At 67.6% G+C, this 55578-nt stretch carries 52 protein-coding genes and 2 pseudogenes (1 of these 54 cut by a window edge); 27 read left to right on the top strand and 27 right to left on the bottom strand.

Features of this window, described 5'->3' with window-relative positions; translation table 11 throughout:
• The 4 genes and pseudogenes from ACFPOB_RS17170 to ACFPOB_RS17185 all read left to right on the top strand — a co-directional run.
• Positions 1-178: pseudogene (locus tag ACFPOB_RS17170) on the top strand (endonuclease/exonuclease/phosphatase family protein); it begins 622 nt to the left of the window's first position.
• Between the two features lie 117 nt (positions 179-295).
• Positions 296-382: pseudogene (locus tag ACFPOB_RS17175) on the top strand (dihydrofolate reductase family protein); the annotation flags it as partial.
• Between the two features lie 294 nt (positions 383-676).
• Complete coding sequence (locus ACFPOB_RS17180; RefSeq protein WP_377799627.1) at positions 677-1663, top strand: GlxA family transcriptional regulator; 987 nt, start codon at positions 677-679, stop codon at positions 1661-1663.
• A 67-nt stretch (positions 1664-1730) separates the two neighbouring features.
• Entirely contained in the window at positions 1731-3572 is a 1842-nt protein-coding gene (locus ACFPOB_RS17185) for a putative bifunctional diguanylate cyclase/phosphodiesterase (protein WP_377799628.1), read from the top strand.
• Positions 3573-3970: 398 nt separating this feature from the next.
• On the opposite strand, the gene ACFPOB_RS17190 is transcribed toward ACFPOB_RS17185, so the two are convergent.
• The 7 genes from ACFPOB_RS17190 to ACFPOB_RS17220 all read right to left on the bottom strand — a co-directional run bounded on the left by ACFPOB_RS17190 (position 3971) and on the right by ACFPOB_RS17220 (position 11364).
• Positions 3971-5539 carry a cryptochrome/photolyase family protein gene (locus ACFPOB_RS17190; protein ID WP_377799629.1) on the bottom strand — a complete coding sequence of 523 codons (1569 nt, stop codon included), beginning with the start codon at positions 5537-5539 and terminating at the stop codon, positions 3971-3973.
• Positions 5536-5703 (bottom strand): DUF2256 domain-containing protein, encoded by a 168-nt coding sequence (locus ACFPOB_RS17195; RefSeq protein ID WP_377799630.1) that lies wholly within the window; start codon positions 5701-5703, stop codon positions 5536-5538. Before ACFPOB_RS17195 ends, ACFPOB_RS17190 begins: the two co-directional genes overlap by 4 nt.
• A 3-nt stretch (positions 5704-5706) precedes the next feature.
• Positions 5707-6426, bottom strand: coding sequence for an SDR family NAD(P)-dependent oxidoreductase (locus ACFPOB_RS17200; protein ID WP_377799631.1), 720 nt, complete (start codon positions 6424-6426; stop codon positions 5707-5709).
• Between the two features lie 161 nt (positions 6427-6587).
• The gene (gene pncB, locus ACFPOB_RS17205) at positions 6588-7892 is read right to left on the bottom strand and encodes a nicotinate phosphoribosyltransferase (RefSeq protein ID WP_377799632.1); all 1305 of its coding nucleotides are present in this window, start codon (positions 7890-7892) and stop codon (positions 6588-6590) included.
• Between the two features lie 189 nt (positions 7893-8081).
• Entirely contained in the window at positions 8082-9521 is a 1440-nt protein-coding gene (gene pyk, locus ACFPOB_RS17210; RefSeq protein ID WP_377799633.1) for a pyruvate kinase, read from the bottom strand.
• An 89-nt stretch (positions 9522-9610) separates the two neighbouring features.
• The gene (locus ACFPOB_RS17215) at positions 9611-10048 is read right to left on the bottom strand and encodes a DUF1036 domain-containing protein (RefSeq protein ID WP_377799634.1); all 438 of its coding nucleotides are present in this window, start codon (positions 10046-10048) and stop codon (positions 9611-9613) included.
• A complete protein-coding gene (locus ACFPOB_RS17220; protein ID WP_377799635.1) occupies positions 10045-11364 on the bottom strand; it encodes a glycerate kinase type-2 family protein in 1320 nt (439 codons plus the stop codon). Before ACFPOB_RS17220 ends, ACFPOB_RS17215 begins: the two co-directional genes overlap by 4 nt.
• A 224-nt stretch (positions 11365-11588) precedes the next feature.
• Between ACFPOB_RS17220 and ACFPOB_RS17225 the strand changes: the two genes are divergently transcribed.
• Both ACFPOB_RS17225 and ACFPOB_RS17230 read left to right on the top strand, forming a co-directional pair.
• Complete coding sequence (locus ACFPOB_RS17225; protein ID WP_377799636.1) at positions 11589-12374, top strand: N-formylglutamate amidohydrolase; 786 nt, start codon at positions 11589-11591, stop codon at positions 12372-12374.
• Between the two features lie 79 nt (positions 12375-12453).
• Positions 12454-12696: a DUF2312 domain-containing protein gene (locus ACFPOB_RS17230; RefSeq protein WP_377799637.1), complete on the top strand. Its 243-nt coding sequence runs from the start codon at positions 12454-12456 to the stop codon at positions 12694-12696.
• A 119-nt stretch (positions 12697-12815) separates the two neighbouring features.
• On the opposite strand, the gene ACFPOB_RS17235 is transcribed toward ACFPOB_RS17230, so the two are convergent.
• Complete coding sequence (locus ACFPOB_RS17235; protein ID WP_377799638.1) at positions 12816-13403, bottom strand: nitroreductase family protein; 588 nt, start codon at positions 13401-13403, stop codon at positions 12816-12818.
• A gap of 183 nt (positions 13404-13586) precedes the next feature.
• Here ACFPOB_RS17235 and ACFPOB_RS17240 point away from each other — a divergent pair, with 183 nt between their 5' ends.
• Entirely contained in the window at positions 13587-14567 is a 981-nt protein-coding gene (locus ACFPOB_RS17240) for a LysR family transcriptional regulator (protein WP_377799639.1), read from the top strand.
• A 78-nt stretch (positions 14568-14645) separates the two neighbouring features.
• The gene (locus tag ACFPOB_RS17245; RefSeq protein ID WP_377799640.1) at positions 14646-15254 is read left to right on the top strand and encodes a glutathione S-transferase family protein; all 609 of its coding nucleotides are present in this window, start codon (positions 14646-14648) and stop codon (positions 15252-15254) included.
• 12 nt (positions 15255-15266) lie between these two features.
• Here the strand turns inward: ACFPOB_RS17245 and ACFPOB_RS17250 are convergent, their stop codons facing one another.
• The 3 genes from ACFPOB_RS17250 to ACFPOB_RS17260 form a co-directional block, all read right to left on the bottom strand.
• Positions 15267-17069 (bottom strand): peptidoglycan L,D-endopeptidase MepK, encoded by a 1803-nt coding sequence (locus tag ACFPOB_RS17250; protein ID WP_377799641.1) that lies wholly within the window; start codon positions 17067-17069, stop codon positions 15267-15269.
• A 188-nt stretch (positions 17070-17257) separates the two neighbouring features.
• Positions 17258-19138 carry a L,D-transpeptidase family protein gene (locus ACFPOB_RS17255; protein WP_377799642.1) on the bottom strand — a complete coding sequence of 627 codons (1881 nt, stop codon included), beginning with the start codon at positions 19136-19138 and terminating at the stop codon, positions 17258-17260.
• 148 nt (positions 19139-19286) lie between these two features.
• Positions 19287-20777 (bottom strand): sigma-54-dependent transcriptional regulator, encoded by a 1491-nt coding sequence (locus ACFPOB_RS17260; protein WP_377799643.1) that lies wholly within the window; start codon positions 20775-20777, stop codon positions 19287-19289.
• Between the two features lie 203 nt (positions 20778-20980).
• Between ACFPOB_RS17260 and ACFPOB_RS17265 the strand changes: the two genes are divergently transcribed.
• From ACFPOB_RS17265 to ACFPOB_RS17275, 3 genes are read left to right on the top strand one after another with little or no spacing between them, the layout of a single operon-like run.
• A complete protein-coding gene (locus tag ACFPOB_RS17265) occupies positions 20981-22822 on the top strand; it encodes a M3 family oligoendopeptidase (RefSeq protein WP_377799644.1) in 1842 nt (613 codons plus the stop codon).
• A gap of 13 nt (positions 22823-22835) precedes the next feature.
• The gene (locus ACFPOB_RS17270) at positions 22836-23720 is read left to right on the top strand and encodes a methyltransferase domain-containing protein (RefSeq protein ID WP_377799645.1); all 885 of its coding nucleotides are present in this window, start codon (positions 22836-22838) and stop codon (positions 23718-23720) included.
• Positions 23717-24157, top strand: coding sequence for an acyl-CoA thioesterase (locus tag ACFPOB_RS17275; RefSeq protein ID WP_377799646.1), 441 nt, complete (start codon positions 23717-23719; stop codon positions 24155-24157). Before ACFPOB_RS17270 ends, ACFPOB_RS17275 begins: the two co-directional genes overlap by 4 nt.
• A gap of 17 nt (positions 24158-24174) precedes the next feature.
• Here ACFPOB_RS17275 and vapC read toward each other — a convergent pair whose 3' ends face one another.
• Together vapC and ACFPOB_RS17285 are read right to left on the bottom strand one after the other, a co-directional pair.
• Complete coding sequence (gene vapC, locus ACFPOB_RS17280) at positions 24175-24564, bottom strand: type II toxin-antitoxin system VapC family toxin (protein ID WP_377799647.1); 390 nt, start codon at positions 24562-24564, stop codon at positions 24175-24177.
• A complete protein-coding gene (locus ACFPOB_RS17285; RefSeq protein ID WP_377799648.1) occupies positions 24561-24773 on the bottom strand; it encodes a type II toxin-antitoxin system VapB family antitoxin in 213 nt (70 codons plus the stop codon). The genes vapC and ACFPOB_RS17285 overlap by 4 nt, the downstream gene beginning before the upstream one ends.
• A 160-nt stretch (positions 24774-24933) precedes the next feature.
• On the opposite strand from ACFPOB_RS17285, the gene purL reads away from it, so the two are divergent.
• The 6 genes from purL to ACFPOB_RS17315 are packed head-to-tail and all read left to right on the top strand — an operon-like array spanning position 24934 to position 28900.
• Positions 24934-27144: a phosphoribosylformylglycinamidine synthase subunit PurL gene (purL, locus tag ACFPOB_RS17290; RefSeq protein WP_377799649.1), complete on the top strand. Its 2211-nt coding sequence runs from the start codon at positions 24934-24936 to the stop codon at positions 27142-27144.
• Positions 27145-27155: 11 nt separating this feature from the next.
• The gene (locus ACFPOB_RS17295; RefSeq protein ID WP_377799650.1) at positions 27156-27392 is read left to right on the top strand and encodes a BolA/IbaG family iron-sulfur metabolism protein; all 237 of its coding nucleotides are present in this window, start codon (positions 27156-27158) and stop codon (positions 27390-27392) included.
• Positions 27393-27395: 3 nt separating this feature from the next.
• Positions 27396-27674 carry a hypothetical protein gene (locus ACFPOB_RS17300; RefSeq protein WP_377799651.1) on the top strand — a complete coding sequence of 93 codons (279 nt, stop codon included), beginning with the start codon at positions 27396-27398 and terminating at the stop codon, positions 27672-27674.
• 13 nt (positions 27675-27687) lie between these two features.
• Complete coding sequence (gene grxD / locus ACFPOB_RS17305) at positions 27688-28023, top strand: Grx4 family monothiol glutaredoxin (RefSeq protein WP_377799652.1); 336 nt, start codon at positions 27688-27690, stop codon at positions 28021-28023.
• A gap of 60 nt (positions 28024-28083) precedes the next feature.
• Complete coding sequence (locus ACFPOB_RS17310; RefSeq protein ID WP_377799653.1) at positions 28084-28416, top strand: nucleotidyltransferase family protein; 333 nt, start codon at positions 28084-28086, stop codon at positions 28414-28416.
• A gap of 16 nt (positions 28417-28432) precedes the next feature.
• Positions 28433-28900 (top strand): ribonuclease toxin HepT-like protein, encoded by a 468-nt coding sequence (locus ACFPOB_RS17315; RefSeq protein WP_377799654.1) that lies wholly within the window; start codon positions 28433-28435, stop codon positions 28898-28900.
• A 6-nt stretch (positions 28901-28906) separates the two neighbouring features.
• Here ACFPOB_RS17315 and ACFPOB_RS17320 read toward each other — a convergent pair whose 3' ends face one another.
• The 3 genes from ACFPOB_RS17320 to tlpA all read right to left on the bottom strand — a co-directional run bounded on the left by ACFPOB_RS17320 (position 28907) and on the right by tlpA (position 32508).
• On the bottom strand, positions 28907-30637 hold the full coding sequence (locus ACFPOB_RS17320) for a carbamoyltransferase family protein (protein ID WP_377799655.1): 1731 nt from the start codon (positions 30635-30637) through the stop codon (positions 28907-28909).
• 78 nt (positions 30638-30715) lie between these two features.
• On the bottom strand, positions 30716-31708 hold the full coding sequence (locus tag ACFPOB_RS17325) for a hypothetical protein (RefSeq protein WP_377799656.1): 993 nt from the start codon (positions 31706-31708) through the stop codon (positions 30716-30718).
• 170 nt (positions 31709-31878) lie between these two features.
• Entirely contained in the window at positions 31879-32508 is a 630-nt protein-coding gene (gene tlpA / locus ACFPOB_RS17330) for a thiol:disulfide interchange protein TlpA (RefSeq protein ID WP_377799657.1), read from the bottom strand.
• A gap of 31 nt (positions 32509-32539) precedes the next feature.
• On the opposite strand from tlpA, the gene argH reads away from it, so the two are divergent.
• The 4 genes from argH (at position 32540) to ACFPOB_RS17350 (ending at position 38463) form a co-directional block, all read left to right on the top strand.
• Positions 32540-33946, top strand: coding sequence for an argininosuccinate lyase (gene argH / locus ACFPOB_RS17335; protein ID WP_377799658.1), 1407 nt, complete (start codon positions 32540-32542; stop codon positions 33944-33946).
• Between the two features lie 130 nt (positions 33947-34076).
• A complete protein-coding gene (lptM, locus tag ACFPOB_RS17340) occupies positions 34077-34337 on the top strand; it encodes an LPS translocon maturation chaperone LptM (protein ID WP_092156872.1) in 261 nt (86 codons plus the stop codon).
• A 7-nt stretch (positions 34338-34344) separates the two neighbouring features.
• On the top strand, positions 34345-35634 hold the full coding sequence (gene lysA, locus ACFPOB_RS17345) for a diaminopimelate decarboxylase (protein WP_377799659.1): 1290 nt from the start codon (positions 34345-34347) through the stop codon (positions 35632-35634).
• 135 nt (positions 35635-35769) lie between these two features.
• Entirely contained in the window at positions 35770-38463 is a 2694-nt protein-coding gene (locus ACFPOB_RS17350) for a TIGR02302 family protein (protein WP_377799660.1), read from the top strand.
• A gap of 115 nt (positions 38464-38578) precedes the next feature.
• On the opposite strand, the gene ACFPOB_RS17355 is transcribed toward ACFPOB_RS17350, so the two are convergent.
• Entirely contained in the window at positions 38579-39880 is a 1302-nt protein-coding gene (locus ACFPOB_RS17355) for an aminotransferase class V-fold PLP-dependent enzyme (RefSeq protein ID WP_377799661.1), read from the bottom strand.
• Between the two features lie 134 nt (positions 39881-40014).
• On the opposite strand from ACFPOB_RS17355, the gene ACFPOB_RS17360 reads away from it, so the two are divergent.
• The gene (locus tag ACFPOB_RS17360) at positions 40015-40617 is read left to right on the top strand and encodes a glycoside hydrolase family 19 protein (RefSeq protein ID WP_377799662.1); all 603 of its coding nucleotides are present in this window, start codon (positions 40015-40017) and stop codon (positions 40615-40617) included.
• Positions 40618-40682: 65 nt separating this feature from the next.
• Here ACFPOB_RS17360 and ACFPOB_RS17365 read toward each other — a convergent pair whose 3' ends face one another.
• From ACFPOB_RS17365 to tsaD, 4 genes are read right to left on the bottom strand one after another with little or no spacing between them, the layout of a single operon-like run.
• Complete coding sequence (locus ACFPOB_RS17365; RefSeq protein ID WP_377799663.1) at positions 40683-41093, bottom strand: EVE domain-containing protein; 411 nt, start codon at positions 41091-41093, stop codon at positions 40683-40685.
• Positions 41093-41431, bottom strand: a complete 339-nt coding sequence (locus ACFPOB_RS17370; protein ID WP_377799664.1) for a hypothetical protein — start codon at positions 41429-41431, stop codon at positions 41093-41095. The genes ACFPOB_RS17365 and ACFPOB_RS17370 overlap by 1 nt, the downstream gene beginning before the upstream one ends.
• 15 nt (positions 41432-41446) lie before the next feature.
• Positions 41447-42445 (bottom strand): NAD(P)H-dependent glycerol-3-phosphate dehydrogenase, encoded by a 999-nt coding sequence (locus ACFPOB_RS17375; RefSeq protein WP_377799665.1) that lies wholly within the window; start codon positions 42443-42445, stop codon positions 41447-41449.
• Positions 42442-43485 carry a tRNA (adenosine(37)-N6)-threonylcarbamoyltransferase complex transferase subunit TsaD gene (tsaD, locus tag ACFPOB_RS17380; RefSeq protein WP_377799666.1) on the bottom strand — a complete coding sequence of 348 codons (1044 nt, stop codon included), beginning with the start codon at positions 43483-43485 and terminating at the stop codon, positions 42442-42444. The genes ACFPOB_RS17375 and tsaD overlap by 4 nt, the downstream gene beginning before the upstream one ends.
• A gap of 314 nt (positions 43486-43799) precedes the next feature.
• Here tsaD and ACFPOB_RS17385 point away from each other — a divergent pair, with 314 nt between their 5' ends.
• The 4 genes from ACFPOB_RS17385 to rpoH all read left to right on the top strand — a co-directional run bounded on the left by ACFPOB_RS17385 (position 43800) and on the right by rpoH (position 49733).
• Positions 43800-45764, top strand: a complete 1965-nt coding sequence (locus ACFPOB_RS17385) for a uroporphyrinogen-III synthase (protein ID WP_377799667.1) — start codon at positions 43800-43802, stop codon at positions 45762-45764.
• Positions 45765-45778: 14 nt separating this feature from the next.
• Complete coding sequence (locus tag ACFPOB_RS17390; RefSeq protein WP_377799668.1) at positions 45779-47449, top strand: heme biosynthesis protein HemY; 1671 nt, start codon at positions 45779-45781, stop codon at positions 47447-47449.
• A gap of 148 nt (positions 47450-47597) precedes the next feature.
• Positions 47598-48629 carry an RluA family pseudouridine synthase gene (locus tag ACFPOB_RS17395; protein ID WP_377799669.1) on the top strand — a complete coding sequence of 344 codons (1032 nt, stop codon included), beginning with the start codon at positions 47598-47600 and terminating at the stop codon, positions 48627-48629.
• A gap of 207 nt (positions 48630-48836) precedes the next feature.
• Positions 48837-49733 carry an RNA polymerase sigma factor RpoH gene (gene rpoH, locus ACFPOB_RS17400; RefSeq protein WP_092156884.1) on the top strand — a complete coding sequence of 299 codons (897 nt, stop codon included), beginning with the start codon at positions 48837-48839 and terminating at the stop codon, positions 49731-49733.
• Here rpoH and ACFPOB_RS17405 read toward each other — a convergent pair whose 3' ends face one another.
• The gene (locus tag ACFPOB_RS17405) at positions 49734-50789 is read right to left on the bottom strand and encodes a DUF2125 domain-containing protein (protein ID WP_377799670.1); all 1056 of its coding nucleotides are present in this window, start codon (positions 50787-50789) and stop codon (positions 49734-49736) included. It lies immediately after the preceding gene.
• A 140-nt stretch (positions 50790-50929) separates the two neighbouring features.
• Here ACFPOB_RS17405 and ACFPOB_RS17410 point away from each other — a divergent pair, with 140 nt between their 5' ends.
• Positions 50930-51487 carry a gamma-glutamylcyclotransferase gene (locus ACFPOB_RS17410; RefSeq protein WP_377799671.1) on the top strand — a complete coding sequence of 186 codons (558 nt, stop codon included), beginning with the start codon at positions 50930-50932 and terminating at the stop codon, positions 51485-51487.
• 243 nt (positions 51488-51730) lie between these two features.
• Here ACFPOB_RS17410 and ACFPOB_RS17415 read toward each other — a convergent pair whose 3' ends face one another.
• The 5 genes from ACFPOB_RS17415 to ACFPOB_RS17435 form a co-directional block, all read right to left on the bottom strand.
• Positions 51731-52216, bottom strand: coding sequence for a hypothetical protein (locus tag ACFPOB_RS17415; RefSeq protein WP_377799672.1), 486 nt, complete (start codon positions 52214-52216; stop codon positions 51731-51733).
• Positions 52217-52275: 59 nt separating this feature from the next.
• Positions 52276-53058 (bottom strand): lysophospholipid acyltransferase family protein, encoded by a 783-nt coding sequence (locus tag ACFPOB_RS17420; protein WP_377799673.1) that lies wholly within the window; start codon positions 53056-53058, stop codon positions 52276-52278.
• 51 nt (positions 53059-53109) lie between these two features.
• Positions 53110-53844, bottom strand: a complete 735-nt coding sequence (locus tag ACFPOB_RS17425; RefSeq protein ID WP_377799674.1) for a YdcF family protein — start codon at positions 53842-53844, stop codon at positions 53110-53112.
• A gap of 137 nt (positions 53845-53981) precedes the next feature.
• Complete coding sequence (locus ACFPOB_RS17430; protein WP_377799675.1) at positions 53982-54959, bottom strand: cell division protein FtsX; 978 nt, start codon at positions 54957-54959, stop codon at positions 53982-53984.
• Complete coding sequence (locus ACFPOB_RS17435; RefSeq protein WP_244543337.1) at positions 54946-55569, bottom strand: cell division ATP-binding protein FtsE; 624 nt, start codon at positions 55567-55569, stop codon at positions 54946-54948. The genes ACFPOB_RS17430 and ACFPOB_RS17435 overlap by 14 nt, the downstream gene beginning before the upstream one ends.
• Between the last annotated feature and the right edge of the window lie 9 nt (positions 55570-55578).

Raw genomic sequence — 55578 nt, forward strand, 5'->3', positions numbered from 1 at the left:
GGGGCTGACGGACCTTGTTGTCGGCCGCGGTTTCTCCGGCACGCGGACGTCCCACTACAAGAAGCCGGGCCGTTACGCCGACTACATGCTGGTGAACGGGGCAGTCGAGGCTCGCGCGTTCGCGGTCATCGAGCAGCCCGAGATTTCCGACCACAGGCCGTTGTTGATCGAGGTCTAGAGCGTAAGCTCAGCGCATCTCGCGCGGAGGCACGCTTGCTGCCCTCGCGCCTGACCTCGCTTCTGCGCAGCGGCAGCTCGCGGTATCCTGAAAAGATCTGCGGCGGAGCTCTGCAGCATGGCCAAGCTCGTCTTCGGAATGAACCTGTCCCTGGACGGCTATGTCGATCACGCGGCCTTTGCGCCCGATGCCGTACTCTTCAGAGCAAGTGCAGAGTCGACGTCCAGCGGTTAGGATCGCCGCATGCAAGAGATCGTGCACCATCGGGATCGCGCGACATGGTGTGGCGAGGCGGCGCCGGAAGAGCAGCACGACGACCAAGTTCGAGCCTGAGCTACTGCTCCAGGGGAAGCCTCTGATCGTCCCGGGCAGATGTGCGTGGCCGGCGATGGCCGCCGCTGTCGCAGCGCAGCGGAGGCGGACTACCCCGCGATCTATCGGCTGTTGCGGGCTGACCTCCCTGCAGCGTCTGCACTGGCTGTCCGAGGGAATATCCACATGCGGATCATTATCTTCGTGCCTTCCAACGTTCACTCGCTGGAACTCGCTGGCCTGATGGACGTGTTTGCCGAAGCGAACGCGCGTGCTGCCGAGGCGTTCTATGAGGTCGGCGTCGTCGCGGAAGAAGACCGCCCGATCCGCTGCGGGTCGGGGCTGAGAGTCCTGCCGGACTCGGACTATCTCACGACCCCGCAAGATCCCGACACGCTTCTCGTGGCCGGGAGCGTCGGCATTCCCAGCGCGCCAGGCCAGGATATGATCGACTGGCTGGCCCGGACTGCCCCGCATGCGCGGCGCTATGGCTCGGTCTGCACGGGGGCGTTCCTGCTTGGTGACGCCGGTCTCCTTGGCGGCCGTCACGTGGCGACGCACTGGCAGTACGCGCCTCTCCTGGCCGAACGCTTCCCGGACGCAAAGGTGGACGGCGATCGTGTCTTCGTCCGGGATGGCGCGATGGTCACCTCCGCCGGGTCGAGCGCGGCGATCGATCTCGGTCTTTCGCTGGTCGAGGAGGATCTCGGCCGGGACGTTGCGCTTTATGTCGCCCGTCGCCTGGTCGTGTTCCTGAAGAGGCCGGGGGACCAGTCTCAGTTCAGCATGCATCTGGCGGCGCAGGCCGTCGACCGCAGCCGGCTCTACAAGGTCCAGCAATACATCCTGAGCCATCCCGATGCCGACCTGTCGGTCAATGCTTTGGCGAACGTCGCGGCGATGAGCCCGCGCAATTTCACGCGCGTCTTCACGCAGGAGGTCGGGATCTCGCCTTCCGAATACGTCGATCTCACGCGGATCGATGTCGCGCGCTTTCTGCTCGAAGGCAGCCGACTACCGATCGATTCGATCGCCGCGAAAAGCGGTTTCGGTTCCGCGCGGGCGATGCGCCGCGCCTTCCTTGCGCATATCGGAGCGATGCCCTCGGACTATCGTGAACGGTTCCGGACGTCCGGAGACGGGTCGCGACCCATTTTGTCCGAAATCGGCTGACGGTTGTCCCGAAACGACCGCGACCGCGGATTGCCCGGCGACAGGCAACCGCGCCATTGCTCGGATCATGAAAGACTTCAAGGCTCTGAAGCCCGCCGAGTTTATGAAGTTCGCGCCGAAACCGTTCGGCAATTGCGCGGAACTCGGCGCGAACGCCCTGCTGCGCTCGATTCTGCCCCCGCTCGTCGAGGAATTCTCAGATGGTGTAGTGATCGGCCGGGTCTCGGCAGGGAACGGGCCGCTCATTTACGTGAACAGGGCTTTCGAACGGCTGACGGGCTATGCGCGGCACGAGGCGCTCGGAAAGGACTGCCGCTACCTGCAAGGCAATGAACGCGAGCAACCGGAAGTCGCCCTTATCGCAGCGGCGATCGGGGCGGCTGAACCGATCGACGTCACATTGCGCAACTACCGGAAAGATGGCTCGGCCTTCTGGAACAGCCTCAGCCTCAGACCATTCACGGTCGGCGGCGAACTGCTCTATCTCGGCATTCTTCGGGACGTGTCGGCGACTCGCCAGACCGAGATCGCCCTCGATCGCGCCGCGAACCTCGACCTTGCAACAGGGTGTCTCAATCGACAGGCGTTCATCGTCGCTGCGGAGAGGCGCTTTGCGACACGTGCCGACCCGGTGCTGATCGTAAAGCTCGACGTGATCGGCTTCCACGACATCAACGCAGGATATGGCTTTGATGTCGGCGACGCGCTGCTAGTGGAGGCTGGCCGCCGACTGCGGGCGACCGGGGCTGCCCTGGTCGCCCGGATCGGAGCGAACGAGTTCGCCCTGGCCTTCGAACCGGCTGATGAAGCAAGCGGGCCACAACTCGTGGCCGAGGTTTGCGCCGCGCTCGCCCCGGACTTCGTGATCCCGGGAGCGAATGTTTCCCTGCGGTTTGCCGTCGGCTATGCGCTCGGTCAACCCGACGGCACCGCGATATCCTTGATCCGGAATGCCGGCGCAGCGCTGCATGCGGCGAAATCGGCTCCGCTGAGCGGCCCTCGCCGGTTTCAGCGCGCAGATGAAGACGAGGCGCGCAACAGGGTCCAGCTGACCCGCGAGTTGAAGGCCGCTCTCGCAAGCGACCAGTTTTTCCATCATTTCCAGCCGCAGATCGACCTCGTGACCGGCGAGTGGGTGGGCGCGGAAGCCCTGATGCGATGGAACCACCCCCTGTTCGGCGTGCTGCCGCCGGGGCGATTCATCGAAGCAGCGGAGCGGATCGGCCTACTGCTCGATCTCGGCGAGCGGGGCCTTGCCGCCGTCGCCGCCTTTGCACGCAGGATCAACGAACACCGCGAACGGCCGCTGCGCTTTTCCGTAAACGTGTCCGCTACAGAATTCCTGCTCCGCGACATGGCGGAGATCGTGGACCGGGTGATCCGGAAGGCCGGTGTCGAACCCGCCTGGCTGACGCTTGAGATCACTGAAAGCATGTTTCTCAACGACACGCCCGGCGTGCTGGCGGCCATGCATCGGCTGCGGGACCTCGGCGTCGGCCTATCCGTCGATGATTTCGGGACCGGCTATTCGAACCTGCGCCTGCTCGAGGCGTTTCCGGTCACGGAGATCAAGATCGACCGGAGCTTCGTCGCCGAACTGGCCGCCAGTCATTCGAAGATGGTTATCGTCCGGGCCATCATCGACCTCGGGCGCGCCTTGGGTACTGCCGTCGTGGCGGAGGGGGTGGAAACCGAGGCCCAGCGCGCGCTGCTGGCCGGCATGGGCTGTCCGATCGGCCAAGGCTATTTGTTCTGTCCGCCCGAGGACAGCGAAAGTTTCGCAGCAAAGCTGCGTCTGGCATCTCCCGACGGACAGATGAATCGGGCAACGAAGGACGATCGCTTTCGCGCCAAGACGCCATTCGGCTCCCTCTTGCCCGTTCATCCCTCAAGCGGCGGCGCTCGCTGACGGCCAAGCGCTTCCGGGCACTGCCTATGGCTCATGACATATGAGAAAGCCGGGAGGAGAACGACGGCCGACGGACGCAGCCGCATGCAGCAGCCCGCGCTGGACCTCACCGCTTTCGCCTTCCAATCTGCGCCGCCGAACACCCTGAGACATCTTGCGATCTCTTCGGGAACGCCGGTCGCCTTGTTCGGGTTTTCTGAGCGCTTCACCGCTGCGCTGTTCTGGCCTGATCTTGCTCGCAATCCCGTGCAGGGCCGGCATCTTGGCCATTACTGGAACGGCGAGCTGGTCGATCTCTATAGCGAGGCGGGGACCGGCAAGGTGTTCCGGATCGTTCCGAGCGCTGGGATCGGAACCGGCACATGGGAGCTCATGCGCCGGCTTGGCCGACCGCGCGTTTACCCGAAAAGGTCGGGCTGGGCGGACTGGGGGCCTGGCTTGTCCCGGCCGAGATCATCGAGGAAGGCTCGCGCTTCCTCGACAATCGTTCGGGTCCGCTGGCTCGGCATCCGGTCGAGCGTACGGTAGGGCATGGCCAGGCGTGGATTCCTCCCCAGGACGGAGCGGTTCTCGATCAGGAAGTTCCAGTAGAGCAGATTGAACGGGCATGCTCCGGCGCCGGTCTTGATCCGCGGATCATAGACGCAGCTGCCGCAATAGTCCGACATGCGATCGATATAGGCGCCCGATGCGGCATAGGGCTTGGAGGCCAACAGCCCGCCATCGGCGAACATGACCATGCCATGGGTGTTGGGCAATTCCACCCAATCATAGGCGTCGGCGTAGACGACAAGATACCATTCCTCGATCTCCGCCGGCCGGATTCCGGCGAGCAGTGCGAAGTTCCCGGTCACCATCAGGCGCTGGATGTGGTGGGCGTAGGCATGACGGCGCGTATCGGCGATCGCGATGGCGAGACAGTTCATCGCAGTTTCGCCAGACCAATAGAACCAGGGCAGCGGACGCTGCGCCGACAGGGCGTTGGTTTGCGCATAGCCCGGCATCTCGAGCCAATAGATGCCGCGGACATATTCGCGCCAGCCGAGAATCTGCCGGATGAAGCCTTCGGCCGCGTTGAGCGGCACGTCGCCGGCGCGAAAGGCCTGCTCCGCCGCGACGCACACCTCGCGCGCGCCGAGCAGGCCGACATTCAGGTAAGGCGAGAGCAATGCATGGAAGACGAAGGGCTCGCGCCGCGCCATCGCGTCCTGATAGTCGCCGAAAAAGGGCAGGGACTCGGTTACGAACCGGGCCAGAGCGGCGAGCGCGTCCCTACGCGTCACCGCCCAGCCGAATTCGTCGAGATCGCCGAAGTGGTCGGCGAAGCGGGCCGCCACCATCGCGATCACCTCGCGCGTCACCGCATCCGGCGCGATGGCGCCCCGCGGCGGCGGTGTGATCGACGCAGGCAGGCGCTTGCGGTTCTCCGAGTCAAAGTTCCAGCGGCCGCCCACCGGCTCGTCGCCGTGCATCAGCAGGCCGGTGCGGCGTCGCATCTCGCGGTAGAAGAACTCCATGCGATAGGATTTGCGGCCGCCAGCCCAGGCGTTGAACTCTGCCCGCGAGCAGAAGAAGCGGTCGTCATCGCGGATATCCACCGGCACGTCCAGGCGGAGCGGCCAGTCATCCATCATGCGCCTGACACGCCACTCGCCCGGTTCGGTGACGACGATGCGATCCGGCCGGTGACGGGCGACGGCGCGAGCGAGCTCGCCCGTGAACGAGCCGGTGTTGCCGGGATCGTCGAGACGGACATAGTCAACCGCCAGGCCCTCCGCGCCTAGCTCCGCCGCGAAATGCCGCATCGCCGACAGGATGAATGCGATCTTCTGCTTGTGATGGCGGACATAGGTCGTCTCGTCGGCGACCTCGACCATCAGCACGACGTCTCGTTCGCGATCGAACCCGTCCAGCGATGCGAGATCGCGGCTGAGCTGGTCGCCGAGGATCAGGACCAATGTCTTCACGGCCGGGCGCTGCCGCGCAGCCGGCGCGCCTCGTCCCGGCAGCGGTCGGAACAGGTCTCGCGCGTCTCCCAGACCTCCCGCCATTTGCGCCGCCAGGCGAAGGGCCGGGCGCAGACCGTGCAGCTCTTCGTCGGCAGATCGCCCTTGCGGCGCATCTTGGCCATGGCTCAGCCCTTGGTGCGCAGGCGCGACCGGCCGCCATCGACGCCGATCACCTGACCGGTGATCCATCCGGCTTCCGGCGCCAGCAGGAAATCGGCCAGCGCCGCGACGTCGTCAGGCTCGCCAAGACGGCGCAGCGCGTGCAGTTGCGCGATCGCATCTGCCATTTGCGGCGAGGTCGTCAGGGAGGCGGCCAGCGGGGTCTGCGTCAGCGACGGCGCCACGCAATTGACGCGGATCGATGGGGCAAGCTCAGCGGCAAGCGTCAAGGTCAGGCCCTCGACGGCGGCCTTCGCCATGGCGATCGAGCTGTGCGCCGCGAAGCCCTGAGAGGCCGCAACCGAGGAAAACAGCACGATCGAAGCCCCACCGGCCCGTTTAAGCGCCGGCAGCAGCGCCTGGATCGCCAGCGCCGCGCCCGCCGCGTTGAGACGGAAATCGTGAAGCAGGTCGTCTTCGCTGAAGCGCGCGAGCGGCCGCAGGTCGATCGAGCCCACAGCGTAGACGAGGCCTTCCACCGGCTCCTCGATCTCGGCTGCGACGCGTTCGAAGGCGCCTGACTCCAGCACATCCGCCACGGTGAAGCTCGCTCCGCAATCAGCGGCGAGCTCCGCCAGCCGTTCGGCCCGGCGACCGACGAGATGGCACTTGCGACCGCGCGCCGTTGCCCGACGCAGAACAGCCGATCCTATCGCACCCGAACCGCCGAAGATCACCGTCGTCATCGCTGCGCTCCCGTCCTTTGGTCGGCCTTACGAACCAGGGTCGTTGCCGGATCAACGCGCGAAGTCGGAAATGGCAGCGTGTCGATTGACGGGCCGGAGCGTTTCGAGGCGAGGCCTGGACGCGGACCGGAGCCGTGGTGGCCAGCCGGCTCCGCTATCGCTCAAACCCTCACCGCTTTGGCTTTGCGGTCCGCACCGCCGAAGACCCTGAGATAACGCGCGATCTCGGCCGGGTCGCCCGTCGCCTTGTTGGGGTTGTCGGAAAGCTTCACTGCCGGGCGGCCATTGGCGCTGACGACCTTGCAGACCAGGGAGATCGGGTCGAGGTCAGGGGTGCCGACCGGCGAGCAGCCGACGAAATCGTTGGTCAGGTTGGTGCCCCAGCCGAAGCCGGAGCGGACCCTGCCATGGAAATGGCGATAGGCCTCCTCGATCGAGTCGATATCCATGCCGTCGGAGAAGATCAGCAGCTTGCTCTTCGGATCGCGGCCCTGCGACCGCCACCAGGCGATGATCTGCTCGCCGGCCTCGATCGGCGGGGCACTGTCGGGGCGAAAGCCCGTCCAGTCGGCGAGCCAGGCGGGCGCGTCGCGCAGGAAGGCGGTGGTGCCGAAGGCGTCAGGCAGCACGATCAAGAGGTTCCCGCCATAGACCTGGCGCCATTCGTCGAGCACGCGATAGGGCGCGCGCTTCAATTCCTCGTCGCTGTCGGCCAATGCGGCGAGCACCATCGGCAGTTCATGCGCATTGGTGCCGATCGCCTCGAGATCGTTCTCCATGGCGAGGAGGACGTTGGAGGTGCCGGTGAAGGTCGGCCCTAGGCCCTCCTTCAGCGCCTCGACGCACCAGCGCTGCCAGAGATGGCCATGGCGGCGGCGCGTGCCGAAATCGGAGATGCGCAGGTCGGGCAGTTTCTTCAGCCGCTCGACCTTGTCCCAGAGCTTCGACTTGGCGCGGGCGTAGAGCACGTCGAGCGCAAAGCGATCCCAGGTCTTGAGCGCCTGGCGCGAGCGCAGCTCGTTGACGATGGCGAGGGCCGGAATCTCCCACATCATCGAGTGGGTCCAGGGGCCGGCGAAGGTCAGTTCGTACTGGCCGTCGACTTTGCGCAGCTCGTACTCCGGCAGGCGAAACTCGGCGAGCCAGGCGATGAAGTCCGGCGTGAACATCTGGGTCTTGCCGTAGAAGCTGTTGCCGGCGAGCCAGATCAGCTCCTTCTTGGTGAAGCGCAGTTCGCGGGCATGGTCGAGCTGGGCGCGCAGCTCGGCTTCCTCGATCACGTCGGCGAGGCGGATCTGCCTGGAGCGGTTGATCAGGCCGAAGGTGACCTGGACCTCCGGATGGAAGCTCCTGATCATCTGCAGCATCAGCAGCTTGTAGAAATCGGTGTCGAGCAGGCTGCGGATGATCGGATCGAGCCGCCAGCTGTGGTTGTAGGTCCGGGTGGCGATGTCGGTGAGGGCCATGAGCGTCGCTGGCTGCCGAGAGCGGGAACTCAAGCAGTAGAGCAGGGGAGAGCGGAGGGGAATGGCGGGCTGTCCGTCATGCTCGGGCTTGACCCGAGCATCTCATGACGGAAAAGCGCATTGTCCTGCCAGAAATTCTCGGGTCTGCGCTTCGCTTCGCCCGAGAAAGACGCCTCCGATGTGAGCACGCTACGCCTGCTCGACATGCTCCTTCGCGACGAAGGCGATGCGGACCATGTTGGTCGCGCCCGGCGTGCCGAACGGCACGCCGGCGACGACGATCAGCCGGTCGCCTTCCTTGGCGAAGCCCTCGCGCACCGAGAACTTGCAGGCGCGGAAGGCCATGTCGTCGATATCGCTGGCATCCTTGGTCACCACCGAATGGACACCCCAGACGAGTGTAAGGCGACGCGCCGTGGCGGCGTTCGGCGTCAGCGCGATCACGGTCGAGTTCGGCCGCTCGCGGGCGATGCGGAGGGCGGTCGAGCCCGAGGACGTCCAGGCGGCGATCGCCCTGAGATGCAGGGCGTCGGCGATCTCGTGCGCCGCCTTGGCGATGGCGTCGGCGCCGGTCGCCTCCGGCTCGGCCTTCTGCGATTCGAGGATGGAGCGGTAGATCGACTCGCTCTCCACCTCCTCGGCGATGCGGTTCATCATCGTCACCGCCTCGATCGGGTACTGGCCGGCGGCGCTTTCGGCCGAGAGCATGACGGCATCGGCGCCTTCGAACACGGCGGTCGCGACGTCGGAAACCTCGGCGCGGGTCGGGACCGGCGCGGTGATCATGCTCTCCAGCATCTGCGTCGCGACCACGACCGGCTTGCCCATGCGCCGCGCCATGCGGGTCATGCGCTTCTGCGTGCCTGGCACCTTCTCGATCGGCATCTCGACGCCGAGATCGCCGCGCGCCACCATGATCGCGTCGGAGGCCTCGATGATCTCTTCCAGCCGGGCCACGGCCTGCGGCTTCTCGATCTTGGCGAGCGCAAGCGCCCGGCCCCGGACGACCTTGCGGAGATCCGCCATGTCTTCCGGCCGCTGCACGAAGGAGGCGGCGATCCAGTCGACGCCGATCTCGGCCGCGGCTTCGGCGTCGGAGCGGTCCTTATCGGTCATGGCCGAGACCGGTATCGTGGTGTCGGGCAGGCTGACACCCTTGCGCGAGGAGAGCTTGCCGCCGACGATCACCCTGGTCACCGCCTGCTTCGGCGACGCCTTCTCGACGACGAGGCGGATCTTGCCGTCGTCGAGGATGAGATGATGCCCGGGTTCCAGTGCCGTGAGGATTTCCGGGTGCGGCAGGTGCACGCGCTTGACCGTCCCGGGAGCCGGATCGGCGTCGAGAATGAAGCGGGCGTCCTTCTCGAGCATCACTGCGCCGTCGCCGCCGAACGGGCCGACGCGCAGCTTCGGTCCCTGCAGGTCGGCGAGGATGCCGACCGGGCGGCGGAACTCCTTCTCCAGTCCACGCAGCATCGCGACCTTGGCGGGAAGATCCTCGCGCTGGGTATGGCTCATATTGATGCGGAAGACATCGACGCCGGCGTTGAACAGCGCCGCACACATCTCCGGGGTCGACGAGGCCGGCCCCAGCGTCGCGATGATCTTGATCCGCCGTTCCCGTCTCATCGCATCATCCCCACTAAGAGCCATATGCGCCTGCCGTCTGCAGGCCTCGCCAATTCAACCGATTAGGGCAAGCGTATGCCGCGCCGCAATCATGGGCGCGGCGCCGCGCCGGCCGTGTCGGTGAGCTGGATCGTCCAGCCCTTCTGCTCGCCGGTGTCGACTTCGAAGAAGCCGGAGCGCTCATAGCCGCGCGCAAGGCAGTCCTCGATGCCGCGAATCGTGAATTCCTTGTTGCGCGTGCACATGACGGATTTGCCGGTCCACTCGCCGCCTTTGTCGTAGTCGACGGCGTGGACGTAGTAAAAGCGTGCCGCCAGCGTGCCGCGCAGCAGGGTCTCGCAGGCGCGTGGCGCAAGGTTCCACCAACCTTCGGTGACCCAGCCCTGCGCATCGCGATAGCCGAGGGCGACGCCGATGCGGCTGCCGGTGGTGTTGCACATACGCAGGTCAGCCAGTGCCGGGCCGGCTCCGGCGAGGAGCAGCCCTCCTGCCAGCAACATCGAATGGATGCGTGCGCTTCGGCTCATGAATTCGTTCTTGGATCGATCAGAATCACGCGGCAATCGTTGACATTGGTCAGGGTCGGGCCGGTCTGCAACAGGTCGCCGAGAGGCAAGAAGAAGCCCGTCGAGTCGTTCTGGCTCAGCGATTGGGCGGGATCGAGGCCAAGAGCGCGGGCGCGCGCCAGCGTGGTCTCATCGATCACTGCCCCGGCCGGGTCGGTTGCCTCACCGCCGCCGCCATCGGTGCCGTCGGTGTCGCCGGAAAGTGCGACGATGCCAGGCTCGCCGGAGAGCGCGAGCGCCAGCGCCAGGGCGAATTCCTGGTTCGGCCCGCCGCGGCCATTGCCGGCGATGGTGACGGTGAGCTCGCCGCCCGAGATCATCGCGACGCGGCGCCCGGCGGCCTTGAGCTCCCGCGCCCGAGCCGCCTGTGCGGCAGCGACCTCGCGCGCTTCGCCTTCGAGATCGGGGCCGAGATCGATCGGCTCGTAGCCGGCCTCGGCGGCTGCCTTCACCGCCGCGGCGATGGCGTCGGCCGGGCGGGCGACGATGCGGTATTCGCTGTTGGCAAAAGCGGGATCGCCCGGCTTCGGCGTCTCGCTGGCGTCGTCGACGAGCAGCGCCTGGGCCGCCGGCGGCAGCGTCAACCCGTAGCGGGCGACGATGGCGCGGGCATCGGCCATGCTGCTCGGATCGGGTACGGTCGGGCCCGAGGCGATCGCGGCGGGATCGTCATGCGGCACGTCGGAGACGGCGAGGGTGAGCAGCTTCGCCGGCGCCGCGGCGAGGGCGAGCCGGCCGCCCTTGATGCGCGAGAGCCGCTTGCGCACGATGTTCATCTCGCCGATCGGCGCGCCGGAACGCAGCAATGCCTTGTTGACCGCCTGCTTCTCGGCCAATGCGAGCGAGCCGGCCGGCGCGACCCAGTTGGCCGAGCCGCCGCCGGAGAGCAGCACCAGGACGAGATCGTCGGCGGTGGCGGAAGCAGCGAGTTCGAGCGCCCGCGTCGCGCTGGCGATGCTGCCTTCGTCGGGAACGGGGTGGCCGGCGGCCAGCATCGGGATGTGCCGGGTCTGCGCCTCGTAGCCATGGCGGGCGACAGCATGGCCGACGAAGCGCTCGGGCGAAAGCTTCAGGGTGTCGAGGTAATGCGCTTCGGCCAGGAGCGTCATGCTGCCGGCCGCCTTGCCGGCGGCGAGCAGGATCAGGCGGCCGTTGGGCGGAGGAGGGGGTAGATGCCCGGCAAGCCAGCTCCGGGGATGGGCTCTGGCCACGGCGGCGTCGAAGATCCGGCGTGCGGTCTCTCGCCGCTGCGTGATTGCGTCCTGCCGCTGCTCCAAACGTCTTCCCCGTGCGAATCTGCTGCTGGCAATCGACTTTCGTCTTAGCCACTTACTAGAGCATGTCCCGCGAAAATGGATACGCCATTTGCGATCAGGACATGTTCCGGGATGGTGAATTGGTGCTGATTCTTTTCGCGCTGCCGTTCCGGCCGAGGCGAAAGCACGCTATGTCGCGCCGGCGCGGGCGTCACCCGCGATTGATGATGTAATCCGAGGTCATGATGCGCGCGGAGGAGGGCTTGCAGAGCATCGCGCCGGCCCGGCGACCCGGCGATGTCGAAATCATCACGGGAGATCCGGCGACCGGCATCCTGTTGCTCTGCGACCATGCGACCAACGCGATCCCGCCGGAGCTGAACCTGCTCGGCCTGCCACCGCAGCAGCTCGAACGCCATATCGCCTACGATATCGGCGCGGCCGAGATGACGCGGGCGATGGCTCAGGCGCTCGGCGCGCCGGCCGTTCTCAGCAATTTCTCGCGGCTGCTGATCGACCCCAATCGCGGCCGCGACGATCCGACGCTGGTGATGCGGATCTCCGACGGCGCGATCGTCCCCGGCAATGCCCGCATCGACGATGCTGGGATCGCCGAGCGGATCGCGCGCTACTACGCGCCCTATGACGCGGCGATCGACAGCGCGATCGCGACGGCGATCGCGGCGGGCCATCCGCCGGCGATCGTCTCGCTGCATTCCTTCACCCCGTTTTGGAAGGGCGTGCCGCGGCCCTGGCATGCCGGCGTGCTCTGGGACAGGGAGGGGCGGCTGGCACGGGCGTTGATCGCGGCGCTGCAGGCGCAGGGCGACCTGATCGTCGGCGACAACGAGCCCTATAATGGCGGCCTGCCGGGCGACACCATCGACCGCCACGCGACGCGCCGGGGCCTGCTCGACGCGCTGGTCGAGATCAGGCAGGACCTGATCGGCGAGCCGCATGCGGCCCGGGCCTGGGGCCTGCGGCTGGCGCGGCTCCTGCCGGGGGCGCTCGCCGCGGCGCGAGAGATGTGAACTCAGCGCCGTTCTTGCTTGACCTCACCGCCCATCCTTGCGAACCCCTGCGGCCGAATTCCGAAGAAGGGTATTGAGAATGGACGATCCGGTTCAGGGCGATCAGCTCAAGAGCATCGTGCAGCGCATCGAGCGGCTCGAGGAAGAGAAGAAGACGATCGCCGACGACATCAAGGAGGTCTATGCCGAGGCCAAGGGCAATGGCTACGACGTCAAGGTGCTGCGCAAGGTGATCGCGCTGCGCAAGCGCGACCTCGACGAGCGCAAGGAGGAAGAGGCGATCCTCGACCTCTATCTCCAGGCGGTCGGCGAGAGCGCCTGAGGCTGGAGAACACCAAAACGCCGCCCAGCGTGTCCTGGGCGGCGTTTTGCTTTTCGGGGGCAACCGCTCGGGCGATCAGCTCGAGTTCGGCCGCAGCGCCGGTTGATCGCGAGTTTCGATCAGCGATGCGTGCGGAACCGAAGCTCGTCGTCCATGAAGGTCTTCTCCGGGAAGGCTGCTTCATTGGAGCCGAAAGGCATCTGCGCTGTCAGCTTCCAGGATGCAGGGATGTTCCAGGTCTTGGCGACTTCCGCGTCGACCAACGGATGATAATGCTGCAGGCTCGCGCCGATGCCGGCGTCGGCGAGCGCGGTCCACACCGCCAGCTGCGCCATGCCGGTCGAGTGCTCCGACCAGATCGGGAAGTTGTGCGCGTAAAGCGGGAAGTTGGCCTGGAGGGCCTTCACCGGCTCCTCGTCCTCGTAGAACAGCACCGTCCCGGCGCCGCTTGCAAAGGCCTCGATCTTCTTGGCTGTGGCGGGGAAGTCTGCAGCCGGCACGATCGCTTGAAGCGCCTCTTTGGCGATGCTCCAAAACTTGTCGCTCTCGCGGCCGAACAGGATGACGGCACGGGAGCTTTGCGAATTGAAGCTCGAAGGCGACAGGCGGATCGCCTCCCGGATCAGCGCATCGACCTGCGTTTCCGAGATCGGCAGCGTCTTGCCGAGGGCATATTGCGTACGGCGCTTCTTGAGCTTGTCGAGCATGGCTTCCTCATCTGTGAACGCGTATCACCGGCAGGCCGATGTCGCGGGTGGTGTTTCCCGGAGCGCGCCCTTCAGACGTGCTTCCTGCGAAAGCGGGATTTGATGAGGGACAGGTAGCGGTTCAATTGTCGCACCAGAATGCCCATATCGAGCACCAATCTGTTGCTGATCCAGGAACGCTTCATGTCAGAGATCGACGATATCAGGAGCTTCGTCGCCGTCGTCGACGCCGGCGGCTTCGGACGTGCCGCGCATCATCTCGGCCTGGCAAAGTCGATCGTCAGCCGCCGCATCGCCCGTCTGGAGGCCGATCTCGGCGCGCGGCTGCTCAGCCGCACGACGCGCGGCGTCGCCGCGACCGAGGCCGGCCTCGAATTCAAGGCAAGGGCCGAGCGCATCCTGTCCGAACTCGCCGAGGCGCGCGAGGCCATGGCCCAGCAATCGGAGGGCGCCGCCGGGCGCCTGCGGCTGTCGATGCCGCTCTCCTTCGGCTACCGACATCTCGCCCCGGTGCTGGCGGAGCTGGCGCAGCGCCATCCGCGGCTGGAACTCGACGTCGAAGCCAGCGACCGCCAGGTCGACCTGATCGGCGAGCGCTTCGACGCGGCGATCCGGATCGGCGCACTCAAGGATTCCACACTGGTCGCGCGCCGGATCGCGCCGGTGAAGGGTGCGGTGCTGGCGAGCCCCGAGTATCTCGCCCGCCATGGCCGCCCGGAGACGCCGCTCGATCTCGACCGGCACGAATGCCTGGTCTATTCGGGCAACAGCGTCGTCGACTGGGGCTTCCGCATGAACCGGCGCTGGGTCTCGGTGCGCCCCACCGGCCGCTTGCGCTCCGACAATGGCGATACGCTGCTGAAATGGGCCGAAGCCGGGCTGGGCATCACCGTGCTGCCGACCTTCATCGCCAGCGAGGCGATCCGTGCCGGCACCGTCGAGCACATCCTCTGGCGCTACCCGATGCGCGAGAGCGCCCTGCACGTCGTGCGCCCGCCAGGGCCTTACGTGCCCGGCAAGGTGCGTGTCCTGATCGACCTGATGCTGGAACGCTTTGGTAGCGCATTCGCCTGGGACCCGTGCCAGGCTGCCGTCGAAGCAAAGATCGCGGCGGGGGAATTGTCGCGCGAGGACTATCCGGCCGACGAGCATCAAATGGCGTGAAGTCGAGCTTCACGCAAATTCGCGTGGCAATATCGCTGCGAGCAGCCAGTGTTCCGCCCACGACAACGGGAGATCGCCATGCTGCTGGTTGGAATGCTCGACAGCCCCTATGTGCGGCGCGCCGCCATCACCGGAACTTTGCTGGGCCTCGAATTCGAGCACCGTTCGGTCTCGGTGTTCCGGCACATGCCGGAGTTCCGCAAGATCAACCCGCTGATCAAGGCGCCGACGCTGGTCGCCGATGACGGCACGGTCATTAGCGAGTCCTTGCTGATCATCCAGCATTTCGAGGATCTCGCCGGTCGCTCGCTGCGCCCGGCCGACAAGGCTGAACGTGTCAGGGATCTCAGCCTGACCGGCATCGGCATCGTCGCCGCCGACAAGGCGGTATCGGTCGAATACGAGCGCAAGCGGCCGGAGGAGAAGCGCTACGACAACTGGCAGGAGCGCATCCTGTCGCAGCTCCACACGGCGCTCGATCTGCTCGATCAGGCCGCCCAGCGCGGCGAGATCGGCGCGGGGCCGGAACTGCGGCCGGGCGACATCGCGGCCGCGATCGCCTGGGGATTCTGCCGCTTCGTCATCCCGGAATTCGCGCCGGAGGGGCGCTGGCCGGCGCTGGCGCGTCAGGCTGCGGCTTGCGAGGCGCTCGATGTCTTCAAGGCCTGGCCGATCGACAAGGAATAAGCGAGGGACCGTTCAGTTCTGGACGAAGGTTGTCGGCAGCGCCTTGACCGCCGGTCCGGAGAAGCCGCTGGTGCCGACATCGCTGGGCTCGGCGGCAGAGAAGCCGAGCGAGGCGGCGGGGCTCGCGCCGGCGACCCAGCCCTTGGCCTGAGCCTCCGAGCCAGCCTTCGCCTTGGCGGTCGCGACGGTGGCGCGCCGTGCCTGAGGGGCCTCCGGCGCCGAGACGGCGGCGAAGAGCGAGTCGAGGCCGGCCCGGTCGGCGTTGTATTCCGCGGCGATCGGCGTGCTGCGCGGCCGCGCGGCGATCTGCGTCGTGCCGGCCTGCTCGGGCGCCGCCCCCGGCGGACGCGGCCGCATCGGCGGCATCGGGTGGCTGATCGTGACCAGCTTGGCGCCGGCGGGAACCGCATCCTCATCCGCTGCGTCGCCGAGCCTCAGCCCCTCGGTCGACAGGCTTGCCAGCGCGACCGGGCGCGACGGCGGCAACGGTGCCGAGACAGGCCTGCCGGTGAGGATGGTTTCCAGCGACGGGCCCGGCAGGTCGGTCGGCCGGCGCGGCGGCAGTGAGGCGAGAATCAGCTTCTGCTCGGCTGCCGGCAGCGGCAGGGCCGAAGCTTCCGCCGCCAGCGCGGCGAGCTGCGGCGAGCCGGCGGGCGGATTCGGCGCCGGCGGCGTCAGGTCGCTTGGGCGCGCGACGGGCAGGGCGGTCGCGATCGGACTCGGCTTCGGCGGCTCGGGCGGAGCGACCTGGGCGGGAGCGAGCGCCGCGACCTGCGTCTCTTCCGCCGGCTGCGTCGTGGTCGTGGTCGCGCGGTTGGAGCGCTCGCGCAGAACGGCGCGGCCGGTCGGCTCGGGCTGGGCCGGCTGCGCGTTGTAGACGGCGAAGCGGCCGCCGTCGCCGCTGTTGCTGTCGCCGGCATAGGCCATCACGGTCGGCTGCGGCGTCGGCGCGCGGCGGGCCGCGGCGCGACCACGGGTCGGCCGGGCGTCGGCCTCCTCATCGTCTCCGCCGAACAATGCCGCCCAGAAGCTCTTGCCGCCGCCGCTCGACGCCATGATTGCGCCTTCGTCGTAATCGCCGGCGCCATAGCCCATCACCGAGCCGCCGCTCGAGAGAATGGCAGCCTTGGCGACCTCATACCCGCTGAGCGGCTTGCCGTCGGCCGGCAGGTGCACTGTCTGCTCGTCGGGGAAGAGGCGCACGAGCTGATCGCGGGTCATGCGCGGCCAGGAGCGGACCGAACCGGCGTCGAGATGGACAAAGGGGGTGTGGGCACCGGGATAGAAGCCGACGCCGCCGCGCTGCATGCGCATGGCCGTTTCGCGCATGCGGGCGGTCGGGGTATCTGGCAGATAGAAGTCCATCGCCTTGCCGAGCATATGCTGGCTGTGCTTGGCGACGCCGCGCGAGCGCCGGCGCAGCATCGAATTGGTACCGGGGGAGCGATAGGCGGAGACGACGTGGAAAGGCTGGTCGGAGCCGACCTTGCGATGCACTTCCCAGGCGATGTCGAAGAGCTTCGGGTCCATCCGGATCGGCTCGTCGGTGCGCCAGTCGCGCAGCGCCCAGTTCAGCTTCTCCAGCCCCGCGGAATCGTAGCGGCCGTCACGCTTGAAGGTGACGGTCGTCTCCTCCTTGGTGTGCATGTGCTTGATGGTGATCGTGCGGGTGTCGCCATTGGCGACGGCATTCTGCGTGCCGCGTGCACCGAGGACCAGGAAGCTCGCGCTTGCGATCAGCAGGAAGCCGGCACGGGCGCTCAGCCGCAAGGGGCGCGGGAGCCGTGCTGCGATCTCGGCTTTCGACCTGCTCACTCTGTCAGACCCGTCTCGAAGCGCCGGGGGGAGCCGGAGCGATAAACGTGAAGGAACAGTTGCCGAGAAGGCTTAACGGGAGGTTACCGGCGAGACAACTCCCCGCCGGAATCCGGCAAGCAAGATTGCGAGCTAGCGGCAGATCGTGGCGAAACCGTGCCGGATGGGACTTTTCGCGGAGGATTCCGTCAGGAACGTTGCTCGAGCGCGTTCCTGACCAGCCTGTGGAAACCGTAGATATCGTCGAAGGTCGTGACCGCGCCGGCCTCGTTTACGACGATGGTCTCATAGACCAGATGGATCGGCAGGGGCTGCGGCAGCTTGATCGTGCGCTCGCCGGAACCGATCAGCCGTTTCAGCCGCTCGCTCGACCATTCCGGCCCCAGCACCTGGTCGGCGAGGGCGAACGGGTTCTCGACGCGCACGCAGCCATGGCTGAGGGCGCGCCTGCCCGCGCCGAACAGGCTACGATTGGGCGTGTCGTGCAGGTAAACGGCATGGTCGTTGGGGAACATGAACTTGATCCAGCCGAGCGCATTGCGCTCGCCCGGCGGCTGGCGCACCGAGATGTTGCCGTTCTTGCCCCGCGTCACGACATAGCCGCGCCTTGCGGCATAGTTCGGATCGTTGGCGAGACCCGGAAGGATCTCCTTCCGCATGATCGATGGCGGAATGTACCAGGACGGATTGACGACGACGTGCTCCATCCGGTGCGAGAACAGCGGCGTCGCCGATTCCGGCTTGCCGACGATGACACGCGACTCATAGGCGATCCTGTCGCCGTGCATCACGCGCATCCGGTATTCGGGGATGTTGACGACGATACGGTTCTCGCCGAGATCGCTCGGCAGCCAGCGCCAGCGCTCCATCTGGGCGATGATATCGCTCTCCAGCCGGGTCGAGCGCGGCATGGCGAGCGCGGCGACGGTCTGGTCGCTAAGTACCCCGTCGGCGCGCAGGCCGGCCTGCTTCTGGAAATCGGCCAGGGCCAGCGCGGTCGAGCGATCATAGACCGGCTCCTCGCTGGTCCCGAGCCCGAGCCGGGCGCGGACGAGCGGCACGCGGGCATCGCGCATGCCGACCTTGAGGGCAGGGCCGGCCGGGATGCGGGCGACCGGCGTCTCCGGCCTGCCGGCGCGCAGCTCGGCGAGCTTGGCCTTGAGATGCTGGTAGCCGGCATGCTGGGGATTATAGGCGGCGAGTACCGCACCGGCGTCGGCGGCGCCGGCGAGCTCGGACAGTACCTCGGTCGCCGAGGGCAATTCGAGCTTCGGCGTGATCAGCTTGGAGAGGCGGCGCGGGTCGATACGGCCTCCGCGTGCATCGCGGGCATAGAGCACAGCGAGCGCCGAGAGCCGGATATCGGCGGCGGCGAGGCTGTCCTTGTCGCTGCCCTCGAAGACCGGAAGCAGGTAGTCACTGACGCGCAAACCGTCATCGCCGGCACGGCCGAGCTGCGCGACGATCTGCTTGCCGGCGGCACTGAGGTCCTTGCCGTCTATCCAGAAGGGGCGGTTCTCGTTGGCGGCGTAGGCGGCGACGATGTCCGACCGCTCACGGGCGGAGAGGCGCGGCAGGGCGGCGGCGAGCTCGGCCTGCGCCGCGATCCGGCCGGAGAGCTCGAGCCCCGGCGGCATCGTGACCGCAACCTCCGGAAGAGGCGGAAGGTTTATCTGCGCCGGCTTGGCCAGTTGCGGCTGCTGCGAGGGCTCGGCCGGCTTGACCAGCGCCGGATCGACCGGCGGCGTCTCCGGCTCCGGCAGGTCGAGCTCAGGCTCGGCCGGACTGTGGTCGGGCCTGGTCGAGAGCGCGCCGGTCACGATCTCCTTGGCCTCGGCCGCTTCGGCTGCTTGCAGGCCGGCGGACGGGCGCAGGTCGAGCGTCACCTCCGCCGGGGCGGGTATGTCGAGCTGTCGCGGCTCGGCGTCGGTCTTGAGAATGACCAGAGCGGGCTGTTCAGGCAGTGGCTGACCGATGCCGCTTGCCTCCTGCGCTCTTGCGGCAGCGAGTGCGAACGAGAGGCCGAGAGCGACGGTTGAGACGGTTTCCGCCAGGCGGCGAAGGCGCATCGATCTACTTCCCCGGTCCGGCCGATCCACGCCGATAACTGCGCGACTCGGCCTGCTTCGACAAGATGCCGCCCTGCAACAGCGGCCGATATTCGCCCTCTGCAGCCCGTCCCCTGTGGGTTGCAGAGCGCGTTTCGATCCGGACTGGCTAAGCGGCGTCGACGCCCTCGGCGGCGTCCTCGCCCTCGATCAGCCCGTAATCCTTGAGCTTGCGGTACAGCGTCGAGCGGCCGATGCCGAGCTTGCGCGAGATCTCGGACATGTGGCCGCGGTAATGGGCCAGCGCGAACTTGATGATCTCGCGCTCCAGCTCGTCGAGCGTGCGCATGTCGGAGCCGGCGACGAGGTCGAGCGCGTTGGGATCGCGGACAGGCACCTGAATGACGCGCGGCGGCGCCTCGCCACGCGGCTCGCTGGCAATGGAGGCCGGCGCCGGCGGAATGCGCACGTCGAAGCCGTCCATCTGCGCCGCGATCTGCGGGAACTCGGCGATGGTGAGTTCGTCGCCATCGGAGAGCACGACGGCGCGGAACATCGCGTTTTCGAGCTGGCGGACATTGCCGGGCCAGTCATAGTCGGCGAGGAGGGTCAGCGCCTCAGCGCTGATGCCGCGCAGCTTGCGGCCCTCTTCCGCGGCGAAGCGGGCGAGGAAACCGCGGGCGAGATCGGCGACGTCTTCACGGCGACGGCGCAAGGGCGGCAGAGTGATCGGGAAGACGTTGAGCCGGTAGTAGAGGTCCTCGCGGAACTCGCCGCGCTTGACCTGTTCCAGCAGGCTCTTGTTGGTCGCCGAGATGATGCGGATGTCGACGCGGACCGACTTCTTGCCGCCGACCGGATCAACTTCGCTCTCCTGGATGGCACGCAGCAGCTTGACCTGCGCATCCAGCGGCAATTCGCCGACCTCGTCGAGGAAGAGGGTGCCACCATTGGCCTCGACGAACTTGCCGATATGCCGTTCGGTCGCGCCGGTGAAAGCGCCCTTCTCATGGCCGAACAGGATGGATTCGACGAGGTTGTGCGGGATCGCGCCGCAATTGACGGTGACGAAGGGCTTGCCCCTGCGATCGCTGGAGCCCTGGATGGCGCGGGCCAGAACCTCCTTGCCGACGCCGGATTCGCCTTCGATCAGGATCGGGATGTTGGAGCGGGCGGCACGCTCGGCGAGCTGGACGACGCGGCCCATGTCCTGGCTCTTGCTGGCGAGGTCGCGGAAGCCGAGCTGGCCGGAGGCGCGCCGCTTCATGTAGCGGATCTCGTGCTCGAGGGCGCCGAGCTTGAGCGCGTTCTTGAGCGAGACCTGCAAGCGCTCGGCCCCGGCCGGCTTGACCACGAAATCGACGGCGCCGGCGCGCATCGCCGCAACGACGGTTTCGATCGAGCCGTTGGCGGTCTGCACGATCACTGGCACCTCATTGCCACGCTCGCGCAGCGCGGCGAGCACGCCCATGCCGTCGAGGCCGGGCATGACGAGGTCGAGGATCAGGCAGTCGATGCGCCGCGATTCGTCGATGAGAACCGCCAGCGCCTGCTCGCCGCCTTCGGCCAGCGCGACCTCGTAGCCGAAGCGCTTGAGCATCGCATCGAGCAGCCGGCGCTGGACCGGATCGTCGTCGACGACGAGTATGGTTGCGGACATGAAACCTCGGCAGGCCAAGCTTTTAGCCGGAATCGGCTGTTCCGTTTCGGGTCACTGTCGGGGAGAACGGTTAAGCCCCGCTTAAGCCGGCGGGCCGGGCTGGAATTCGCGCCGCTGTTGCCGCGCTGCCGTTGATCGCGGGCGGCAGGCCGCGCATATGAGAGGGTCACAACCGACCCCCGACAGGCCGAGGCAGAGACGACATGACCCGCCCCTTCGACCGTCCCGCAATCGCACGCGCTGCCCATGGCGGAGGCGCGGCCGAGGCGCTCGGCGCCCTGCCGGAATGGGATCTAACGCATCTTTACCCGGCAATGGATTCGCCGGTCTTCACCGCTGATGTCGAGCGCGCGGCGGTGGAGGCGCGGCGTTTCGCCGAGCTCTATCGCGGCAAGCTTTCGGCGCTCGCCGCGCGCGAGGATGCCAGCGCGGCCCTCGCCGAAGCGGTGAGGGCCTATGAGGGGCTAGAGGACCTGGTCGGCAAGATCATGTCCTATGCAGGCCTGGTCTATTCCGGCGACACCACCGATCCGCAGCGCGCCAAGTTCTATGGCGACACCCAGGACAAGGTCACGGCGATCTCGACCGAGCTCCTGTTCTTCGGGCTCGAACTCAACCGGATCGACGAGGCGCTGCTGGCCAAGGCCGCGGCGCAGGCACCACTCAGCCACTTCAAGCCCTGGCTGGAGGATCTCGCCAAGGACAAGCCGCACCAGCTCGAGGACCGGATCGAGGAACTCTTCCACGAGAAATCGGTCACCGGCCACGGCGCCTGGAACCGGCTTTTCGACGAGACCATCGCCTCCCTTCGGTTCAAGGTCGGCGGCGACGATCTCACCCTCGAACTGACGCTGAACCGGCTGCAGGACGCCGACGGCGCCGTGCGCAAGGAGGCGGCCGAGGTGCTCGGCACCGTCTTCCGCCAGCATTTGCGCACCTTCGGCCTGATCACCAACACGCTGGCCAAGGACAAGGAAATCTCCGATCGCTGGCGCAAGTTCGAGGATGTCGCCGACTCGCGCCATCTGGCGAACCGGGTCGAGCGCGAGGTCGTCGATGCGCTGGTCGCGGCGGTGCGGGAGGCCTATCCGCGCCTGTCACACCGCTACTACAAGCTGAAGGCGCGCTGGTTCGGCCAGGAGGCGCTCGACTATTGGGATCGCAACGCGCCGCTGCCCAAGGTCGAGCAGCGCACCATCCCCTGGGCGGAAGCGCGCGACACGGTGCTCTCGGCCTATGGCGACTTCTCAGCCGACATGGCGGGGATCGCGCGGCGCTTCTTCGACGAAAGCTGGATCGATGCGCCGGTCCGGCCGGGCAAGGCGCCAGGCGCCTTCGCGCATCCGACAGTGCCATCGGCGCACCCCTATGTCCTGCTGAACTACCAGGGCAAGCCGCGCGACGTGATGACGCTGGCGCATGAGCTCGGCCATGGCGTGCATCAGGTGCTGGCCGGGCCGAACGGCGCGCTGATGGCGCCGACGCCGCTGACGCTGGCCGAGACGGCGAGCGTGTTCGGGGAGATGCTGACCTTCCGCAAGCTGCTCGACGAGACGCGCGACCAGAGGCAGCGCAAGGCGATGCTGGCGGCGAAGGTCGAGGACATGATCAACACGGTCGTGCGCCAGATCGCGTTCTACTCCTTCGAGCGCAAGGTCCATGAAGCCCGCCGGCAGGGCGAATTGACGGCGGAGAATCTCTGCGATCTCTGGCTCAGCGTGCAGTCGGAGAGCCTCGGGCCGGCGATCCGGCTCGGGCCGGGCTATGAGACCTTCTGGGCCTATATCCCGCACTTCATCCACTCGCCCTTCTATGTCTATGCCTATGCCTTCGGCGATTGCCTGGTGAACTCGCTCTATGGCGTCTACCAGAATTCGGCCTCGGGCTTTCAGGAGCGCTATTTCGCGCTGCTCTCGGCCGGCGGCACCAAGCACCATTCCGAACTGTTGAAGCCCTTCGGCCTCGATGCACGCGATCCCGCCTTCTGGCAGATCGGCCTCAGGATGATCGAGGGGCTGATCATCGAGCTGGAGGGGATGGAGTGAAGCGGGGCGGGCGGTGAGCTCAGTCGTTTTCGACCGCGCGCTCTATCGCCGCCGCCTCTCGGCTGCGCTCGCTGCCGGCTATCCGGATTTTCTGCTGGCGCGCTGCACCTCCGATCTCGACGAGCGGCTGTCGGCCGTGCTGCGCCGTTTCGAGCAGGCCGCCGATCTCGGCACGCCGCTGCCACTGGCCGGCCCGGTGCTGCAGGCGCGGGCGGGTGAGCTGCTGCGCATGGCCGAGGTCGCGGGTGGCGGCGCAGACATCATCGGCGATCTCGAAGCCTTACCCTTCGCCGTTGAATCGCTCGATCTCGCGGCATCGCTGCTGGCGCTGCATGCGGTCAACGACCTGCCCGGCACGCTCATCCAGATCAAGCGGGCGCTCAGGCCGGACGGGCTCTTCATCGCCTGCCTGCTCGCCGGACAGAGCCTGACCGAGTTGCGCCAGTCGCTGCTGGCGGCCGAGGTCGAGCTGACCGGCGGGGCGAGCCCACACATCGCGCCCTTCGCCGATCTGCGCGATCTCGGCGGCTTGCTGCAGCGGGCGGGTTTCGCGCTGCCGGTGATCGACAGCGAGAGCGTCACCGTCCGCTATGGCGACATGTTCGGGCTGCTGCGGGACCTGCGCGCCATGGGCTGGGCCAATGCGCTCGCCGAGCGCAGCCGCAAGCCGCTGCGGCGCGGGGTCTTGCTACGGGCGGCGGAACTCTATGCCGAGCGCTTTGCCGATTCCGATGGGCGCCTGCGTGCGACCTTCGAGATCGTCTGGCTCTCCGGCTGGGCGCCGCATGAGAGCCAGCAGAAGCCGCTGCGGCCGGGCTCGGCCAAGGCCCGGCTGGCCGATGCGCTCGGCGCGGCCGAGATCGGAACGGGCGAGAAGGCTGGGGGAGGGGAGCGATGAGCGACAAGCCGGTCAGGCTCGGGCGCGGCGATTTCCGCCTGTTCCGGACGATCCCGACACGCTGGGCCGACAACGACGTCTTTGGTCACGTCAACAACGTGATCTATTACAACTGGTTCGACACGGTGGTGAACGCCTGGCTGATCGAGCAGGGCTTTCTGGACGTGAAGGAGAGCAAGATCGTCGGTCTGGTCGTCGGCACGCGCTGCGACTATTTCGAGAGCGTCGCCTTTCCCGAGATCGTCGAGGGCGCGCTCGCGGTCGAGAAGCTCGGGCGTTCCTCGGTGACCTATCGCATCGGCATTTTCCGGCAGGGCGGGGAACGGGCCGCGGCGCAGGGCCTCTTTACCCATGTCTATGTCGAGCGCGATCCGCAGACGCCGGTGCCGATCCCGGCGCAGTTGCGCGCCGCCATGGCGGAGATCGGGGTAGGGTAGTCGGCGTTCGGCGCCGTTCACGCGATCAGCAAACCGCAATGCTCGGCGAACGGATCGAAGTCGCGATCCTGATGCAGTAGATGGTGGCCATGCGTGATGCAGTAGCTGGCAATGATCAGGTCGGCGGTCTTGCGGATCGTGATGCCACGTGTGCGCAGCCGTCGATAATGGCGGGCGGCAATCGGTGCGAGTTCCAGGCTGGAAATCGCGACTTGCTCGAAGACACTGAGGTCGCGCTCGATTCTGGACGCGTGGCGATCGTCGCGGCTCCCTTGCAGCAATTCGAGCAGAACCAAATCTGTCAGCAGGATTTCCGATCGATTGCGGATCGCGAGCAGTCGCTCGACCTGCGGTGTGCCCCGATCGCGTAGCAGAGAAATCCAGACCGAGGTGTCTACGACGATCATTTCTGCCGATGATCGGGCTCGCCGAGCCGCATGGCGTCGAGATCGCTTTCCCAGCCAAGTCCGCGCAGGTCTTCCAGGGCCCGCCGCCGCCGGTGATCTTGGACGAGCTTTCGTAGCGCTTCTTCAACAGTGGCTCTTTTGGTCGGCAAGCCTGTTGCTTCCATCGCCTCGGCGAGCAAGTCGTCATCAAGCTCGATATTGGTGCGCATGGCGGCCTCGATGTGTAGGAATTATCCGGATTATACACATCAAGTGGTTGGCGCTCAATCTGTGTGCCACCGCCGCGATTGTCTCAGACGCCGTTTTCAGGCTATTGCCCCCGCTTGAGATCGAGCCCCTGGCTCGCCCCCTCCGTCAGGAACAGGCCGCGTGATTCCCAACGACATCAAGATCACCCCGCAGCTGGTCGCCGAGCACGGCCTCAAGCCGGACGAGTACCAGCGCTTCCTGCACCTGATCGGGCGCGAGCCGTCGATCACCGAGCTCGGCATCGTCTCGGCGATGTGGAACGAGCACTGCTCCTACAAGTCGTCGAAGATCCACTTGAAGACGCTGCCGACCAAGGCGCCCTGGGTGATCCAGGGACCGGGCGAGAATGCCGGCGTGATCGACATCGGCGACGGGCTCGCCGTGGTCTTCAAGATGGAGAGCCACAACCACCCCTCCTTCATCGAACCCTATCAGGGCGCGACCACCGGCGTCGGCGGCATCCTGCGCGACGTCTTCACCATGGGCGCGCGGCCGATCGCGGTGCTCGACGCGCTGCGCTTCGGCGACCCGTCGCACCCCAAGACCCGTCATCTCGTTTCCGGCGTCGTCGCTGGCATCGGCGGCTATGGCAATTCCTTCGGCGTGCCCAATGTCGGCGGCGCGACCGGATTCCACCGCCGCTATGACGGCAACATCCTGGTCAACGCCATGGCGGTCGGCCTGGCGAAGGCCGACGAGATCTTCTATGCCAAGGCCTCGGGGGTCGGTAAGGCGATCGTCTATCTCGGCTCCAAGACCGGCCGTGACGGCATCCATGGCGCGACCATGGCCTCGGCCGCCTTCGACGAGGGCGCCGAGGAGAAGCGCCCGACCGTGCAGGTCGGCGACCCCTTCGCCGAGAAGCTGCTGCTCGAAGCCTGCCTCGAGATCATGGCCGCCGGCCATGTCGACGCGATCCAGGACATGGGCGCGGCAGGCCTGACCTGCTCGGCGGTCGAGATGGGCGCCAAGGGCGACCTCGGCGTCGAGCTCGATCTCAACGCGGTGCCCTGCCGCGAAGCGCAGATGAGCGCCTATGAGATGATGCTCTCGGAGAGCCAGGAGCGCATGCTCATGGTGATCAAGCCCGGCCATGAGGAACCGGCCGAGGCGATCTTCCGCAAATGGGGCCTCGACTTCGCCGTCGTCGGCAAGACCACCGACACGCTGCGCTTCGTCGTCAAGCATGACGGCGAGACGATGGCCGACCTGCCGATCAAGGAACTCGGCGACGAGGCTCCCGAATACGACCGGCCCTGGGTCGAGACGCCGAAGCGGCCCGTGGTCGAGGCGGCGAGCGTGACGCCGCCGATGTCGAATGCGGGCGCCCTGCTCGCGCTGGTCGGCTCGCCCGACCTCTCTTCGAAGCGCTGGATCTACGAGCAGTACGACACGCTGATCCTCGGCAATTCGGCAGTGACGCCGGGGGGTGATGCCGGCATCGTCCGCATCGAGGACGGCCCGAAGGGGCTCGCGATGACCACCGACGTGACGCCGCGCTATTGCGAGGCCGATCCGTTCGAGGGCGGCAAGCAGGCGGTGGCCGAAGCCTGGCGCAACCTGACCGCGGTCGGCGCTACGCCGCTCGCCATCACCGACAACCTCAACTTCGGCAATCCGGAGCGGCCCGAGGTCATGGGCCAGCTCGTCGGCTGCATCCGCGGCATCGGCGAGGCCTGCAGGGCGCTCGACTTCCCCGTCGTCTCCGGCAACGTCTCGCTCTACAACGAGACCAACGGCGTCTCGATCCTGCCGACCCCGACCATTGGCGGCGTCGGCGTCCTCACCGACGTCACCAAGCATGCGACCGTCGGCTTCAAGGCCGAGGGCGAGGCGATCGTCCTGATCGGCGAAACCAAGGGCTGGCTCGGCCAGAGCGCCTATCTCGCGACGGTCTGTGGCCGTGAGGAGGGCGCGCCGCCACCGGTCGATCTAGCTGTCGAGCGCCGCAATGGCGAGTTCGTGCGCTCGCTGATCACTGCCGGACGCCTCAGCGCTTGCCACGACCTCTCGGATGGTGGCCTTGCCGTCGCGCTCGCCGAGATGGCGATGGCGAAGGGCATCGGCGCCACCATCGCGGCCCTGCCGGCCGGCCCGGCTCATGCGGTGCTGTTCGGCGAGGATCAGGGCCGCTACCTGTTGTCGCTGCCGGCCGGTGCTGCCGAGGCGGTCGTCGCCGAAGCCAAGGCCGCCGGCGTGCCGGCTCAGATCGTCGGCAAGACCGGCGGCAGCGAGCTTATTCTGCCGGGTGAGGTTGCCGTTTCGGTCGCAGCCCTCAGCAAGACCCATGAGAGCTGGCTGCCGGACTACATGGCCGGCAAGGCCGCCTGAGGAGATTTGCGATGGCGATGGAAGCGAGCGAGATCGAGCGCCTGATCAAGGCGGCGCTGCCGGATGCGGTGGTCGAGATCAAGGATCTCGCGGGTGACGGCGACCACTATGCCGCGACGGTGACCTCCGCCGCGTTCAAGGGCAAGTCGCGCGTGCAGCAGCACCAGATGGTCTATGCCGCCTTGCAAGGAAATATGGGCGGCGTGCTGCACGCCCTTGCGCTGACGACGCAGGCATCAGATATTTGAGGAATGACATCAGAACTGCCAGTGGGTGAGCCAGCCAGCCATACGCTGGCTCTGCTCCGAAATGTCGATCGAAAGCTCGACCGTCTCCTTGAGGCGGTTTCACGTCATGATGTCCGGCTGGGACGTGTCGAGCGCGACCTCAATGAGGTCAAGAGCGATCTTGTCTTAGTTGAGAACAAGATTCTGACTCAGACCAACGAAATCATTTCCGCCGTTCAGCGCCTCGACGAACATCAGCGGCGCTTCGGAAACGTGCTGGAATTGGATGATCATACCCCTTGAATGGATGAATGTGATGTCTGACATCAACGCCCGTATCGACGCCGAAGTGAAGTCCAGCGACGTGGTGCTCTTCATGAAGGGCACGCCGCAATTCCCGATGTGCGGCTTCTCCGGCCAGGTGGTGCAGATTCTTTCTTATGTCGGCGTGCCGTTCAAGGGCGTCAATGTGCTCGAGGACCAGGAGATCCGCGAGGGCATCAAGGCCTATTCGAACTGGCCGACGATCCCGCAGCTCTACGTCAAGGGCGAGTTCGTCGGCGGCTGCGACATCACCCGCGAGATGTTTCAGGCTGGCGAGTTGCAGGCGCTGCTCGAAGAGAAGGGCATCGCCGTCAAGCAGGCGAGCTGACGGAGCCGCAGGCCTTTCGCCTCGACGGGTGCAGGACGCTGGCTTGTGCTATGAAGCGGCATGAGCGGTTACATCACCCTGCGCGAGCGCCATGAGCGCAAGCTTGCGGAGTACCAAGCTTCGGTGGAGGCGCTGAAGCCGATGCTCGCTGCCTATGCGCGCGAGCATGGCGGGGTGTTCATCCTGTTCGGGTCCGCGGCGCGCGGAACGCCCAATGATCAAAGCGATGTCGACATTCTGGTCGACTTTCCGGAGGCGAACCTGATGGTCGCATGCGGGTTCGCCGAAGATGCATGCTGGGCGCTGGGCCTGAGGCCCGATGTGCGGCCCGTGACATGGACCTCCGGCAAAGTGGTAGCGCGTGCCCGAGCCGAAGGCCTGATTTTGGCGTAAGGCGAATAGAGCGATGATGGCGGAGCGCTGGGGAGACATCAAAGCCGACATCGCTGCGGCAAAGCGCCATTTTGCCGCCGCCGAGCGCATCGGCCGGCAAGAAGCGATCGATACTGCAACCGACGCTGGCTATGACGCTGCAATGGCGCTCCAGCATGCCATGCTCGCCGGCTATACGTCCTTTGAACTCGCTCTGCGCCGAATCCTGGCGCTGCTCGACGAGGAGGCGCCGGTCGGACCAGACTGGCACGCTGCGCTCATCCGCCGTGTCTCGACGCCAATCGCAAATGCTCGTCCTGCCATCATCAGCCCGAAACTCGCTGGCGATGCAGCCGAATTGATGCGCTTTCGGCATGTCGCCATGCACAGCTACGATAATTTCGATTTCGAGCGTACGAGAACGGCGGTTGCCGCCGCCGGGCGCTTCCTCGCGCGCATAGACGATGAGCTCGCGACGTTCCGCGCCGCTATCGATCCGGACTAAGCCGCCTCACTTCACCAGCAGCCAGTCCTCGACCACCAGCGCATCGAGCCCTGATGTATAGAACATCAGGATCGCATCCTCGCTGGTGTGCAGGATCGGCTTGCCCATGATGTTGAAAGAGGTGTTGAGGATCACCGGCACGCCTGTGAGCTTGTGGAAGGCCGAGATCAGCGCGTGATAGCGCGGATTGCGCTGCGTCGTGACGCTCTGCAGGCGCCCGGTTGCGTCCTCATGGACGACTGCGGGGACGCGGTCGCGCACCGCTTCCTTCCAGGTCAGCGTGCGCTCCATATAGGGCGCATCCTGGTAGTTCTCGAACCAGTCGGGGCCGTGCTCGGCCAGGATCGAGGGCGCGAAGGGCCGGAAGGCCTCGCGGTACTTCACCTTGGCGTTGAGGATGTCCTTGGCGTCGGCCGGGCGCGGGTCGGCCAGGATCGAACGGTTGCCGAGCGCGCGCGGTCCGAACTCGGCGCGCCCCTGCGCCCAGCCGATCAGCTTGCCTTCGGCTAGGAGCTTGGCCGTCGCGGTGATGATTTCGTCGGGCGAGAGCTTCTTCAGGCGCGGCTCCCAGGCGGCCATGCGCTCGAACGGCTCGGTCGAGAGGCTGGAGCCGAGATAGGGGCTCATCGGGCCCTTCGGCGCCTGCCAGCCCGGATTCGCCTCGGCATGGGCGAGCCAGGCGGCGCCGATCGCATTGCCGTCATCGGCCGGGGCGGAGGGGACGTGGACCTGCTTGAAGCCGTGGCGGCCGACGATCTTGCCGTTGAAGGAGGAGTTGAGCGCGCAGCCGCCGGCAAGCACGAGGTTTTCCGATGGGCAGAGCGCCGCCGTTTCGGCAAGCAGCGCCTCCATCATCTCGGCGAAGACGTCCTGGCCGCAGCGCGAGAGATCGGCCCAGCCCTTGTCGAGTGCATCGGCCGGGCGGCGGGCGAGGATCTCGTCGGCGACGCTCTGGACCGTCGCGGCATCGGCGAAGCTGAGCTTGGTGCCCTCGACGCGATAGAGCTTGCGCAGCAATGCGAGCAGCTCGGGATCGCGCTTGCCATAGGGCGCGAGCCCCATGATCTTCCATTCCTCGCCCTTGGCCTGGTCGAAGCCGGCGAGGTCGGTGACGAAGCCGAAATAGAAGCCGATCGATTCGCGGCCGCGATGCCGCTTCAGCTCGGTGAGGCGGCCGTCCTTCAGCGCGAAGATGGCGGAGGCGCCGGTCTCGCCCATGCCGTCGACGACGAGGCAGGCGGCGTCGCGGAAGGGCGAGGACCAGGCGGCATAGGCGGCGTGGCTGAGATGATGGCCGTAGCGCTTGATCCCGGTGAGCTTCGCCTCGCCGAAGGCGCGGTCGAGGCCGAGCAGGGTGCCGAGGCCGGCGCGCTGCTGCTGGTGGTGCAGGTTGGCGATCAGGGCGCGCTCGCTGCGCTCGGGCACGAGCGAGCGGTTGAAGGCGGGCGAGAGCTTCAGGAGCGAGTCGAGGCTGAAGGAGCCGGCGCGGCTCATCTGGTCGAGGAAGCCGGTGAACTCCTCGCCCCAGCTGGTGGCGAGCCTGATCTCGACGCCCTTGGGAATGTAGCGCTTGACCAGGCTTTCCATCCGCGCCGCCGTGTCCGGCTCGCAGTTCGGCGCGCGCTTGTATTGCAGGTAGCGCTCGGCCGCCTCGGCGAAGAGGACCTCGCCGTCGGGATCGACGATCGCGATGGCCGGGTCGTGGAAGGTGGTGGCGAGGCCGATAGTGTAGCTCATGGCCGGCAGCGTATGGAGCAGCCGGCCGGCCATGGCAAATGTTGCAGAGCGGTGACGCCAAGCCTTGGCGTCAGTCGATCACTTGGCGAAGGCGACGCTGTCGGCAATCGTCTTGATCGCGGGCTCGAGCGAGGGATAGCTCGACTCGTCGGCGCTGACGATCATGCGTACGAAGCGGCCGTCCGGGCCGAGGCCCATATACTGGGCGAAGCGCTTGCGGGTCGTGCCTTCCGTGGTCGTGCCCGAGAGCATGACGCCGTCCTTGTCGCCGGCGAAGGTGACGGTGTCGCGCTTGGTGATCTCGGCCTTCTCGAAGCCGCGCGTCGTCGAAAGCAGCTTTTCGCCCGCGGCGGCCAGTTGCCCGGCGGCGACCTGCCCTCCGGTCTGATAGGTGACGATCAGCATGGGCTGGGAGCCCTTGGAATCAACGTTCAGCGGGCCGGAGGTCATCAGCACGCCGAGGCCGCCGAAGGTGTCGACGACGCGGAAGGGCTCGGTGGCGCGGACTCGGAAGGGCAGGGCTGCGAGCTTCTGGTCGATCGTCGGCTCTGCGCCGAGCGACACGGTCTTCAGCATGGCGACGATGTCGTCGCCGTCGAGATCGGAATCATCCGGCGCCTGCACCGTGATCATCACGGTCTTGGCGCCCTTGAGCAGCACGATCCATTTGTCGAAGGTCGCGGCTCCGAGTGCCTGCTGGCCGGTCAGGATGCGGCCCTTGCCGGCGGCGGTGTCGATGTCCTCCGCGTCGTCAATGGTGATGTTCTGCTTGGCGAAGTTGGTCTTCGCCGTCTCGAGATTGGTGAACAGCGTCGAGAGTTGCGGATGCGCCTCGGGCGGCAGCTCGACGACGAGCACGGAGGCCTTGGCCTCGGCGTTCTCCAGCCCGGCGAACTTCGTCGAGGGCACGAAGCCCTTCAGTGGCGCCAGCGAGACCGTCGTACCGGAGATCGCGGTTCGATCCTGCGCCTGAACGCCGACCGCCAATCCAGCGGCCAGCAGCCCGCCCATGGCCAGGCGAAAGGTGGTTCGGGCGGCGTGGCGCACCGCGCTCATGTCGAATCGGATCATCGCATCGCTCCTGTATGATCGGTGGGACCCGCGTCGCCGACAACGGGCCATGCTGTAACTGGCTCAGCGGATACAGGTTCACATCCCGCGATCTTGCCGATCGAAGGATGAGGCCCGGGCCGCTTGTCGCTCTTGCACGTGTCAGCGCCGTGATCGACGCCCTGTGCGGATCAGCGCCGACCGATCGCGGCGGTGATCATCGCCTTGGCATCGGCGCCGGCCCATTCGGCCGGGCCCTGCAACAAGGCGAGCTCGCAGCCGGCCGGGTCGACCAGCAGGCTGACCGGCATGCCCTCGACCTTCTTCACGGCGCGGATGTCCTGGAAGACCTTGGCCTGCGGATCGGCATAATAGGCGAGGCGGGTGATGGTCTTGTCGGCCAGCCACTTCTTCGGCTTGTCGGGGTGGCGCGTGTCGATGTTGATCGCCACCACCTCGAAATCCGGACCGCCGAGCGCGCCCTGGAGCGCGTCGAGCGCCGGCATCTCGGTCAGGCAAGGCAGGCACCAGGTCGCCCAGAGATTGACCAGCACGGTCTTGCCGCGGAAGGCTGACAGCGTCGTCGGCTTGCCGTCCGGGCCGTTGAAGGCGAGGTCGGGCAGCAAAGCCGGCTGCTTGGCGACCTCGACGGCGGCCACCTCGCCCTTCGCGAGGGGACGCAGCGCCTCCACCTTCGTCGCGGCGGCACTGCAGACGGAATTGCCGGCCACGCCCCGCACGGAGTAGAAGGCGCCAGCGCCGCCCAATACCAGCAGCGCGAGAGCCCCGCAGGCCATCATCATTTTCGACCGAGACGTCATCGCGCGTCCTTGAAGAGCAGGAAAGACCGCCGTGAGCAACCGCATGTGGGGTGGGCGTTTCGCCACAGGTCCCGACGCCATCATGGAGGAGATCAACGCCTCCATCGACTTCGACCAGCGCCTGTGGCGCCAGGACATCCGCGGCTCGCTGGCGCACGCCGCCATGCTCGCCGAGACCGGCATCCTGACGCGCGAGGACGTGGACGCGATCTCGGACGGACTCAAGGGCATCGAGGCCGAGATCGAGGCCGGGCGCTTCACGTTCTCGCGTGCGCTCGAAGACATTCATATGAATGTCGAGAGCAATCTCAAGGACCGGATCGGCCTCGCTGCCGGGCGCCTGCACACCGCCCGCTCGCGCAACGACCAGGTCGCGACCGACATGCGCCTGTGGGTGCGCGACGCGCTTGATCAGCTCGACGAGCAGGTCGCCGACCTCCAGCTCGCCCTTGCCGAGAAGGCCGATATGTATGCCGGGGCGGTGATGCCGGGCTTCACCCATCTGCAATCGGCCCAGCCGGTCACCTTCGGCCACCATCTGCTCGCTTATGTCGAGATGCTGGCGCGCGACCGCGGCCGGCTTCGTGATGCCCGCGAACGCATGAACGAATGCCCGCTTGGCGCCGCCGCGCTCGCCGGCACCTCCTTCCCGATCGACCGGCACATGACCGCCAAGGCGCTCGGCTTCGCCCGTCCGACGGCGAACTCGCTCGATTCGGTCTCGGATCGCGATTTCGTGCTGGAGACGTTGTCGGCCGCCTCGATCTGCGCCATGCACCTGTCGCGCCTTGCCGAAGAGATCGTGCTGTGGGCGACGCCGCAATTCGGCTTCGTCAAGCTCTCGGACAAGTTCTCGACCGGCTCCTCGATCATGCCGCAGAAGCGCAATCCCGACGCGGCCGAATTGGTGCGCGGCAAGGCCGGGCGCGTCTTCGGGGCGCTGCAGGGGCTGCTGACGATGATGAAGGGCCTGCCGCTGACCTATTCGAAGGACATGCAGGAGGACAAGGAAGGCACCTTCGATGCGGTTCAGACGCTGTCGCTCTGCCTTGCCGCCAGCGCCGGCATGATCCGCGACATGCAGCCGGACCTGAAGACGATGAAGAAGGCGGCCGGCCTGGGCTACGCCACTGCGACCGACCTCGCCGACTGGCTGGTGCGCGTGCTGAAGATGCCGTTCCGCGACGCCCATCACGTCACCGGCCGGCTCGTCGGCATCGCTTCGGCCAAGGGGGTCGGGCTGGAAAAGCTCTCGCTCGCCGAGATGCAGGAGGTCGAGCCGAAGATTTCCGACGAGATCTTCGCCGTGCTCGGCGTCGAGCGCTCGGTGAAAAGCCGCACCAGCTATGGCGGCACCGCTCCCGCCAATGTGAAGCGGCAGGCGAAGCGCTGGTTGAAGCAGCTCGCCAAGGACGGCACCCGTCATGCTCAGGCTTGACCCGAGCATCTCTTGACGGAGATTCTCGGATCTGCGCTTCGCTCCGCCCGTGAATGACGCCCGTGAGGCTCGCAAGCTTGCGCGCCATTCGCTACAGTCCCTTCGACGCCTTGCCCGAGGATACCCGTTCGTGCCGCATTCCCGTCTGACTATCGGCCGCGCCGTGCTGGTCGCCGGCTTCCTCGGTCTCGCGCTCTCCGCCTGTGGCCGCCGTGGTCCGCTTGAGCCGCCTCCGAACGCCCAAAACGCGATCGATCTGCCGGACGCGCAGACCGGAGCCGTCGAGAACACCTTCAACGCGACGGAAGCCTCGCCGCTCGGCAAGCCGCCGAAGCGCAACCGGCCGATCGAGGTTCCCGAGAAGCCTTTCGTGCTCGACCCCTTGCTCTGAGCGCCCGATGCATCACTTCGCCTATCGCGACGGCGCGCTCTTCGCCGAGGATGTCGACCTGCGCGAGATCGCGGAGAAGGTCGGCACGCCTGTCTATGTCTATTCCTCGGCGACGATCGAGCGGCATTACCGCCTCTATGAGGCGGCGATGGCCTCGACCACGCCGGGCAAGCCGGCGCATGTCTTCTACGCCATGAAGGCGAACAGCAATCTCGGCGTGCTGAAGACGCTCGCCGCGCTCGGCGCCGGCGCCGATACGGTGTCCGAGGGCGAGATCCGTAAGGCGCTCGCCGCCGGCTTCCCGGCCAGCAAGATCGTCTTCTCCGGCGTCGGCAAGGCCGAGAGCGAGCTAGCCTTTGCGGTCGAGGCCGGCATCTATCAGGTCAATATCGAGACCGAGGGCGAGCTCGACCTGCTGTCGAAGGTGGCGCAGCGCCTGGGCAAGCGCCAGGAGGCGGTGTTCCGGGTCAATCCCGACATCGGCGCCGGCGGCCACGCCAAGATCACCACGGGCTCCTCGGCCAACAAGTTCGGCGTCTCCTTCGAGGAGGTGCACCGGCTCTATGCCCGTGCCGCCAATATGGCGGGCGTCAGGATCATGGGGCTCGCCGTGCATATCGGCAGCCAGATCCGCGAGGTCGACGCCTTCGAGGCGGCCTATGTGAAGATGCGCGACCTCGTGCTGGCGCTGCGGGCGGAAGGCCACCGCGTCGACCGGCTCGACCTCGGCGGCGGGCTCGGCATTCCCTACGATATCCCGCGCGAGTTCGATCACGGCCCCGGTCTGATCGAGGCCTATGCCGCGATGGTCGCCCGGGTGACGAAAGGGCTCGATGCCGAACTCGGCTTCGAGCCGGGCCGGCTGATCGTCGGCAATGCCGGCATCCTCCTGACCAAGGTGCTGCATCTCAATCCGCGCCCGACCAAGGAATTCCTTGTCGTCGATGCGGCGATGAACGATCTGATGCGACCAGCCATGTACGAGGCTTATCACGAGATCTGGCCGGCTGCGGAGCCGGCGGAGGACGCAAAGACGATCGCTTATGACGTGGTCGGGCCGATCTGCGAATCAGGCGACACCTTCACCACCGGGCGCGAACTCTCCGCGCTGAAGCCGGGCGATCTCATCGCCTTCATGACCGCCGGCGCCTATGGCGCCAGCATGTCCTCGACCTATAACCAGCGCCCGCTGGTCGCCGAAGTGCTGGTGAAGGGCGACAAATTCGCGGTGACGCGCCCGCGTCAGACCTATGAAGAGCTGATCGGCACAGATCGTGCACCGCCCTGGCTGTCCTGACGGCGCTTCACGATTCCAAGAGCGCCTGTGGGCTCGGGCGCTTCGACGCTGGTCACGCCACAATCACGTGCTAGCCTCTCTGCTCGATCGATGAAGCCATTGAGAGCGGCCGCGGGGGGCGGCTCGGAGCATCGGATGAGCGAAACACCGCGCCGGACGGCGCTAGACCCGGTCCAGATGATCCGCAGGCGGCTGGAGCGCCTCGCTGCGGCATCGCGGCTGTCGCTGGCCTGGGAACGGCTCTGGCCGAAGCTGTGGGCGCCGCTCTGCGTCCTCCTCGTCTTCCTCGCCGTCTCCTGGTTCGGGCTCTGGCTGCATCTGCCCTGGTGGGGGCGCGCCGCCGGCTCTGCCATCTTTGCTCTTGCCCTGCTCGCGAGCTTCTGGCCGGCCGTCACCGGCCGCTGGCCCAGCCGCCGCGAGGCGCTGGCCCGGCTCGACCATTCGATGGACGGGGCTCATCGTCCGGCGACCTCGCTCGAGGATACGCTCGCGGTCGGCGGCAAGGATCCGGTCTCGCAGGCGCTGTGGACGCTGCATCTGCAGCGTCAGAGCGCTCATGTCGCTGAGCTGAAGGTCGCGCCGCCCAAGCCGCATATGGCCGGGCGCGACAAGCGCGCGCTGCGTGCGGCGCCATTGGTCGCGGCCGTCGCCGGTTTCTTCGTCGCCGGGCACGAGGCCCTGCCGCGGCTCAGCGCTGCGTTCGACTGGCGCGGGCCTGCGCTCGCGGCAGCCGCGGTCCGGATCGACGCCTGGATCGACCCGCCATCCTATACGCGCATGCCGCCGATCCTGATCGATTTCGGCAGGCTCGCCAGCCCGAACTTCAACGTGCCCGAGAAATCGACGGTGGTGGTGCGCATCGCCGGCAAGAGCGGAATGGATGTCGCGACCACCGGGCGCCTCGACGCCGTGCCGGTCGAGGGCAAGCCCGGTGAAGCCAAGCCCGCTGAAGCCAAGGCGGCGGCGACGAAGACGGTCGCGGTGACCGAGAAGCGCTATCTCGTCGCCGGCGACGGCACCTTGCGCATCACCGGCTCGGGCGCGCCGGCGCAAACGCTCAGCCTGCAAGCGGTCATCGACCAGAAGCCGGAGATCGCCTTCGCCGAGCCGCCCAAGGCGGTCAGCGGCGTGCAGGGCGGGCTCGGCATCAGCTATCGCGCCAAAGACGATTACGGCATCGCCTCGGCCGAGGTCCTGGTCTCGCGTGTCGGGCCGATTTCGGGCGGCCGTTCGCTGGTCGAGGCGCCCAAGCAGGTCTTGCCGGTGCCGCCCTCCGGCGAGGAGGAGATGAAGAGCACGGTCGACTTCTCGGCCCATCCCTGGGCCGGCGCCAAGGTCAATATGAGCCTCTCGGCGCGCGATGAGACCGGGCAGGAGGGGCGCAGCGAGGTTGTCGAGGTGACGCTGCCGCAGCGGACCTTCACCAAGCCGCTGGCCAAGGCGCTGGTCGAGCAGCGGCGCAAGCTGGTCATGGACGTCGACAATCGCAGGAAGGTCCAGCTCGCGCTCGATGCGCTGATGATCGAGCCGGACCGCTTCATGAAGGAGACCGGCGTCTATCTCGGCATGCGCATGATCGGCGAGCGGCTGCGGGGCGCCGCCAGCGACGACCAGCTGCGCGAAGCCGCCGAGATGATGTGGGCGCTCGCGCTCCAGATGGAGGACGGCGACCTCTCGGACGCCGAAAAAGCGCTGCGTGCCGCGCAGGAGAACCTGCAGCAGGCGCTGGAGCGCGGCGCCTCCGAAGAGGAGATGAAGAAGCTTACCGAGGATCTGCGCCGCGCCATGGACCAGTTCATGCGCGAGCTCGCCCAGCAATGGCAGCGCCAGCAGCAGAATGGCGAGCAGAACCAGGCGCAGATGCCGGAGAATTTCCGCACGGTGACGCCACGCGACCTGCAGAACATGCTCAACCGGATCGAGGAGCTGACCAAGCGCGGCGAAATGGCCGAGGCGCAGCGCCTGATGGAGGAGCTCAACAACCTCCTCAACAATCTCAAGACGGCGCGCCCGGGCCAGCAGGACCCGCGCCAGCGCGAGATGAACCAGGCGCTCGGCGATCTCGACAAGATGACGCGTGAGCAGCAGCAATTGCGCGACGAGACCTATCAGCAGGACCAGCAGCGCCAGAACCGGGCCCAGCGCGGTCAGCGTCCTGGCCAGCAGCAGGCCCGCCCCGGCCAGCAAGGCCAACGCCAGCAAGGACAGCAAGGCCAGCGTGGACAACGTGGCCAGCAACCCGGCCAACAGCCAGGCGAGAATGGTGAAGAGGGCGAAGGCGAGGACGGCCAGAACGCCGAAGGCGGGCAGGGCCAAGGTCAGGGCCTCTCGCAGCGCCAGCAGGCTCTGCGCGAGCGGCTGCAGGATCTGCAGCGGCGCATGCGCGGCATGGGCGCCGACCCCGGCGAGCTCGGCGAGGCCGAGGACGCGATGCGCGAGGCCGAAGGCCAGCTCGGCCAGGGCCAGGATGGCCAGGCGGTCGACTCGCAGGGGCGTGCGCTGGAAGCCTTGCGCAAGGGCGGCCAGAACCTCGCCCAGCAGATGCAGGGCGAGCCCGGCGAGGGCGAGGGCAACGAGAACGCCTATGGCGAGCCGGATGGTCGCCCTGCGGGCCGGCCCTCGGCCCAGCAGCGCGACAACAACGACCCGCTCGGGCGGCCGCAGCGCCAGCGCGATTGGGCCGATGGCCGCGTGAGGGTGCCCGGCGCCGACGAGAGCGCGACGCAACGGGCCCGGCGCATCCTCGAGGAGCTGCGCCGGCGCCTCGGCGATCCGCTGCGCCCGACCGAGGAACTCGACTATCTCGAGCGCCTGCTGCGGCGGAATTGATTGCCTTGGTCTCGCGTCATGCTCGGCCTTGACCCGAGCATATCGGACACTGGTGCCTTCTTGTCATGGGATTCTCGGGTCGGCGCTTTGCGCCGCCCGAGAATGACGGCGAGAGTTACCCCGCTCGATTGCCCGAGACGACCGCGAGTGCCGCGATGAAGCGGTCGAGATCGGCTTCCGTCAGATAGGGCGCCGGCGAGATGCGGATCGTGTTGCCCTTGGCGACGCCGCCGCGGCGCACCGTCATTACCTTGTGCTTGTCGCGCAGCGCCGCGACGATCGCGTTGCAGTCGGCGGCCGAGCGCTTGCCGGTCAGGGCGAAGGAGGTGATGCCCGCGACCATCTCGGGATCATCCGGGGTCTGGATCTCGACGCCCTTCAGTTCGCGCGCCTTGGTGACCCAGTAGTTGCGCAGATGGCGATAGCGCGCCTCCTTGGCCTGCGGGCCGATCTCCTGGTGCAAAGCGAGCGCTGCAGGCACGGCGAGCTGTGCGGCGAAGTTCGGCGTGCCGGTGTGGATGCGCGAGCGGACATCGTCTGCTTTGAAGTCCTCGTCGCCATAATGGGTGTCGATATCGGCCAGACGCTCGCGGGCAATGTACATCAGGCCGACGCCGAGCGGCGCGCCGATCCATTTGTGCAGGTTGAAGCCGATGAAGTCGACGCCGAGATCCTTCGCCCTGAAGTCGACCTGGCCCCAGCTATGGGCAGCGTCGAGGATGACGTCGATGCCGCGCGCTTTGGCCATGGCGGCGAGCTCCCTGACCGGCATCATCAGCCCGGTGCGATGGCTGATATGGGTGAGCAGAAGCAGCTTCGTCTTCGGGTTGGCCGCGAGCGCTGCCTCATACGCCGCAAGCACATTGGCCTTGGTCGGCGGCTCGGGGATGTCGAACTTGGCGACCTCGACGCCACGCCGGCCCTTCAGCCAGTTCATCGCATACTGCATCGAATCGTAATCGAGATCGGCATAGAGCACGCCGTCGCCGGCTTTGAGCTTGTTGTAGCCGGCGATCAGCGTCTGCAGCGCCTCGGTGGCGCCGCGCGTCAGCGCGATCTCCTCGCGGGCGACGCCGAGGAAATCGGCCAGCGGCGAGCGGACATTGTCGAGGTCCTGGCCAATCTTGGTGCGGGCGTAGACGGTGTTCTCGAAGTTCACGAAGTCGGTCAAGCGCTTGTACTCGGCCTTCACCGGCTCGGCCATGATGCCCCAATAGCCGTTCTCCAGGTTCACCATGTCGGGGGTGACACTGTAGAGGCGCCGGACTGCGTCCCAGTAGCCGGTGTCGCTGCCGAGATTGCTGGTCGGCAGGGCCGGAAGCGAGCGGGCGAGGGCGGGAGCGGCTGCAGCGGCGAGCGCGGCGGTGCCGAGGCCGGCGAGCAGCGTGCGGCGATTGAGAGCGATGTGATCGGTCATGGCGGGCTTTCCTTGGGGCGGGGGCCCTCGCTAGCCGCACGCTGTTTCAGGGCCGTGACGGTATGGCGGGCGAACTTATCCCCGCCTCGCGAAACGGGTGCATACTGGCGCAATGCGCAAGGGGGAGTGTCGCCATGTCGATGCAGGGATCGCCAGCCGAAGACGGGCCGATCGAGGAGCCACAGGCTCCGCGGACGCCGGACCTCGCCGTCACCGTGTCGCGCCTTGCGCGGCTCGCGCCGATCGGCAAGGCCGAGATCATGAACAACATCGCGCTGCATTTCGACCGGCTCGCCGCCGAGGCCGACCTGACGACGGCGCTGCGCGTCTGCCATTTCCTGGCGCAGGCCGCGCATGAGACCGACCGCTTCCGCACGCTGGAGGAAAAGGGCGGCAGGAAGCAGTTCGCCAAATACGAGGGGCGCGCCGATCTGGGCAACACCGAGCCGGGCGACGGTGCACGCTATCACGGGCGCGGCATCTTCCAGCTCACCGGCCGCGCCAACTACCGGCGCATCGGCCGGATGCTGAACATCGATCTGGAGGGACGGCCTGAGCTGGCGCTCGATCCGCGCATCTCGGTCCAGGTCGCCTTCGCCTATTGGCGCGACCGCAAGATCAACGCCGCCGCCGACCGCGACGACGCCGCCCGCGTCACCCAGCTGATCAATGGCGGGGCCAATGGCCTTGCCGACCGTCGGCAGCTGCTGACGACGGCGAAAGCGATCTGGTTCTAGATCCTCTCCTCACGCTCGCCATTGCAGCCGCAGTGGGCGAGGGGTGTCACGGTGCGGGCAAACGCCTACAGCCCGCCCATCTTGCAGACGAGCGCCCATTCCTCATCCGTCACCGGCTGCACCGAGAGGCGGAACGAGGTGACGAGTGCCATCTTGGCGAGCTTCGGCTCGGCCTTGACCGCGGCGAGGGAGACCGGGTTCGGCAGGGGTTTCAGCGCCTTGAAGTCGACCAGCACCCAGGGCGGGCCGGCCTCGGTCCAGGGATAGTGCTCCTTGATCACCTCGGCGATGCCGACGACCTCGAGACCCTCGTTCGAGTGATAGAAGAAGACCTGCTCGCCGGTCTTCATCGCCATCAGGTTGAGCTTGGCGGTGTGGTTCTTCACCCCGTCCCAATGCGTGCCCTTGGTGCCGGCCTTGACCAGGTCGTCCCAGGAGAAGACCGAGGGTTCGGATTTGATCAGCCAGTGCGCCATCAGCCTTCGTCCTCTTCTTTCTCTTCCTTCAGAGGCACCGGCGGTCGCGACGCCGCTTCGCCTTTCTCGTTCCAGAACCTGACCATCTCGCGTGTCAGCCCGGCATAGTCCTGCGGGCTGAGCTCGACCCTGACCTCCCCCTCGCCGAAAGGCAGGATCAGCACGAAGCGATGCGTGTCCTCGGCGCGCCGGCGGCGCAGCTCGATCACCCGCCCGGCGATGCGCCCGGCGAGCGGCACCGGCTGGCTCTCGGCAATCAGCTCGGAGCCGGTCGTCTTGCGTACCTCGGCGATCCCTCGCGCCACGCGCTTCGTCAGATCGGACCAGTCATTCGCCATGCATATCCTCTCCGCTCAGTTTTCTGCCCGCACCGGCCGCGCCAGCAATTCCGCGACCGCCTCGCGCACCCCGACGGTGCCGGCGATGATGCTTGATACGGCCTCGGCGATTGGCATGTCGATCGCCTGCGCCCGCGCCATCTCGACCAGCACCGGAGCGGTGAAAGCGCCTTCGGCGAGCTTGCCACCCGATGCCTCGGCCGGCGACCGGCCCTCTCCGAGCGCCTGGCCATAGGCGAAATTGCGTGACTGGGCGGTGGCGCAGGAGAGCACGACGTCCCCCAGTCCCGAAAGTCCCATCAACGTCTCGGCCTGGGCGCCATGCGCCTCACCAAATCGGCGCAGCTCCGAGAAACCGCGCGCCACCAGCGCAGCGCGAGCGCTCTCGCCGAGGCCGAGGCCGATGGCGATGCCGGCGGCGATGGCGAGCACGTTCTTGGCGGCGCCGCCGATCTCGACGCCGCGCGGATCATTGCTGTGATAGATGCGCAGCGTCTGTGAGTTCAGCGCCTCGGCCAGCGCCTTCGCCAAAGCGGCATCGGCGCAGGCGAGCGTCAGCGCCGTCGGCAGCCCCCGCGCGATGTCGGCGGCGAAGCTCGGCCCGGACAGCACCGCCGGAACCGCCTGTGGCAGCACCTGGGCGATGATCTGCGTGGTGAAGCGTCCGCTGCCCTGCTCGATGCCCTTGGCGGCGGAGATCACCGGCAGTCCGTGCGGAAGCGCCGGAGCAAGCAGCGTCGAGGCCGCACGCAAGGCCTGCGTCGGCACCGTTAGGATCAGCGCCTCGACCTGCGCAAGCGCCGCGCTGTCCGAAACCGGTTCGATCGCCGGGGGCAGCTTCGCGCCGGGCAATCGCGGTGCCTCGCGCTGGTCGCGCAAACTCGCCACGGTCTCCTCGTCGCGGGCCCAGAGGACGACGCGCCGCCCGGCCCGGGCCGCAGCGAGCGCCAGCGCCGTGCCGAAGGCGCCGGCGCCGGCGACACCGACCGTCTGGTAGCGGGCTCTTGCGCTCACGCCTGCGCCCTGAGTTCGTCGAGCGGCCAGCGTGGCCGCGCCACCGCCCCCATGTCGTCGACAAGGCCAAGCCGGAGGCGTTCCAGCCCGGCCCAGGCGATCATCGCGCCATTGTCGCCGCAGAGTGCCACCGGCGGGGCGACCATCGGCAGGCCGGCCTCGGTCGCAAGGCGCACCAGCCCGTTGCGGATCTGCTGATTGGCGGCGACGCCGCCGGCGACGACGAGCGACGAGGGCTTGATCCCGGCCTCGCGGCAGGCGCGCAAGCCGGCGCGTGTCCGATCGACCAGCACGTCGACCACTGCCGCCTGGAAGGAGGCGCAGAGATCGGCGACGTCGCGCTCCGACAGGGGCGCGATTCGCTCGGCGACGAGGCGCACCGCCGTCTTGAGGCCCGACAGCGAGAAGTCGGGATTGGGCCGCCCGCTCATCGGCCGCGGGAATTCGAAGCGCTCGGGATCGCCCTTGAGTGCCTCGCGCTCGACCGAGGGGCCGCCGGGATAAGGCAGGCCGAGCATCTTGGCGATCTTGTCGAAAGCCTCGCCGACCGCGTCGTCGATGGTGGTGCCGAGGCGCAGATAATCGCCGACGCCGCGCACGGCGAGCAATTGCGTATGCCCGCCGGAGACCAGCAGCAGCAGATAGGGGAAGGCGAGGTCGTCGGTCAGCCGCGCCGTCAGGGCATGGCCTTCGAGATGGTTGATCGCGATGAAAGGCTTACCCGTCACCAGCGCGATCGCCTTCGCCGTGGTGAGGCCGACCATGACGCCGCCGACGAGGCCCGGTCCCGCCGCTGCGGCGACCCCGTCGATCTCCGATGGCTTCATGCCGGCGCTCTCGAAGGCGCGCGCCACGATCCGGTCGATCGCCTCGACATGGGCGCGCGCCGCGATCTCGGGCACGACGCCGCCATAGGCGGCATGCGCCGCGATCTGGCTGAGGATCTCGTTCGACAAAATCTTCGCTTCGCCGGAGCGTTCGACCGAAACGATCGCGGCGGCCGTCTCGTCGCAGGTCGTCTCTATGCCCAGAACTCGCATGCTCGTCATGGTGTTGGGCGGGCATCGGCACTGGTCGCCGGGCTGCCGCCGAGGTGCGCGGTTTCGCGCGGGGATTTCCTCCGTATAGTGCTGCATGAAGGAGAAGGCCAATGCCCAGCGTCGGCCCATCCGCACGGAACCGGAGACCTCGCACCAGATGACGGACATACCGATCGCCGGTTATGCCATCCTTGTCGGCGAATGCCTTGGTTCCGTCACGGAGGCCGCGCAGGGAGCGAGGATCGGACGCGGATCTCGCGTCCGTATCCAGCCCGGCAGCTTCGACCCGGCCTGAGCCCGCCCGAGGAGACGATATGCGCGTTTTGGTGTTCAGACCGCTTGAGGATGCCGAGCGCAGCGCTCAGAGCCTGCGCGAGCGCGGCCAGGACCCGGTGGTGGCGCCATTGTTCGAGGTCCTGCCGAGTGGCGAGAAGCCGCCCAAGGGACCATTCGACGCACTGGTGCTGACCAGCGCCAATGCCGTGCCGGCGCTGGAAAGCCTGCCGAAGAGCTGGCGCAGCGCACTGCCAGCCTTCTGCGTCGGCCCGCGCACCGCGGAAGCAGCCGGCAAGCTCGGCTTCATCGCGCACAGCGCCAAAGGCGGGCGGGCCGAACTGCTGGCGCTGATCCTGGAGCGGCTGCCGGCTGTGCAGAAGCTGCTCTTCGTCGCCGGCCGCGACCGGCATGAGGACCTGCCGCAGCAATTGCGCGATGCCGGCCACGACGTGACGATCTGGACCGCCTATGAGGCGAAAGCAGTCGAGAGCCTGCCTGCGCATGCCGCCGAGGCGTTGCGCGATGGCTCGGCCGATGCCGCCCTGCATTATTCGCCGCGCAGCGCTGAGGTATTCGTCGCTCTCGCCGGCAAGGCCGGTCTCACCGAGCAGGCGCAGGCGCTGCCGCAGCTCACGCTTTCCGCTGCGGTTGCCGCGCCGCTGATCTCGGCCGGCGCGGACACCGTGCTCGTCGCCGAGCATCCCGAGGAAGCGGCGCTCTTCGCGGCGCTCGACCAGCTTCCCGCTCGCACTCTGCTCACCGGCGATGCTAAGGAGCCGGCAGCAATGGACGACAAGGTGGACAAGGACGAGATGGCGGCGGAGCCGAGCAGCGAACAAGGCCCGGCCGGCAAGCGCCGCAACCGTTCCGGCCGGACGCCGCCGACCATCGAACTCGCGGCGACGGAAACCGTCGAGACGCCGCCCGCAGGGGCTGCCAGCTCGGCCACGACCGCAGCCGAAGCCGAGCGCATCGAGACACAGGCCGAGGCCGTGTTGCCAACCGAGGCGCTCGCCGAGGAATTCACACCGCCACCGGTGCCCGAGCATCAGCGCCGCTTCAGCCTGCCGACCGTGGCGCTCGCCGGCCTCGCCGGCGGCGTCATCGGCGCCGGCTTGCTGCTGCTCGGTATGCGTCTTTCCGCGCCTGATGACGGCGCCCGGCTGGCCGAGCTCGCCAAGCGCATCGAGACCCTGCAGGCGCAGAGCGCCGCCCTGCCCAACCGAGCCGCACTCGAGGCCGTCGATCGCAAGGCGGCGGCCGCAGCCGAAAGTGCCGCCAGAGCGAGCAGCGAGGCGCAGGCCAATGCCACCCGGCTCGCCGAACTGGCCAAGGCTGCTCCGGCCGGGGACGCGAACCTCGCCGCTGCGTTCAGTGAGAAGCTTGACCGTGCCGACAATGCTGCCGCCGCCGCCCGCGACGCAGCCACGACGCTGAACCAGCGTCTCGCCGGTGTCGAGGCCGCGGCCAAGAGTGCCGCCCAGCCGAGCCGGCAGGCGGTGGCGGCGGCGCGCGTCGTCCTGGCCGAGCGCATCCGCGACGCGATCGGCTCCGGCCGCCCGTTCCAGGCCGATCTCGCCGCGCTCGGTGACATCCCGGCCGACCAGAAGACGGCGCTCGCCGCCGTTGCCGGCAGCGGGGCCGCGACGCGCGACAAGCTGCTGGCGCTGTTCAAGAGCCACCAAGCCCTGCTCGTGCGCGAGACCACGCCGGAGGCGAACAGCTGGGAGGACAAGCTGCTCGGCCTTGCCAGCCGCATCGTCACCATCCGCCCGGTCGGTGACTCCGGTTCCAGCGATCCCGCGACCTTGCCGATCCGGCTGGAGGGCGCGCTCGTCCAGAACGACATCGTCAAGGCTGCCGAGCTCTGGGCGCAATTGCCCGAGCCGGCGCGGCGCGGCAGCGAAGCCTTCGGCGCGGCACTGAAGCAGCGCGCAAGCGCGGAATCGACCATCAACCGTATCGCGCAGGATGCGGTCGCGGCGCTGGGCACGGCAGGCTGAGAGGATAGATCCCGATGGTTCGCGTACTGGTCTATCTCCTCGTCATCGCCGCCTTCGCCGCTGGCGCCGTCTGGCTCGCCGATCGGCCGGGCGAGGTCTCGATTCTCTGGCAGGGCTACCGCATCGAGACCAGCGTCGCGATCGCGGCGATCGGCGTCGTCGTGCTCGCCTTCCTCGCTCTGGTCGCCTGGGCGATCATGCGCTTCGTCTTCGGCCTGCCTTCGGCCTTCGGCTTCGCCTCGCGGGCACGGCGCCGGGCGCGCGGCTTCGAGGCGATCTCGCGTGGTATGGTCGCGATCGGCGCGGGCGATCCCGTCGCCGCCGGGCGCCATGCGGTCGACGCCCGCAAATTCGCCGCCAGCGAGCCGTTGACCTTGCTGCTCGAAGCGCAATCGGCGCAGCTCTCCGGCGATCGCGGCCAAGCCGAGGCCGCCTTTAAGGCGATGCTCGACAAGCCGGAGACCCGTGTACTCGGCCTGCGCGGCCTCTTCGTTGAGGCACGCCGGCGCGGCGACATGGCCGCCGCCCGCGCCTTCGCCGACGACGCCGTGCGCCGCTCGCCCTCGCTCGCCTGGGCCAATGACGCCCTGCTCGACTTCCACACCGCCGCCGGCGACTGGCAGGCGGCCCGCACAGCGGTCGAGCGCCGCGCCGCTTTGCGCCTCGCCGACAAGGGCGAGGCCAAGCGCCAGCGCGCCGTCCTGCTTGCGGCCGAAGCGCTCGACGCCAAGGACCGCGAGCCCGAAAAGGCGCTCGCCGCCGCGCTCGAAGCGGTCAAACTCGCGCCGGGCCTCACGCCCGCCGCGGCTCTGGCCGGCCGGATGCTGTCGGAGCGCGGCGACATCAAGAAGGCGGCGAAGCTGCTGGAAGCCGCGTGGAAGCAGGTCTCGCATCCCGACATCGCCAGTGCCTATCTCGACGTCCGCCCCGGCGACAGCGCCCGCGATCGCCTCGCCCGGGCGGAGACACTGACCAAGCTCAGGCCCGCCGATCCGGAAGGGGTGCTGGCGCTCGCCGGCGCCGCCATCCATGCCCAGGACTTCGCCCGCGCCCGCGCCACGCTGAAACCGCTGCTCGCCGGCGGTGCCTCGGTCCGTGCCTGCCTGCTGATGGCCGAGCTGGAGGAGGCCGAGCATGGCGCCACCGGCCGCGTGCGCGAATGGCTGGCCCGCGCCACCCGCGCCCCACGCGACGCCGCCTGGGTCGCCGACGGCCTCGTCTCCGACCAGTGGCTGCCGGTCTCGCCGATCTCGGGCCGGCTCGACGCCTTCGTCTGGACCGTGCCGCCGGCAACGCTCGGCAGCCAGGGCAGCCATCTCGACGACGACGTTCTCGCCGATCTTGACGAACCCTCGGCGCCGTTGCTCGAAGGCAAGGCCGAGGTGGCAGAGGCCGTGACGGTGCCACCAGCGGCCGGGCTCACCGCGCCTGAACCGCCGAAGCCTGAGCCCAAACCGGAGCCTAGGTCGGAACCCAAGGTCGAGGCCAAGCCGGAACCATCTGCCGCAGCGGCTCCTCCCCCGGCCGAGCCGGTCGTCGAGATCACTCCGATGACGACAAAGCCGGCGCCGCTGCAGGGCAAGCCGGCCCCGGTGGTCTTCCCGGTCGCGCACGCTCCCGACGATCCCGGTCCGGAGCAACAAGCGCCGGGCGAGGCCAAGGGTCGTTTCCGGATCTTTAGCTGACGAGCACGTGATTCGCGGTAAAAGCGCAGCGAAGAGCCGAGAATGAAGTGACAAGAAGGCGCCGACTGGAGCCTTCTTTCCCTGAGATGGTCGGGCAAGCCCGAGCATGACGCGTGATCTTTGCCTTCTGGACGCCTATAGACGGCGCATGACCGCCTCCGAGATCACCTCCTCATCCGCCACCGAACTCGTCATCACGCCCGAGCAGGCCGGTCTGCGCCTCGACAAGGCGCTCACGCTGCTCGGCGGCGAGGTCTCGCGCGCCCGCCTGCAGCAGGTGATCAAGGAAGGTGGCGTCAGCATCGACGGAATGGTCATTGCCGATGCCAGCCGCAAGGTCGTGGCCGGCCAGCGGCTTTCCCTCGTCATGCCCGAGGCCAAGCCGGCCGCGCCGGTCGGTCAGGACATCCCGCTCACCGTCGTCTTCGAGGACGAGCACCTGATCGTGATCGACAAGCCGGCCGGGCTCGTCGTCCACCCCGCCGGCGGCCATGAGGACGGCACACTGGTCAACGCCCTGATCGCCCATTGCGGCGAGAGCCTCTCCGGCATCGGCGGCGTGCGCCGGCCCGGCATCGTCCACCGCCTCGACAAGGACACCAGCGGCCTGCTCGTCGTCGCCAAGAACGACCGGGCTCATCGCGGCCTCGCCAAGCAGTTCGCCGACCACGGCCGCACCGGTCCCCTCGAACGGGCTTATCTTGCACTGGTCTGGGGTTCGCCGCGCCGGCAGACCGGCACGATCGACGCGCCGATCGAGCGCTCCAACCGCAATCGCGAGAAGATGATGGTGGTCGGCGAAGGCCGCGGCCGCGAGGCGATCACCCATATCGAATTGATCGAGCGCTACCCGCCTCTCCTGCGCGGCCATGAGGAGATCGAGGCGCTGGCGAGCCTGGTCGAGTGCCAGCTCGAGACCGGGCGCACCCACCAGATCCGCGTCCATATGAGCCATATCGGCCACCCCTTGCTCGGCGACCAGCTGTACGGCTCCGGCTTCATGACCAAGGCGAGCCGCCTGCCGGAAAACGCTCGCGCTGCGCTAGCCGATCTCGGGCGCCAGGCGCTGCATGCGCGCCTGCTCGGCTTCGAGCATCCGGTCACCGGCGAGGAATTGCGCTTCGAGTCGGAACCTCCAGCCGACTTTGCACGTTTGCAAGCAGAACTCTCGATCCTGTGACCGATTTTTGCTGCGTTGCCCACTTTCCGCCACCCTCGCATCGTCTATACTGCGTTGCGAAAGCGGATGGCTAAAGGGGCGCCGCTGGGTGCCGGTAGCGGACGACAGGGCGAAGGTCGTCGTCAACGCACCGCACCGGAGATCCTGCCCGATGGAACATCGGGTGGTTGGCTCGCCGCAGAGCGGGAGCCGGAAAGGAGTACGAGCATGGCGACTGCGTCGTTGCCCGTCATGTCCGCGGAGGGCGGACTTTCACGTTATCTGGACGAGATCCGTCGGTTCCCGATGCTGGAACCGAACGAGGAATTCATGCTGGCCAAGAGCTGGCGCGAGCATGGCGACCGCGACGCGGCCCATAAGCTCGTGACGTCGCATTTGCGCCTCGTCGCCAAGATCGCCATGGGCTATCGCGGCTACGGCCTGCCGATGGGCGAAGTCGTGTCAGAAGGCAATGTCGGCCTGATGCAGGCGGTCAAGCGCTTCGAGCCCGACAAGGGCTTCCGGCTTGCGACCTATGCGATGTGGTGGATCAAGGCTTCGATCCAGGAATATATCCTGCGCTCCTGGTCGCTGGTGAAGATGGGTACCACTGCCAACCAGAAGAAGCTGTTCTTCAACCTGCGCAAGGCCAAGAGCAAGATCTCGGCGCTCGGCGACGGCGATCTCAAGCCCGACCAGGTCAAGAGCATTGCGACCAAGCTCGGCGTCAACGAGCAGGACGTGATCGACATGAACCGTCGCCTCGGCGGCGACGCGTCGCTCAACACGCCGCTGCGCGAGGATGGCGAGGGCGAATGGCAGGACTGGCTCGTCGACGACAGCGACAGCCAGGAGAATCGTCTCGCCGCTTCCGAGGAGAGCGACAACCGCCATCTGGCGCTGCGCGAGGCGCTCGGCGTGCTCAATGATCGCGAGCGCCGCATCTTCGAGGCGCGCCGCCTCGCCGAGGACCCGATCACCCTGGAGGAGCTCTCCGAGGAGTTCGGCGTCTCGCGCGAGCGTGTCCGCCAGATCGAGGTCCGCGCCTTCGAGAAGGTGCAGGAGGCGGTCAAGAAGGCGCTGGTGAAGATCGAGGCGCCGCGGGCGGCTTTGCCCGCGGCCTGATCAATACAATGGCGGCAAAGGCTGCAAGGGCAGCCTGAGCGGCCCAAGGAAGACCCTGCCCTCGCGCAGGACCAGCGGCGGCAGCGGCGTAAGCCCTGCCGCCGTATTGCTTTGCCCGCCATCGCTGCGCCCGCCGAGCAGCGCACCGAGCCCGGCAGTCAGGCCGCCGACGTTGATGCCGGCGATGCGGTCGACACCGGCGACCGCAGCCGCGACCTTGCCGGCCGGCCGGTGCGCCTCGTCGAGCGTCACCTGGCCGCTCGCCTCCAGCCTCGTCGGGCCCTTGGTCATGACGAGCTTGGTCACATCCAAGATGCCGCCGGCTATGCGCCAGGCTTCGAGCGCATCGGGGTTGAAACCGCGCCGGAAGGACAAAGCGCGCGACAGGCTGGCCTGCAGATCGAGATCGGCAAGCTGGCCGTTGCCGACCAGCACCTCCAGAGCCGGCAGCACGCCGCCTTTGGCGTTGACCGCGAGATCGACGGTGCCGTCACTGGCGAAGCGCTGCGGATTGGGCCGCAGATGCGCCTCGGCTGCAGCCGCACGCCAGGTCTCGGCAGCGGCCTGCCCCGGCTCGGTGACGGTCAGGACCGGCTCGCCCAGCACCAGCGAGAAGCGCTCGAAAGCGAGCCCGCTGAGATGCAGGCTCGCGGCCAGCCCCTTCCAGTCGAGCGCCGCTTTGCGCCCTTGCGGCAGGTTGGCCAGCATCGGGCCGGTCATCTGCAGGATGATGTGGCCGGGAGTCCAGACCTGCGCGACCGCAACCGCCGGCCCGGCATCGACCTTGACCTCGTCGCCCCAGCGCGAGGAGGTCAGCGTCAGGCTGGCGCAGCGCACCTCGATGCGGAACGGGTAGCCGCCGACATTGCGGTCGCGGCAGGTCCAGTTGCGCCCGGCCCGCACCTCGCGGGCGATGCCGGCATCGAGCTCCTGGTCGACCTTGCTGCGCGCGAAGCCCCAGATGCTGGACCAGCCGGCGGCGAGCAGCGCCAGCAGCACAAAGGGCGCGTAGAGCCAGAAGCGGCCATGCCGGCGCACGGGCGTGGTATCGGACATGCGCAGGCGCTCCATTGCGAAATTCTCGGCAGGTTGATAGCGACCTGGGCCGCAACGCGCCAGCGCTGGCGAGGATTATCCGCCAACAGGTCGCGCGTGCCTCTCTGGCGAGGCAAGCGGGCTAAATTGTGAGGAAACGGATGACGGCGCCGCTTCCGCCGGAAGATCTCTGGGTGTTCGGCTACGGTTCGCTGATCTGGCGTCCCGGCTTTGCCTTCGTCGAGCGCGCCGGCGCGCGCCTGCACGGCTATCATCGCGCGCTCTGCATTTATTCGCATGTTCATCGCGGCACGCCCGAAGTGCCGGGGCTGGTGCTTGGCCTCGATCGCGGCGGCATCTGCCGCGGCGTCGCCTTCCGCGTCGCGGCCGAGCAGGCCGAGGAGACGATCGACTATCTGCGGGCCCGCGAGCAGGCGACCGCGGTCTATCTCGAACGGCGGCTGGCGCTGCGACTCGACGACGGTCGCCGGCTCACCGCGCTCACCTACATCGCCGACCGCAACCACGAGCAATATGCCGGCCGCCTGCCTGAGGAAGCCGTGCTGGCGTTAGTCCGGCAAGGCAAGGGCGTCTCGGGCGAGAATCCGGATTATGTCCGGCGCACCCATGAGCACCTGCACGAGATGGGCATCCACGACCCGCTGCTGGCGCACCTCGTCGCGGAGCTCGACAGGACGAGCGGACCGGCGGCCGGCTGAGCGCTCACGCTAGAACCACCGCCGTCTGTCCGGGGCAGGCCGCGGGCCTGAGCCCGGAATCGATGAACACTGCCGCTCCTCGTCATGGTCGGGCTTGTCCCGACCATTCACGTCTTCCTCTCGGCAAGCGGTGTTCAAGACATGGCTGCTCGCCACAAGGGCGAGCATGACGAGTTGGCTAAGCGTCGTGGTCTTGGACTCCTGTGCCCTTCGCTCCGCGAAGTCGCGGAATGACGGCGCCGCTCACGCCTCCGGCATCAGGTCGCAGAGCGCGGCGCGGCGGCCGGCGCTGTCTTCCGCCAAAAGATGGACATGAATCTCGCTGGCGCCGGCCATGGCGACGGCGTCGCGCCAGCGCGTCAACGCTGCATCGATGCCGAACGGCCCGCTGTCGCGCGCCGCGACGATCTTGCGATCCGGCGACACCGCCAGCAGTACCGCGTCGGTAAAGCCGAGCGCATGCCCGTCCTGAATGGCGAAGACCGAGGCGACATAGCGCCGGCCCGAACGACCGCGCCAGGCGGTGAAGCGGCGCTCGGCGAGCTGGGCCGTCGCGCGTAGCGGCATCTCGCGCACCTGTCCCGGCAGACCGGCAGCATCGTCGAACAGCGGCGCGGCGCGCTCTGCCTTGGCAGGCTGCAACGCCTCCAGCAGATTGAGCTGGCGCGGCATCTTGTCGGGCGACCGGTTGCGGTCGATTGGGAAACGGGCACGGGCCAAAGCAGCCATATCGTTCCTCCTTTGTTCTAGAACAAAATCGGAACAGCGCGATCCATTGTCAAGGCCGATCAGGCACTGGGCCGCGCCTCCTGACGTATACTGACAGGAGGAGGCACGCCGAGCCGGTCAAGTTCGGCAAGGCCGTCGGCCAGGAGCCGGTTGCTGGCGGTCTCAATCTGCTCCTGCAGCAGAGCGTGGAACGCCACCTTGTCCATGCCGGGCGGAATCGCCGGCATGATCTCGACGCGGATCGTGCCCGGGCGCTTGATCAGGCTGCGGCGCGGCCAGAACAGCCCGGCATTGAGCGCGACGGGCACGCAGGGAACGCCGAGCTCGGCATAGAGATGGGTGACGCCGTATTTGTAGGCCGGTTCGGCGCCGGCCGGCCGGCGCGTGCCCTCCGGGAAGATCATCAGCTGGCGGCCGTTCTGGCCGAGCTCGACCTTGGCGCGCCTTGTCACCCCCTGCAGCGCCCGGCTGCGGGCGCCGCGATCGACAGGGATCATTCTGAGCTTGATCAGGCACCAGCCGAAGAAGGGCAGCCAGGTCAATTCGCGCTTGAGGATGTAGACGGGATTGCGGAACACCGTCACCAGCGCGAAGGTCTCCCAGGTCGACTGGTGCTTGGCCGCCATGATGATCCCGCCGGGCGGAATGTTCTCGGTGCCCTTGATCTCGTAACGTGTGCCGACGATCACCCGCATCAGCCAGAGCGAGCTCTGCGCCCAGCCCAGGGCGACCATCAGCAGGAAGCGCGGCGGCAGCACCATCGTCACCATGGCCGCGACCAGCCACAAGGCGAGGTTCAGGTAGAAGGCGGTGTTGAACAGGAGCGAGCGGATCAGCAGCATGATCCGCAAGAACCCCGGCTGCCAAAGCGCGTCAAGAGCCCTTCGAGTAGGTCAGGCTCCGCGCGCCTGCGTCGCCGCGCGCGAGCGCTTCTCGTGCTCGGGACCGATCTGATCGCTCGGCTTCGGCGAGATCGGCTTGCGCCCGCCGATGATCACCGAGAGTCTCGACGTCTCAGGGTCCGTTTCCAGTTGGCTGCGCGCGGCAGCTACCAAGTATTTGAGGTATTCGGGCACCAGAAGTCGGAGCGTGTGCCAGTCGCGCCACCAGCCGGCGACGTCGACCTGGTCGGTCACCACGGGATGCGGCACGAAGCGCACCTCGGGCATCGCATGCCGGAGTTCGAGCAGCGTGCGCGGCATGTGGTAGTTCGACGTCACCACCAGCAGCGAGCGGAAATCATGACGGCGGACCCAGCGCCGCGTCTCGATGGCGTTGCCGATGGTGTTGCGGGCGCGATAGTCGAGGTCGACGCAGCAGGCGAGCGCCTCGCGCGCCGTCGGGTTGAGCTTGGCCAATTCCTCCCGGCCGGTCTTCTCGTTGACGCCGCTGATCAGGAGACGGCTTCCGCGCTCGGCGTTGAGCAGGCTGACGGCATCGCCGATGCGCTGCGCCCCGCCGGTGACGACGACGATGGCGTCGGTCCGCGGCGCCCCTCCGGCTTCGGTCCGAGACAAGCCGGTGGCAAACCAGACATAGCCGGCGGCGACGACGAAGCAGCCGAACAGGCAGGACCAGACAAGGAAGCGGCGAAACCAGCGGCGCCGCGGAGAAGCGAGCGTCGTCATCGGTCTCGGGGCAGCCGGGCTGTCCTCAACACAGGGGAAATGACCTTGGCGGGTTCCAAGCAGCACCATGAGATCGGGTAACTAACCGCCCAATCGGGCACAATGACGGCACTCTCACAACTCCGCCGCGCAGCGAGTCAGCCCATTGCCCTGAGATAATGGCGCACCGTCAGCCGCGAGACGAGTCCCGCGATCGCCGCGACCACCGCCGCGACCAGGATGACGACGCCATAGCCGGACCAGCCGATTTCGAAGGCTCCGAACAGCGCCTGCAACTGGTCGGCTTCCGGTGTCGCGCTCCAGGCCGAGGAAAGGAAGCCGAGCAGCGCGATCGCAACGATCGCCGCGAGCCCGCCGGCCGCGCCGCCGCGCAGGCCGAGCGCGACGAACCGCGTCTGGAACTCGCGCGCGATGAACTCGTCGGTCGCGCCGACGAAATGCAGCACCTCGACTGAATCGCGGCTGCCGGCCATGGCGCCGCGCGTCGCGAAGGCGACGGCGAGCCCGGCCGCCACCAGCACCAGCAGCACCACCGCGACGCCGGCGAGGATGATCGTGCTCGCCATGGTCGAGAGGCGGCGCACCCAGAGCCGGTGGTCGTCGAGCGTCGCGCTCGGCACCTCGCGCCGCAATGTCTGGCTGAAGGCGACGAGATCGTTGGCGGAGGTCGAGGACAGCCGCAGCACGATCAATCGCGGGATCGGCAGTTCGACGAGATCGAGCCCAGCGCCGAGCCAGGGTTCGAGCAGCTTGTCCGATTCGGCCCGCGGCATCGGCCTGACATCGGCGACGCTCGGCACGGCGCGGGCGAGCTCGACCGCGCGGGCGATGTCCTGCTCGATGTTGCGGCGCGGATCGGGCCGGACCTGGATCGTCATCTCGTTGGCGACCGCGCCGCGCCACTGCTCCGAGGCGCGGGCGGCGAGCAGCGCCGCCCCGGCGCTCAGTGCCGCCAGGAAGGTCAGGATGGCGATGACGACGACGAGCGCGCGCCCGGCGACGGAGTCGACCGGCACGAGCGGCTGGTCGCGGCGCAGGCTCGCCGGCAGGCGCGAGCCGCCGCGTGGCCGCTCATCCTCGGCCTCCTCCAGGTCGAGATGGTCAGGCGTCGACATGCAGATGCCCATCCGCCAGCACGAGGCGCGGCGCGTCATAAAGTTCCATCAGCGCAATGTCGTGGGTCGCGATCACCACCGCGGTCCCGAGCGACTGCAATTCCATGAACAGGCGGAGCAGGCGGCGCCCGAGACCGGGGTCGACATTGCCGGTCGGCTCGTCGGCAAGCAGCAATTGCGGCCGGCTGATCAGTGCGCGCGCAATCGCGGCGCGCTGCTTCTCGCCGCCGGAGAGGACGGCGGGCACCGCGTGCATGCGCTCGCCAAGGCCGACCCAGCGCAGCAGCTCCACCACCTCGGCGCGATAGCTCGCCTCGTCCTTGCCGAGGACGCGCAATGGCAGCGCGACATTCTCATAGACCGTCAGGTGGTCGAGCAGACGGAAATCCTGGAAAACGACGCCCATGCGTCGCCGGAAATCGGTCAGCGTGGCGGCTTCGAGGCGCGACACGTCCTGGCCGAACAGGTTGACCAGCCCGCGCGTCGGCTTGAGCGCCATCAGGATCAGCCGGATCAGCGTGGTCTTGCCCGCGCCCGACGGCCCGGTCAGGTACTGGAAGGAGCGCGGCGCGATGCTGAAGTTGATGTCCTTCAGCACCTCCGGTCCCATCCCGTACCG

Origin of the sequence: Allobosea eneae (assembly GCF_042657265.1) — a bacterium.
In the GTDB taxonomy this organism is placed as follows: domain Bacteria; phylum Pseudomonadota; class Alphaproteobacteria; order Rhizobiales; family Beijerinckiaceae; genus Allobosea; species Allobosea eneae.

Bases quoted from the DNA above. Each gene is read 5' to 3' on its own strand.
- ACFPOB_RS17180 (WP_377799627.1), top strand. From the start codon at position 677: ATGCGGATCATTATCTTCGTGCCTTCCAACGTTCACTCGCTGGAACTC.
- ACFPOB_RS17185 (WP_377799628.1), top strand. From the start codon at position 1,731: ATGAAAGACTTCAAGGCTCTGAAGCCCGCCGAGTTTATGAAGTTCGCG.
- ACFPOB_RS17195 (WP_377799630.1), bottom strand. From the start codon at position 5,703: ATGGCCAAGATGCGCCGCAAGGGCGATCTGCCGACGAAGAGCTGCACG.
- ACFPOB_RS17200 (WP_377799631.1), bottom strand. From the start codon at position 6,426: ATGACGACGGTGATCTTCGGCGGTTCGGGTGCGATAGGATCGGCTGTT.
- pncB (WP_377799632.1), bottom strand. From the start codon at position 7,892: ATGGCCCTCACCGACATCGCCACCCGGACCTACAACCACAGCTGGCGG.
- pyk (WP_377799633.1), bottom strand. From the start codon at position 9,521: ATGAGACGGGAACGGCGGATCAAGATCATCGCGACGCTGGGGCCGGCC.
- ACFPOB_RS17215 (WP_377799634.1), bottom strand. From the start codon at position 10,048: ATGAGCCGAAGCGCACGCATCCATTCGATGTTGCTGGCAGGAGGGCTG.
- ACFPOB_RS17225 (WP_377799636.1), top strand. From the start codon at position 11,589: ATGCGCGCGGAGGAGGGCTTGCAGAGCATCGCGCCGGCCCGGCGACCC.
- ACFPOB_RS17230 (WP_377799637.1), top strand. From the start codon at position 12,454: ATGGACGATCCGGTTCAGGGCGATCAGCTCAAGAGCATCGTGCAGCGC.
- ACFPOB_RS17235 (WP_377799638.1), bottom strand. From the start codon at position 13,403: ATGCTCGACAAGCTCAAGAAGCGCCGTACGCAATATGCCCTCGGCAAG.
- ACFPOB_RS17240 (WP_377799639.1), top strand. From the start codon at position 13,587: ATGTCAGAGATCGACGATATCAGGAGCTTCGTCGCCGTCGTCGACGCC.
- ACFPOB_RS17245 (WP_377799640.1), top strand. From the start codon at position 14,646: ATGCTGCTGGTTGGAATGCTCGACAGCCCCTATGTGCGGCGCGCCGCC.
- ACFPOB_RS17255 (WP_377799642.1), bottom strand. From the start codon at position 19,138: ATGCGCCTTCGCCGCCTGGCGGAAACCGTCTCAACCGTCGCTCTCGGC.
- ACFPOB_RS17260 (WP_377799643.1), bottom strand. From the start codon at position 20,777: ATGTCCGCAACCATACTCGTCGTCGACGACGATCCGGTCCAGCGCCGG.
- ACFPOB_RS17265 (WP_377799644.1), top strand. From the start codon at position 20,981: ATGACCCGCCCCTTCGACCGTCCCGCAATCGCACGCGCTGCCCATGGC.
- ACFPOB_RS17275 (WP_377799646.1), top strand. From the start codon at position 23,717: ATGAGCGACAAGCCGGTCAGGCTCGGGCGCGGCGATTTCCGCCTGTTC.
- vapC (WP_377799647.1), bottom strand. From the start codon at position 24,564: ATGATCGTCGTAGACACCTCGGTCTGGATTTCTCTGCTACGCGATCGG.
- ACFPOB_RS17285 (WP_377799648.1), bottom strand. From the start codon at position 24,773: ATGCGCACCAATATCGAGCTTGATGACGACTTGCTCGCCGAGGCGATG.
- ACFPOB_RS17295 (WP_377799650.1), top strand. From the start codon at position 27,156: ATGGCGATGGAAGCGAGCGAGATCGAGCGCCTGATCAAGGCGGCGCTG.
- ACFPOB_RS17300 (WP_377799651.1), top strand. From the start codon at position 27,396: ATGACATCAGAACTGCCAGTGGGTGAGCCAGCCAGCCATACGCTGGCT.
- grxD (WP_377799652.1), top strand. From the start codon at position 27,688: ATGTCTGACATCAACGCCCGTATCGACGCCGAAGTGAAGTCCAGCGAC.
- ACFPOB_RS17310 (WP_377799653.1), top strand. From the start codon at position 28,084: ATGAGCGGTTACATCACCCTGCGCGAGCGCCATGAGCGCAAGCTTGCG.
- ACFPOB_RS17315 (WP_377799654.1), top strand. From the start codon at position 28,433: ATGGCGGAGCGCTGGGGAGACATCAAAGCCGACATCGCTGCGGCAAAG.
- ACFPOB_RS17320 (WP_377799655.1), bottom strand. From the start codon at position 30,637: ATGAGCTACACTATCGGCCTCGCCACCACCTTCCACGACCCGGCCATC.
- ACFPOB_RS17325 (WP_377799656.1), bottom strand. From the start codon at position 31,708: ATGATCCGATTCGACATGAGCGCGGTGCGCCACGCCGCCCGAACCACC.
- tlpA (WP_377799657.1), bottom strand. From the start codon at position 32,508: ATGACGTCTCGGTCGAAAATGATGATGGCCTGCGGGGCTCTCGCGCTG.
- lysA (WP_377799659.1), top strand. From the start codon at position 34,345: ATGCATCACTTCGCCTATCGCGACGGCGCGCTCTTCGCCGAGGATGTC.
- ACFPOB_RS17350 (WP_377799660.1), top strand. From the start codon at position 35,770: ATGAGCGAAACACCGCGCCGGACGGCGCTAGACCCGGTCCAGATGATC.
- ACFPOB_RS17355 (WP_377799661.1), bottom strand. From the start codon at position 39,880: ATGACCGATCACATCGCTCTCAATCGCCGCACGCTGCTCGCCGGCCTC.
- ACFPOB_RS17360 (WP_377799662.1), top strand. From the start codon at position 40,015: ATGTCGATGCAGGGATCGCCAGCCGAAGACGGGCCGATCGAGGAGCCA.
- ACFPOB_RS17365 (WP_377799663.1), bottom strand. From the start codon at position 41,093: ATGGCGCACTGGCTGATCAAATCCGAACCCTCGGTCTTCTCCTGGGAC.
- ACFPOB_RS17370 (WP_377799664.1), bottom strand. From the start codon at position 41,431: ATGGCGAATGACTGGTCCGATCTGACGAAGCGCGTGGCGCGAGGGATC.
- tsaD (WP_377799666.1), bottom strand. From the start codon at position 43,485: ATGCGAGTTCTGGGCATAGAGACGACCTGCGACGAGACGGCCGCCGCG.
- ACFPOB_RS17385 (WP_377799667.1), top strand. From the start codon at position 43,800: ATGCGCGTTTTGGTGTTCAGACCGCTTGAGGATGCCGAGCGCAGCGCT.
- ACFPOB_RS17390 (WP_377799668.1), top strand. From the start codon at position 45,779: ATGGTTCGCGTACTGGTCTATCTCCTCGTCATCGCCGCCTTCGCCGCT.
- ACFPOB_RS17395 (WP_377799669.1), top strand. From the start codon at position 47,598: ATGACCGCCTCCGAGATCACCTCCTCATCCGCCACCGAACTCGTCATC.
- rpoH (WP_092156884.1), top strand. From the start codon at position 48,837: ATGGCGACTGCGTCGTTGCCCGTCATGTCCGCGGAGGGCGGACTTTCA.
- ACFPOB_RS17405 (WP_377799670.1), bottom strand. From the start codon at position 50,789: ATGTCCGATACCACGCCCGTGCGCCGGCATGGCCGCTTCTGGCTCTAC.
- ACFPOB_RS17410 (WP_377799671.1), top strand. From the start codon at position 50,930: ATGACGGCGCCGCTTCCGCCGGAAGATCTCTGGGTGTTCGGCTACGGT.
- ACFPOB_RS17415 (WP_377799672.1), bottom strand. From the start codon at position 52,216: ATGGCTGCTTTGGCCCGTGCCCGTTTCCCAATCGACCGCAACCGGTCG.
- ACFPOB_RS17420 (WP_377799673.1), bottom strand. From the start codon at position 53,058: ATGCTGCTGATCCGCTCGCTCCTGTTCAACACCGCCTTCTACCTGAAC.
- ACFPOB_RS17425 (WP_377799674.1), bottom strand. From the start codon at position 53,844: ATGACGACGCTCGCTTCTCCGCGGCGCCGCTGGTTTCGCCGCTTCCTT.
- ACFPOB_RS17430 (WP_377799675.1), bottom strand. From the start codon at position 54,959: ATGTCGACGCCTGACCATCTCGACCTGGAGGAGGCCGAGGATGAGCGG.
- ACFPOB_RS17435 (WP_244543337.1), bottom strand. From the start codon at position 55,569: ATGGGACCGGAGGTGCTGAAGGACATCAACTTCAGCATCGCGCCGCGC.